45 protein-coding genes, 1 tRNA gene and 2 pseudogenes (2 of these 48 cut by a window edge) are annotated in these 57671 nt (G+C 65.0%); 31 read left to right on the top strand and 17 right to left on the bottom strand.

What is annotated here, in order from left to right; genetic code table 11:
* Both ACP8JZ_RS06680 and ACP8JZ_RS06675 read right to left on the bottom strand, forming a co-directional pair.
* Positions 1-479: the 5' portion of a hypothetical protein gene (locus ACP8JZ_RS06680; RefSeq protein ID WP_323457305.1), read on the bottom strand. The gene continues 103 nt to the left of window position 1, outside the view; only the first 479 of its 582 coding nucleotides appear in the window; the start codon lies at positions 477-479; the stop codon falls past the left edge of the window.
* Positions 480-608: 129 nt separating this feature from the next.
* Positions 609-2939 (bottom strand): alkaline phosphatase family protein, encoded by a 2331-nt coding sequence (locus ACP8JZ_RS06675; RefSeq protein ID WP_484482294.1) that lies wholly within the window; start codon positions 2937-2939, stop codon positions 609-611.
* Between the two features lie 99 nt (positions 2940-3038).
* Between ACP8JZ_RS06675 and ACP8JZ_RS06670 the strand changes: the two genes are divergently transcribed.
* Both ACP8JZ_RS06670 and ACP8JZ_RS06665 read left to right on the top strand, forming a co-directional pair.
* The gene (locus tag ACP8JZ_RS06670) at positions 3039-4196 is read left to right on the top strand and encodes a hypothetical protein (RefSeq protein ID WP_484482293.1); all 1158 of its coding nucleotides are present in this window, start codon (positions 3039-3041) and stop codon (positions 4194-4196) included.
* Between the two features lie 69 nt (positions 4197-4265).
* The gene (locus ACP8JZ_RS06665) at positions 4266-4700 is read left to right on the top strand and encodes a response regulator (protein ID WP_484482292.1); all 435 of its coding nucleotides are present in this window, start codon (positions 4266-4268) and stop codon (positions 4698-4700) included.
* Positions 4701-5002: 302 nt separating this feature from the next.
* Here the strand turns inward: ACP8JZ_RS06665 and ACP8JZ_RS06660 are convergent, their stop codons facing one another.
* The 3 genes from ACP8JZ_RS06660 to ACP8JZ_RS06650 all read right to left on the bottom strand — a co-directional run bounded on the left by ACP8JZ_RS06660 (position 5003) and on the right by ACP8JZ_RS06650 (position 7660).
* Positions 5003-5698: an A24 family peptidase gene (locus ACP8JZ_RS06660; RefSeq protein ID WP_323463459.1), complete on the bottom strand. Its 696-nt coding sequence runs from the start codon at positions 5696-5698 to the stop codon at positions 5003-5005.
* Positions 5699-5701: 3 nt separating this feature from the next.
* The gene (locus tag ACP8JZ_RS06655; RefSeq protein ID WP_484482291.1) at positions 5702-6166 is read right to left on the bottom strand and encodes a hypothetical protein; all 465 of its coding nucleotides are present in this window, start codon (positions 6164-6166) and stop codon (positions 5702-5704) included.
* Positions 6167-6517: 351 nt separating this feature from the next.
* Positions 6518-7660, bottom strand: a complete 1143-nt coding sequence (locus ACP8JZ_RS06650; protein WP_484482290.1) for a sunset domain-containing protein — start codon at positions 7658-7660, stop codon at positions 6518-6520.
* A 155-nt stretch (positions 7661-7815) separates the two neighbouring features.
* Between ACP8JZ_RS06650 and ACP8JZ_RS06645 the strand changes: the two genes are divergently transcribed.
* Positions 7816-8328 (top strand): peptidylprolyl isomerase, encoded by a 513-nt coding sequence (locus ACP8JZ_RS06645; RefSeq protein WP_021105726.1) that lies wholly within the window; start codon positions 7816-7818, stop codon positions 8326-8328.
* Between the two features lie 90 nt (positions 8329-8418).
* Here ACP8JZ_RS06645 and ACP8JZ_RS06640 read toward each other — a convergent pair whose 3' ends face one another.
* Complete coding sequence (locus ACP8JZ_RS06640; RefSeq protein WP_484482289.1) at positions 8419-10167, bottom strand: DEDD exonuclease domain-containing protein; 1749 nt, start codon at positions 10165-10167, stop codon at positions 8419-8421.
* Positions 10168-10385: 218 nt separating this feature from the next.
* Between ACP8JZ_RS06640 and ACP8JZ_RS06635 the strand changes: the two genes are divergently transcribed.
* From ACP8JZ_RS06635 to ACP8JZ_RS06615, 5 genes and pseudogenes are all read left to right on the top strand, one after another.
* Complete coding sequence (locus ACP8JZ_RS06635; RefSeq protein WP_371415927.1) at positions 10386-11414, top strand: ROK family glucokinase; 1029 nt, start codon at positions 10386-10388, stop codon at positions 11412-11414.
* Positions 11415-11540: 126 nt separating this feature from the next.
* Positions 11541-12281 (top strand): annotated as a pseudogene (locus ACP8JZ_RS06630) (lysophospholipid acyltransferase family protein); the annotation flags it as partial.
* Positions 12282-12463: 182 nt separating this feature from the next.
* Entirely contained in the window at positions 12464-13156 is a 693-nt protein-coding gene (locus ACP8JZ_RS06625) for a hypothetical protein (RefSeq protein ID WP_484482288.1), read from the top strand.
* A gap of 228 nt (positions 13157-13384) precedes the next feature.
* Positions 13385-14593: a 3-deoxy-7-phosphoheptulonate synthase gene (locus tag ACP8JZ_RS06620; protein WP_484482287.1), complete on the top strand. Its 1209-nt coding sequence runs from the start codon at positions 13385-13387 to the stop codon at positions 14591-14593.
* A 147-nt stretch (positions 14594-14740) separates the two neighbouring features.
* Positions 14741-15388 (top strand): MBL fold metallo-hydrolase, encoded by a 648-nt coding sequence (locus ACP8JZ_RS06615; RefSeq protein ID WP_021104290.1) that lies wholly within the window; start codon positions 14741-14743, stop codon positions 15386-15388.
* 145 nt (positions 15389-15533) lie between these two features.
* Here the strand turns inward: ACP8JZ_RS06615 and ACP8JZ_RS06610 are convergent, their stop codons facing one another.
* From ACP8JZ_RS06610 to ACP8JZ_RS06595, 4 genes and pseudogenes are all read right to left on the bottom strand, one after another.
* Complete coding sequence (locus ACP8JZ_RS06610; protein WP_484482286.1) at positions 15534-16493, bottom strand: DMT family transporter; 960 nt, start codon at positions 16491-16493, stop codon at positions 15534-15536.
* Between the two features lie 935 nt (positions 16494-17428).
* Positions 17429-18481, bottom strand: a pseudogene (locus tag ACP8JZ_RS06605) (protein kinase domain-containing protein); the annotation flags it as partial.
* A 522-nt stretch (positions 18482-19003) separates the two neighbouring features.
* Entirely contained in the window at positions 19004-20107 is a 1104-nt protein-coding gene (locus ACP8JZ_RS06600) for a polyprenyl synthetase family protein (RefSeq protein WP_306517858.1), read from the bottom strand.
* A gap of 288 nt (positions 20108-20395) precedes the next feature.
* A complete protein-coding gene (locus ACP8JZ_RS06595) occupies positions 20396-22618 on the bottom strand; it encodes a HelD family protein (protein ID WP_306517859.1) in 2223 nt (740 codons plus the stop codon).
* A gap of 450 nt (positions 22619-23068) precedes the next feature.
* On the opposite strand from ACP8JZ_RS06595, the gene ACP8JZ_RS06590 reads away from it, so the two are divergent.
* Entirely contained in the window at positions 23069-23488 is a 420-nt protein-coding gene (locus ACP8JZ_RS06590; RefSeq protein ID WP_021105719.1) for an Hsp20/alpha crystallin family protein, read from the top strand.
* 284 nt (positions 23489-23772) lie between these two features.
* On the opposite strand, the gene gcvP is transcribed toward ACP8JZ_RS06590, so the two are convergent.
* The 3 genes from gcvP to gcvT form a co-directional block, all read right to left on the bottom strand.
* On the bottom strand, positions 23773-26781 hold the full coding sequence (gcvP, locus tag ACP8JZ_RS06585) for an aminomethyl-transferring glycine dehydrogenase (RefSeq protein WP_484482284.1): 3009 nt from the start codon (positions 26779-26781) through the stop codon (positions 23773-23775).
* Positions 26782-26825: 44 nt separating this feature from the next.
* Entirely contained in the window at positions 26826-27200 is a 375-nt protein-coding gene (gcvH, locus tag ACP8JZ_RS06580; RefSeq protein ID WP_021104299.1) for a glycine cleavage system protein GcvH, read from the bottom strand.
* A 187-nt stretch (positions 27201-27387) separates the two neighbouring features.
* Positions 27388-28512 carry a glycine cleavage system aminomethyltransferase GcvT gene (gene gcvT / locus ACP8JZ_RS06575; protein WP_306517421.1) on the bottom strand — a complete coding sequence of 375 codons (1125 nt, stop codon included), beginning with the start codon at positions 28510-28512 and terminating at the stop codon, positions 27388-27390.
* 269 nt (positions 28513-28781) lie between these two features.
* On the opposite strand from gcvT, the gene ACP8JZ_RS06570 reads away from it, so the two are divergent.
* The gene (locus ACP8JZ_RS06570; protein WP_306517420.1) at positions 28782-29264 is read left to right on the top strand and encodes a DUF3040 domain-containing protein; all 483 of its coding nucleotides are present in this window, start codon (positions 28782-28784) and stop codon (positions 29262-29264) included.
* Positions 29265-29286: 22 nt separating this feature from the next.
* Here ACP8JZ_RS06570 and ACP8JZ_RS06565 read toward each other — a convergent pair whose 3' ends face one another.
* The 3 genes from ACP8JZ_RS06565 to ACP8JZ_RS06555 are packed head-to-tail and all read right to left on the bottom strand — an operon-like array spanning position 29287 to position 33759.
* Complete coding sequence (locus ACP8JZ_RS06565) at positions 29287-31542, bottom strand: transglutaminase TgpA family protein (protein WP_484482283.1); 2256 nt, start codon at positions 31540-31542, stop codon at positions 29287-29289.
* Positions 31539-32834, bottom strand: coding sequence for a DUF58 domain-containing protein (locus ACP8JZ_RS06560; RefSeq protein ID WP_306517418.1), 1296 nt, complete (start codon positions 32832-32834; stop codon positions 31539-31541). Before ACP8JZ_RS06560 ends, ACP8JZ_RS06565 begins: the two co-directional genes overlap by 4 nt.
* Positions 32835-32838: 4 nt before the next feature.
* Positions 32839-33759: an AAA family ATPase gene (locus ACP8JZ_RS06555; RefSeq protein WP_036903176.1), complete on the bottom strand. Its 921-nt coding sequence runs from the start codon at positions 33757-33759 to the stop codon at positions 32839-32841.
* 211 nt (positions 33760-33970) lie between these two features.
* Here ACP8JZ_RS06555 and mraZ point away from each other — a divergent pair, with 211 nt between their 5' ends.
* The 20 genes from mraZ (at position 33971) to pyk (ending at position 56067) form a co-directional block, all read left to right on the top strand.
* Entirely contained in the window at positions 33971-34399 is a 429-nt protein-coding gene (gene mraZ, locus ACP8JZ_RS06550) for a division/cell wall cluster transcriptional repressor MraZ (protein WP_323455856.1), read from the top strand.
* Positions 34400-34666: 267 nt separating this feature from the next.
* Complete coding sequence (gene rsmH / locus ACP8JZ_RS06545; RefSeq protein ID WP_484482282.1) at positions 34667-35824, top strand: 16S rRNA (cytosine(1402)-N(4))-methyltransferase RsmH; 1158 nt, start codon at positions 34667-34669, stop codon at positions 35822-35824.
* Entirely contained in the window at positions 35821-36294 is a 474-nt protein-coding gene (gene ftsL / locus ACP8JZ_RS06540; protein ID WP_484482281.1) for a cell division protein FtsL, read from the top strand. Before rsmH ends, ftsL begins: the two co-directional genes overlap by 4 nt.
* A 122-nt stretch (positions 36295-36416) precedes the next feature.
* Positions 36417-38234: a peptidoglycan D,D-transpeptidase FtsI family protein gene (locus ACP8JZ_RS06535; RefSeq protein ID WP_306517426.1), complete on the top strand. Its 1818-nt coding sequence runs from the start codon at positions 36417-36419 to the stop codon at positions 38232-38234.
* Positions 38231-39862 carry a UDP-N-acetylmuramoyl-L-alanyl-D-glutamate--2,6-diaminopimelate ligase gene (locus tag ACP8JZ_RS06530; RefSeq protein WP_484482280.1) on the top strand — a complete coding sequence of 544 codons (1632 nt, stop codon included), beginning with the start codon at positions 38231-38233 and terminating at the stop codon, positions 39860-39862. The genes ACP8JZ_RS06535 and ACP8JZ_RS06530 overlap by 4 nt, the downstream gene beginning before the upstream one ends.
* Positions 39859-41328 carry a UDP-N-acetylmuramoyl-tripeptide--D-alanyl-D-alanine ligase gene (locus ACP8JZ_RS06525; protein WP_484482279.1) on the top strand — a complete coding sequence of 490 codons (1470 nt, stop codon included), beginning with the start codon at positions 39859-39861 and terminating at the stop codon, positions 41326-41328. Before ACP8JZ_RS06530 ends, ACP8JZ_RS06525 begins: the two co-directional genes overlap by 4 nt.
* The gene (gene mraY / locus ACP8JZ_RS06520; RefSeq protein ID WP_484482278.1) at positions 41325-42410 is read left to right on the top strand and encodes a phospho-N-acetylmuramoyl-pentapeptide-transferase; all 1086 of its coding nucleotides are present in this window, start codon (positions 41325-41327) and stop codon (positions 42408-42410) included. Before ACP8JZ_RS06525 ends, mraY begins: the two co-directional genes overlap by 4 nt.
* On the top strand, positions 42392-43894 hold the full coding sequence (gene murD, locus ACP8JZ_RS06515; RefSeq protein ID WP_484482277.1) for a UDP-N-acetylmuramoyl-L-alanine--D-glutamate ligase: 1503 nt from the start codon (positions 42392-42394) through the stop codon (positions 43892-43894). The genes mraY and murD overlap by 19 nt, the downstream gene beginning before the upstream one ends.
* A gap of 134 nt (positions 43895-44028) precedes the next feature.
* Complete coding sequence (gene ftsW, locus ACP8JZ_RS06510; protein WP_484482818.1) at positions 44029-45201, top strand: putative lipid II flippase FtsW; 1173 nt, start codon at positions 44029-44031, stop codon at positions 45199-45201.
* A gap of 34 nt (positions 45202-45235) precedes the next feature.
* Complete coding sequence (gene murG / locus ACP8JZ_RS06505; RefSeq protein ID WP_306517411.1) at positions 45236-46354, top strand: undecaprenyldiphospho-muramoylpentapeptide beta-N-acetylglucosaminyltransferase; 1119 nt, start codon at positions 45236-45238, stop codon at positions 46352-46354.
* On the top strand, positions 46351-47766 hold the full coding sequence (gene murC, locus ACP8JZ_RS06500) for a UDP-N-acetylmuramate--L-alanine ligase (RefSeq protein ID WP_484482276.1): 1416 nt from the start codon (positions 46351-46353) through the stop codon (positions 47764-47766). Before murG ends, murC begins: the two co-directional genes overlap by 4 nt.
* Complete coding sequence (locus tag ACP8JZ_RS06495) at positions 47763-48482, top strand: cell division protein FtsQ/DivIB (protein ID WP_306517409.1); 720 nt, start codon at positions 47763-47765, stop codon at positions 48480-48482. Before murC ends, ACP8JZ_RS06495 begins: the two co-directional genes overlap by 4 nt.
* Before the next feature lie 287 nt (positions 48483-48769).
* Positions 48770-49954 (top strand): cell division protein FtsZ, encoded by a 1185-nt coding sequence (ftsZ, locus tag ACP8JZ_RS06490; protein ID WP_036902724.1) that lies wholly within the window; start codon positions 48770-48772, stop codon positions 49952-49954.
* 375 nt (positions 49955-50329) lie between these two features.
* On the top strand, positions 50330-50839 hold the full coding sequence (locus tag ACP8JZ_RS06485) for a cell division protein SepF (protein WP_021104320.1): 510 nt from the start codon (positions 50330-50332) through the stop codon (positions 50837-50839).
* Between the two features lie 59 nt (positions 50840-50898).
* Positions 50899-51186, top strand: a complete 288-nt coding sequence (locus tag ACP8JZ_RS06480) for a YggT family protein (protein ID WP_021104321.1) — start codon at positions 50899-50901, stop codon at positions 51184-51186.
* Positions 51187-51279: 93 nt separating this feature from the next.
* Positions 51280-52266 (top strand): DivIVA domain-containing protein, encoded by a 987-nt coding sequence (locus ACP8JZ_RS06475; protein ID WP_306517407.1) that lies wholly within the window; start codon positions 51280-51282, stop codon positions 52264-52266.
* A 243-nt stretch (positions 52267-52509) separates the two neighbouring features.
* Positions 52510-52932 (top strand): TraR/DksA family transcriptional regulator, encoded by a 423-nt coding sequence (locus ACP8JZ_RS06470; RefSeq protein WP_036978071.1) that lies wholly within the window; start codon positions 52510-52512, stop codon positions 52930-52932.
* Positions 52929-53486: a signal peptidase II gene (locus ACP8JZ_RS06465; RefSeq protein ID WP_306517406.1), complete on the top strand. Its 558-nt coding sequence runs from the start codon at positions 52929-52931 to the stop codon at positions 53484-53486. The genes ACP8JZ_RS06470 and ACP8JZ_RS06465 overlap by 4 nt, the downstream gene beginning before the upstream one ends.
* Positions 53483-54406 carry an RluA family pseudouridine synthase gene (locus ACP8JZ_RS06460; protein ID WP_306517405.1) on the top strand — a complete coding sequence of 308 codons (924 nt, stop codon included), beginning with the start codon at positions 53483-53485 and terminating at the stop codon, positions 54404-54406. Before ACP8JZ_RS06465 ends, ACP8JZ_RS06460 begins: the two co-directional genes overlap by 4 nt.
* Before the next feature lie 227 nt (positions 54407-54633).
* Entirely contained in the window at positions 54634-56067 is a 1434-nt protein-coding gene (gene pyk, locus ACP8JZ_RS06455) for a pyruvate kinase (protein WP_081672534.1), read from the top strand.
* A gap of 1109 nt (positions 56068-57176) precedes the next feature.
* Here pyk and ACP8JZ_RS06450 read toward each other — a convergent pair.
* Positions 57177-57262: transfer RNA gene (locus tag ACP8JZ_RS06450), tRNA-Leu, on the bottom strand.
* Between the two features lie 311 nt (positions 57263-57573).
* Here ACP8JZ_RS06450 and ACP8JZ_RS06445 point away from each other — a divergent pair.
* A protein-coding gene (locus ACP8JZ_RS06445) for an ANTAR domain-containing response regulator (RefSeq protein ID WP_021104328.1) crosses the window boundary here: on the top strand, positions 57574-57671 show its 5' end (the start). Its footprint extends 529 nt past the window's final position; only the first 98 of its 627 coding nucleotides appear in the window; it begins with the start codon at positions 57574-57576; the stop codon falls past the right edge of the window.

Below are 57671 nucleotides of genomic sequence, written 5' to 3'. Positions count from 1 at the left end.
ACCGAGGTCGTCCTACCGGCCTTGATGGTCTTGGGCGGGGGATCACCCTTCGGGTTCATGGTGTGGAAGGCCCCGGTGCCGTCCTGGATGTTGAACTGGGCAGCCGACAGTGGGATGTCCTTCGTCACGTCGCTGAAGGTGATCTGCCAGGTGAGGTCTGCGGATTCCTCCCCGGCCTTGGTGTCTCCGCTGGGAGGCTCGGGGCCCAGGACGACCACCTTGGCCGAGACCCCGGGATCCAGCTGGGCCACCAGAGGCATGCCCTGGTACGACATGGCCGGTTCCTTGGCGCTACCGGTGGGAATGCCCTGGGGCGTGTGACTGGGCAGGAAACTGGGCATGGTCCGGGAGGAGAGCTGCTCGGCGGCGCTGGACGAGTTCGGCTGGGCCTCCTCGTTCTCGTGCTGGGAGCAGGCTGTCAGTCCGAACGTCGCAGTTGCGACGATGACCACCGGGACGATGAGGCGAGTGCGGGTCATGGGTCCTTCCTTGTGTGGCACCGGTGTCCTCCCCGCGTGGTCGGGGGAGGACACCGGTTGCGTGATGCCGTGACGGTCGCCTGACTCGGATGAGTCACAGACGACTGGGGTCAGGCGATGGGTGATGTGTCACCGGCCGGTGCGAGGCAGTGCAGGCTTGCCGGCAGGGCTGTGCGGTGTGGCCGCCGAGCTGGCGGCCGGGGTGGTCGGAGCAGTGCTCTGCGACGGGCTCGGCTCGGTGCTGGCGCTGGGGCTGGGCTCCTCGGAGACGTTGTTGAAGATCTCCGAACCGAATGGCATGAGGCCAGCCTGGGCGGCGTAACCAAGGTGTCCCATGCCATCCAGACCACCGGAGACGGTGCCAGCCGGAAGCTTGTCGTTGTTGGTGCCCTGCGACACCTGGAAGATGTCCTCCATCGTCCGTAGCCATGAGTAGTGGTTGTAGTGCGTGTGGGAGACGGTTCCGGGCTTGATGAGCGGGGAGATGAGCACCGAACCGGTGATGCCACCGCCGGGGGTGGCATCCTGGGCGTTGAAGGTGGCCAGCGGGGACTCGCCCTCGTTGAGGTGGCCGGGGATGCCGGTGGCCGACATGGTGATCTCGCTCACCTCACCGGTCGTCTGGAGCGGCTTGTCGTTCTTGTCGACGAGGATGAAGGAGCTTTCGGTGATGGGGTCGGAGGACTTCTCGACCTGCTGCGGACCCTCGTTCTTCACGGCTCCGATGTAGGCCCCCTCGGGGATACCCGTACCGGTGACCTTGCGACCCAGATCCTTGACCGTGACCGGGGCGTAAACCGAGCTCACGCCGGCCTCGGCTTTGGCCTCGACGGTCTTGGCCCTGCCGTAGCCGGCACCGGTGTTCTTGGCACCCTTGACACAGTTGGAGGCGTCGGCGTTGACGAGGTCCTTGTCCTGCTCACAGGACGGCGGGCGGGTGATGTAGCCGTTGTCGCCGGGTCCCGGGAACTTCTGGTTGCCGTGCTCGTCGGTCTCCATCGGGGTGTTGGGGCCGGTCGGCTCCCAGTCGACGTCCACACCGTTGATGTTCTGTCCGGCGGCGTCGGCAGCCACGAAGTTCTTCGCCATCTTGGACGGGTTGGGGAAGGTGTTGGGGGCGTACTTCTTGTAGCCCTCGGAGAGTTCGGTCATCGACGGGCTGGAGTACTTGTAGAGCATGTTGCCCGAGGCGTCCTTGGCGACCTTGGAGTCGTCGGTGGCGTTGTTGAAGCTCATGTTCGTGAACGGCGGGTTCGCCTCGTCGAAGGTGACGTCGATGAGACCGCCGTCCTTGAAGGCGTCGGACTTCTCGATGAGTGGGATGTAGTACTTCAGCCACAGGTCGGCGGCGTAGAGACCGCCGATGTGGTTCTTCGGCGGGGTGCTCAGCGGCTTGGAGTAGTCCGGCTCGCCGTTCTCGTCGAACAGACCGGAAAGGTTGTTGCCCTTGCAGGTGGCGTCGTGGGCGTCGGAGCAGTTGTTCGGGGTGATCCAGTTGAACGCTGGCACCTGGTCGGCCGGCTTGGCCAGATCGGCCAGCAGCCCCTTGTTCGGGTCCTCGACGGACTGGATGTGGTTCTCGTCGGTCATGGTTCCGCCGTCCACCGGACTGGTGAGAGCGTCCTTGCCGCTGTTGTCGTTGCCGACGATCGAGTGGAACCACGGGAAGGGGAAGTGCTTGGCGACGTACTGGTCGTTCTCCTGGGCACCGGTGAACGAGGAGATGCCCTTGGCCTTGTCGTCGTCGGAAGGCTTCATCGACTTCGGGTTGTGCGAGGGGTCGTTCTCGCGGGAGCCGGGAGCGCCACCCAAGGCGTCCTCTCGACCAGCCTGGGCATGCAGGTCCTGGGCGTATCCCTTCCAGGTCACGCCAGCGGCGTCGAACTGGTTGAAGAGGGTGGGAGTCTTTCGGGGGTAGGTGCAGCCGTTCTCGCCGTCCGGGGCGTTGGCTCCGGCCAGCGACATGACCTGACCGTAGTTGTCGTCGGGGCCGAAGGGCTTGCCCTTGTGCTTGGTGATGATCGACTCGTTGGAGCCCAGATCGGTGTTGGAGATGTCGCAGTCGGCCTGCAGGTCGAAGGACGTGGCCTGGCCGGAGACCAAGGAGGTGTAGTTGTCCTGGGAGTAGTGGCCGGTGCCGTAGTAGTGGGTGAGCAGGGCACCTTGGGAGGGCAGCGTCTTCCACAGGTAGGAGTTCTGGTTGAGTCCGGTGAAGGTGGCGTCGTAGGACTTGTTCTCCAGGATGATCAACCACACGTGCTTGACGTCACCGGGCTTGAGCCCGGTCGTCGTGATGCGCTTGTGGCCGGTGGTGGAGGCCGCAGCAGACGTTGCTGCGGGAGCAGGCTTGGTGGGTGATGGTGTCTGGGCCGCGCTGGCAGGGGTGACGAGACCGAAGGCCATGAGGCCCGCAGTCACGGCCGCTCCGGCAGCGGTGATGCGGTGATGTGTCGTGCGCATGACTTTGTTCTATCGGCACCGATGGCAATGCCAGTTTCGCGAAAGTGAACGAGAGGTGAAGAAAGTCTGAAGATTTGGCTTTCCGGGTACCCTGACCGAATGCGAGCTGGATCAGTGCAACCGGTCGCCCTGGGTCGGCAGGCATTCTCCCTCGTCGCCCGGCACTGTCGTGACGCCGGAGCCAGCCATGTCATCCTGCCCGAGTACTGCTGCCAGACGATGGTCACCCCGTGGCAGCTGGAGGGCATGGCGGTGAGTCGGGTGCGCTGTGGTGCCGACCTGCTCATGGACGCCCAACATCTTGCCGAGACGGTGGAGCGGCTGCATTCCGATGCCCGCCGTCCGGTCATCGTGCACTGCCGTACCTACGGAAACGTCGAGTCCCCACAGCTGCACAAGGTGCTGACCGAGGCCGGCCGGAACGGCGCAGGTCTCGTCATCGACACCACACACAGCTTTCTGGACGACCCTCCCGATCGGCTGCGTGCCGTGCAGCGTGCTGCGTGCCATCTTGGCGGGCCGGGGGAGTCTGGGGCGGCGGGTTCGTGTGACGAGAACCGTGCGGATCGGGCAGGCGGGCATGGCGGCGTCACGCCCGATCGGAATCCGGCGCCCCGGGGCCATGACGGCCTGCGACTGGAGGGGTCTGGTGGCCCGCAGCCGGAGGCGTCTGTTTGCCCAGTGGGGTGTCTTGAGGTGGCGAGCACCCGCAAGCTGCTGCCGTTGACCGAGTTCGCCTGGGTGGCGGGTGTGGGTCTGGGTCCGGATCACACCGGAACACATCTCGACGGCATCGGACCACGGACCCAGCTGGATGAGGACCTCACAGCCGCTCGGCAGCGTTTCCTCACCGACCCCGGCGTGGACACCTTCGAGTGCGCCGAGGACCTTGCCGACGAGGCCTGGCAACCCGTTCGTCCAGCTCGACGTGCATCGAGGACATTCGCCACCTTCGACCTGGCAGGGTGTGCACGCCGGATTCGTCGAACCCGACAACGCGTTCTGGACGCCCTGCCGGCAGTGGAGGTCGTCAACCCTGCCGCCACCTGCCCGCTCATCGTGCGAACTCGGCGGGCCGATGCTCTTGCCGATGCCCTGCACGATCATGGCATCGTCGGCCCGTTGCACTGGGACCGTCCAGAGCATCTGCCCGCAGACACGCGATGGCCCACCGACCTGCTCTGCCTGCCAGCCGTCATGACCGATGCCCAGATCGAGGTGGTGGCACGACATGTGCGCAGCTGCAACCGTGGCTGATTGCCGTGTTTCTGCCGAGTGAAGCGATATCATGAGCCTGATACGTGCTGAGCAGATGGGCACAGCACCATGTTGGCCGCAACCCGACGAGGACGAGGGATGAGCGAAAAGAAGACCGCAGCAGACACTCTCCGGGTACTCGTGTACTCCGACGACCGCAACGTGCGCCAGGAGATTCGGCTCGCGTTGGGCACGTCCATCGCCGCTGATCTGCCCCCGGTCGAGATGACGGAGACCGCCACCCAGAAGGCTGCCATGGCCGCTGTCGACACCGGGCAGTACGACGTCGTCATTGCCGATGGGGAGGCAGTTCCCTCCGGTGGCATGGGAGTGACCCATCAGATGAAGGACGAGGTGGACGACTGCCCGCCCGTCGTGCTGCTCGTGGCTCGGCAGGCCGATGCCTGGCTCGCGAGTTGGTCACGCGCCGATGCCATCTCCACCCACCCCGTCGATCCCATCAGCCTGCCGCAGACCGTCGCCACCGTGGTGCGGGCAGCCTGAGCGGAGAGACAGCGGGGCTGACCGTCTCGTGGCTGGTTGATCGCCATCACGGTTTGATCCCTCGCTGCCACGTACCTTGTTGCCATGTGCAGTACCGGCCCGGTTGGCAGTGCCGGCCACCGAGTCACGCTCGTGCTGCCGGTGTGGGCTCCGGACCGATTTTCGTGCCAATCTGGTTCGTCGCGCACCATCGAGGTGCGGCGACACGCGCGATGACCAGATGGATCAGAGGCTGGTGGCAGGAGCATGACAGTGTGAGGGCATGCCAGTGTGGGACAGTGGTGGGCCTGAGCGGTTCCGAGTCAGACCCGAGTGGTGAGCAACCCGATCCATGGACCGATCCACAGCGCTGGCCCATAGGCGATGGCGGCTCCCCACACCGAGGGATGACGGCGCCGCCACCATGTGACGCCCACGGACATCACCGCGCCGACCAGGGTGGCACCCAGCAGACTCGTCATGACTGCATCTACCCCCAGACTCGCCGCCGCGGCGCCCATCCCGGCGGCAAGACGTACGTCCCCGTACCCCAGTGAGCCGCCGAAACGCCACAGCAACCAGAAGGGCAGAGCTGCTCCGACGGCTCCCAGAGCCATGAAGAGAAGCATGAGGAGAAGGTCGTGCACCCCTGGGGCAACGATCCCAGCCACCACCAGGGTGCCGAGCACTGCCTGCCCTACACAACCGAACCAGAGCCGTCTGGGCAGAAAAGTGGTGCGAACGTCGACGCCGACCAGGGTCGTGACGGACCCGCCCCACACCCACCACAGCGGAAGACACCACCGTGGGGCTGCTGTGCAGGCGACACCTGCCACCCCGGCCACCAGGCACGTCGTTCCGACGAATCCGGGGGTCCGCAGATCGCAATACCTCGGTTTGACGGCGAGGACCTCGGCTCCGACCTCAGTCTCGCTGGGCTCGGGCAGACGCGGGACGACGAGGACGGCGTGCACCAGCGCCAGGAGTGTGCAGATGACTGAACTGATGAGGCTGGCCATGCGTCAGGCTGCGTCGGGGAGCACGACGACATGAGGTGAACCCGTCGCCGGGGCATTGATCCTGGCGGGGATCTGGAGACGCTCGCATGCCGCCATGGCGCGCAACCTGACCATGAGCGTACAGGTGGTGGAGTCGCCATTGGCAAGCCCCTGGACGGTGCGATGATGCGCTCCCAGGAAGCCGGCGATGTGATCCATCGACCAGCCGTTGGTGCACAGCATGTGTATTCGGCGACGGGTGCTCGTCGCGTCGACGAGCGTGGTGGTGGTCGCAAAGATGTGTTCGGGGCGGATGCCGATGAGTCGAGTGGCATCGATCGAACGAATTCGTCTGATCGGGGCACCCACGCCCACGAGGCGGGCGATGGTGCGGCTCGAGACGCCGGAGAGCACGGCGATCACTCGCCAGGGGACGGCAGTCTGCGCCACGAGCCATCGGACGTGGGCAGCGAAGACTTGTGCCGGCACCCAGGAGTTCATGTCCGATGTCAGACGGATGGTGGCGGCAGTGGTGGGTCGACAAGATTGGGGAGTGAGGGATGATGACGGCACGACAGTCTCCGATCGACACGCTTGGCAGAGGGGTGAATGCCTTCATCCTGTGTGTCTGGGCAGGTGAGGCACAGGCGTATCGGTGATCTCTCGATGAAGCTTGGATGACGGTTCTGCACCGCTGAGGAAACATCCCTAGTCAGCTGTGAGCGCAAAAATCCCGTGGGCCGTGTCAGCAGACACGGCTCACGGGATGCGATTGCCCGGCAGACGTCAGGTCGGTGACTCGACTCGATCAGTCACGACGTGCTGGTCGGATCGGTCGACTCACCGCTGGGCCCGAGTGAACCCGGCCTTCCTGGCAGCCTCCTCGGTGGTGAACCAGACGTCGGCAATGGTGCGGTCGTAACCACCGGAGCCGGGCACGTGGTACTTCTTGGAGCGCTCGTTGCCCTTGATGATGAAGCCTTCCGGTGGGTTGTCGCCCACATAGGAGTCGGCGGACTTGTCCTGCGTGGACTCGGCCTTGGGATCCTCGGCAACCGGTGTGGCCACGGGCTCTGGCGAGATGTCGGCAACGGACTTCGCCGCGGGCTTGGAACCAGCTGCCGGCTTCTCGGACTTGGCCACTGGCTTGCTGGTGCCGTGGTTCGACTTGTGACCCTGGGCCGGTGCACCCTCAGCCGTCATCTCGGTGGCGGAGTTGCCCTCGGTGACGGTGTCTGGGGCAGTGGCTGGAGCGTCATCCTTCCGCGACGTCGAGGCATCATCCTTGCAGTCGCAGGAGGATCCCTTGGCGTCGGAACAGCACGAGGCGGCGTCATCCTTGGAGAATGCCGTCGGTGCCTTCGGGGTCCACGAGTAGGTCTCAGTGGGTTCATGGGCAGTCCAGCCGTCGTCGGAACTGGTGAGGAACTTGCGGGCGGCATAGATTCCGACCCCCACTGCGGACACGACGGAGCCCCAGCACAGGAACTTCTTGAACCCGCCATGCTTCTTCTCGCTCTTCTCAGGCTCGGGGGACTCGCCACGAATGGCTGCCACGGCTGCCTTTCGGCGCTGCCTGGCCTCCTGGGTCATGGGGTGTTCGGAGACCTGGGAGGCTTTTTCCTCGAGTCCGGGGAGGATGTCCTCCTGAAAGGAGTCGTAGGCCTGGTGAAATTTCTCGGACGCCACCTCCTTGGCATTCTCCAAGGTGGGACCCATGTTCTTCTGGGCCTCGGAGAGAGCCTTGCCACCCAGCTCCTTGGCCTGTTCGGTCAGCGGCGCGAGTTTCTCACCAGCAGCCTTCGCCCATGGTGCGATCTTCTCCGAAGCCTGAGATGCCAGTGGGCCGGCTTTCTCCTGGGCGGCGGTCAGATATGCGGCAGCTGCCTCCAACGCCTGAGCCCTCTGCTCCTTGAACGACGAGGAGAGGTTGCTGGCGGCGGCCTTGTCGGCGGCGGCCTTCGCCTTCTTGTTGCGGGACACGTTTCCTCCATCAATAGGGGTCAAGCTCGTGATCGAGCACAATCCACGGTATCCCGCGTTCCAGGCATCTGTAGCGTTTGGCCGAAAATTCCCGACTGCCCACGTCGATGGGTAGGGTGAAGAGGAAAGATTCATCTTCCACGAAAGGCAGCACGGTGGCTTCCACTGCGACTCTGCACACCAATCACGGTGACATCACCCTCAATCTCTTCGAAGACCAGGCCCCCAAGACGGTGGCCAATTTCGTCGGGCTCGCCAATGGCACCAAGGAGTACCTTGACCCACGCACCGGCCAACCCACCACCGGAAAGTTCTATGACGGGCTGGTCTTCCACCGCGTCATCGATGGATTCATGATCCAGGGCGGCTGCCCGCTGGGTACCGGAACTGGTGGCCCCGGTTACCAGTTCGCCGACGAGTTCCATCCCGATCTCAACTTCGGCAAGCCCTACCTGCTGGCCATGGCCAATGCCGGTCCGGGCACCAATGGCTCCCAGTTCTTCATCACCGTCGCCCCGACCCCACACCTCAACCGTCGGCACACCATCTTCGGTGAGGTTGCCGACGAGGAGTCCCGCAAGGTCGTCGACGAGATCGCCGCCGTGCGCACCGGTCGGATGGATCGCCCGGTCGACCCGGTCGTCATCGAGTCCGTCGAGATCGCCTGACTCCTGCCCCACACGTCCCAGCCCCTGTCAGCCCTTGCTGCTCCAGCCCCTGTCAGCCCCGTGGCGCATGCCACGATCTGTCAGGTGGCGTCATGCCACGATCGGTCGGCAGGTGGCTGGGACGCCGTGCGTCTCGGTACGAAGGCTGCGCACCTGGGCGGCCAGCGCCTGGGCGTCGACGTAGATGTGCGCCGGCCAGGACCAGTCACCGTCGATGTCGATCAGACGTACTCCCTCCTCCTCGAACCACGAGGCGATGAGCTCGGCCTCCTCGACAGTGCAGGCTGGCAGACCGCTCACCGGTGGCGGCAGGACGGTCTGGGCAGCGGTGACGATCGCATCGATGGCGGGCATGGGGTTGCCGCCCACCCGGACCCGTCCGGCACCGGCCAGTCGGCCGTATCGCACGACATGGACGTGCCAGGAGTCGTCGACCCGCTGGGCAGCGACGATCTGGGGGCACCGTGCCAGCGATGCCAGTCGCGCCCCGCGTCGTCCCACCCGCAACAGGGTCAGTGCACGATCGGTGCGCGCTCCGGCCTCCTCGAAACGATCGGCATCGGCGAGTTCGGCTATGCGCGCTGCGTGTCCAGTGGCAGCTGCCGTGACGTCGCGGGTCATGATCCGGGTGGCGAGCTCGACAATCTCCTGGTAGCCGACACGATCCGGGTGCAGACACGGAGCCGGGCACCTGCCCATCTCGGCCAGGGGACAGCCGTGCGGATGCGAACTCAACGCCCCGGCGCACTCGCGCAGCGGGGCGATCTCTCGCAACGCTCGACAGGCGTCGACGGCGTCGTCACGCCGGGTGAACGGTCCCCAGTACACCCGGCCGGGCTGAGTGGTGGATCGCACGATCGACAGTCTCGGGAAGGCCTCGTCGGTGAGCGTCACCCAGGACACCTTGTTCTGGCGTCGGGAACGACGGTTGTACCGAGGGCTGTGGGCATCGATGAGGCGCAGCTCCACCACCCCAGCCTCCAGTGGCGTGGCACAGATCTGGTGACCCACCGCGGTGGACAGCCGGACCATCTCGTCCATGCGGGAACGATGCTCCGAGGCCGTGAAATAGGTTGACACCCTGCGGCGCAGATTCACCGATTTTCCCACGTAGAGCACTTCGTCGGGGTGCCCGGGCTCCTCACGGTGGAACCAGTACACCCCGGGCTCCTCAGGCAGGTTCTTTGCCCACACCCGCTTGACCCGACGCTGCCTGCTCACATGGTGGGTGAACTCGAGGACGTCCTCCAGGGTCGTCACCCCAAGGTTCCCGATCCGCTCCAGCAGCCCGTGCAGCACGTCGACGGTGGCACGGGCATCGTCCAGGGCACGGTGGTCCGGTGAGGTCTGGGCATGGAAGAGGGTGGCCAGTGAGCCCAACTTGTAGCTGCGTACTTCATCGCGATGCAGTGTCATACGCGCCAAGGTGAGGGTGTCCACCACCTGGTGACCCGGCCAGGGATGGTCATGGGCCTGGTAGGCGCGTCGGAGGAAACCGACGTCGAAACGGGCGTTGTGCGCGACGAGCACCGTTGAGCGGCTGAACTCGATCCAGCTGGGCAGCACTGCGCCGATTCGTGGGGCGGTGCTCACCATGGCTTCGGTGATACCGGTGAGCACCTGCACCGAGGCTGGAATGTGCCCACCCGGGTTGACGAAGGTCTGGAACTCGCCCTGCACCACACCACCACGCACCTTCACAGCGCCGATCTCCGTGATCGCGTCGTCGGTGGACAGCCCTGTCGTCTCCAGGTCGACGACGCAGAACGTCACCTCCGACAGAGGTGTGCCGAGGTCGTCGAACGAGGGTTGCAGGTGTGTTGGCGAGTGATCTGACATGGTGGCGGGAGTGGTTGTCGGCGGATCATGGATACGGTGTGGAGACGTAGGGAGGTACGACTCAAGTCAATTATAGAATACATGTTCGATCCGGCGGGGAATTGATGTGCGCGACACACGAGATTTCGGCTGGATGGCACACATGGTCGACATCGACGCCCGGGCCATTCGAGACGAGCGGTTAAGCTGTGCACCACACACAGGAAAGTGGGGAAGCAGTGCTCAGTATCGGAGTCGACATCGGGGGAACGAAGGTTGCCGCCGGCGTCGTGGACGAGGACGGTGAGATCCTGCGCCATCTGGTGCGCCCGACGCCGTCGCGCAGTCCGGAAGCCGTCGAGAACGCCATCGTCGAGGTCGTGGACTCCCTGTCTGACGGGCTGCCCGTGAAATCGGCGGGCATCGGTGCTGCTGGCTGGGTGGACACCGAGCAGGCCCTGGTGCGGTTCTCCCCACATCTGGCATGGCGCAACGAACCGTTGCGAGATCGCCTCTCCGAGCGGATCGACCTACCGGTCATCGTCGACAACGACGCCAATGCGGCCGCTTGGGCGGAGTACGAGTTCGGGGCGGGGCGGGACTCCCGGGTCATGACGTGCATCACCCTGGGAACCGGTATCGGCGGGGCGCTGGTCATCAATGGTCGGGTGTTTCGGGGCCGCTACGGCATGGCCGGCGAGTTCGGTCACATGACGGTGGTGCCCGATGGGCACTGGTGCCCGTGCGGGAACCGTGGGTGCTGGGAACAGTACGCCTCGGGAAACTCCCTGGTGCGTGATGCCAAGGCCCTGCTGGCCGAGGGTTCCCCCGAGGCGTTGAGCCTGTTGCACTACGTGCCCGACAAGGATCCGGCGCATCTCGTCGGACCGGATGTGAGTCGCGCGGCGGTGGACGGCAACCAGGTGGCCATCGAGCTCATCGCCGACGTCGGGACCTGGCTCGGACGAGGCATGGCGAGTCTGGCAGCTGCGCTGGACCCAGACCTTTTCGTCATCGGTGGGGGAGTCAGCGCTGCCGGGGATCTGCTCCTCGACCCAGCACGGGCTGCCTTCGGACGTGCTCTCACCGGCCGTGGGTATCGCCCGGTCGCCGGGGTGGAGCGGGCTCGGTTCGGCAACGACGCCGGTCTCATCGGAGCTGCCGACCTGGCCCGACACTCCATCACCGATCCGCCCGGTGCTGCACGAGGATTCTGGCCACAGCGACGCTCCCGTCACCGACGCCGCATGTTTGCCTCCCGACGCTGAGGTGCGGGGCAACCGGCAGCGAGGACATCGAGACGCTCGTCCGATCGGATGATCGGGGGCCTGTTGCGACCATGCCCGTGGGGCGAAGTCGCTATCGTGTGTGATGAAGCGGTGAGAGGAGGCCACATGTGGTATCAGTTCTTCAAGTACACACTGTTCGCTCCGGGCACGCGGCTGGTCTGTCGTCCGTGGGTCGTCGGTGAGGAGAACATACCGACTGATGGCGGTGCCATCCTGGCGAGCAACCACTTGGGGGTGCTCGATCCGTTGATCGTGGCCTCGATGATTGACCGCCCGATCACCTATCCTGCCAAGAAGGAACTCTTCGATCCCTCCGGTGGCCCGGGCAAGCGGATCGTCGCATGGTTCATGCATGCCGTCGATCAGGTGCCACTGGACCGTTCCGGGGGCCGTGGCTCCCTCACCGCCATGGATCCGGTGCTGGAGAGGCTGCAGGAAGGTGGCCTGGTGGGCATCTTCCCGGAAGGTACTCGTTCAGCAGATGACCGTATGTTCAAGGCGAAGACGGGTGTCGCCCGCCTTGCCCTGACCGCCAAGGTCCCGGTGATACCAGTGGGGGTCGCCGGGTCGCAGACGAGCAGAACGGTGTGCGGCATTCCCCTGTGCTCGCGCCCGGGGCTCATCTTCGGCAAGCCGCTGGACTTCTCCGACTACTCCGACCGGGTTGGTGAGACGGCGGTGCTGCGCTGGGTGACCAACGAGATCATGGACGCCGTGGCCGAGCTCACCGGTCAGGAATATGTCGACGTCTTCGCGACGCGCGTCAAGTACGGAAACCTCCGGGGCAAGGACCTCACGCCGTGGGTACGTGATCGTCCGGGCCATGTGGCACCACCCGCCCCCAGGAAGGATCGACAACGCGCCACCAGCGCGGCTGAAGTCGAGACCCAGCCCGGCATCGACGGCACCTCTTCCACGGCGTCCCAGCCGCCATCCGTCCTGACGGATCTGCACTGAAGAGACCGCCGATGAATCCCCTTCGACGCTGGCTCAGTGGTGGAACATCCGTCAGGCTCCAGGGCGCGGACATGCCAGACGGCCCCTTCATCCTGGCTGTCCACCATTCACGCAGGATGGACGTCGTCGCGGTTTCCTCTGCACTGCGCGCCCACACCAGCACCCGGTCCTGGTTGGGCTTGGTGACTCGTGCGCATCCGTACCCGTGGAGCACCCGGGTGCGGGCAAAGGCATTCTCCATGTTGCAGGCCGGGCGAGCAGTCGTCGCCTTCCCCGAGGTGGCGACGGCCCCTGGCAAGGCGGTGTACAAGGCCGACATCGGGGTCGCCGATCTGGCCCTGCACGCCAAGGTCCCGGTGGTCCCCGGATACCTCGACCACGAGGGATCATGTCTGGTGGTGGGCGAGGCCCTGGACTTTCGTCGGCACTGGGACACTCGGGGGAGCAGGCCCATCGTGCGGGCCATGGCCGACGAGATCATGATCGCCATCGCCGAGCTGAGCGGCCTTCCCTACCGCGACCTACCAGCTTTGTCGGTACGAGCCCAACGAGCAGCGGATCGTGCCGATCGAGCTGCGGCACGTGAGCGGGAACGTCGACTGCGCGCCGAGCGAGAACGGGAGGAGGCCCTGGCGGAGGAACGCGAACTGGCGGCAGCGACCATGGATGCCAGGCGAGCCGCCCGTCTGCACGCGTTGGAGGCGGCGATGGCCGACCGCGCGGCTCAGGAGGCGGGCCGAGAGATTCGTGGTGAGGACGAGTGACCCGTTCGTTTCGAAGGCCTGCGCGCCGTACCCCGCAGACGTGTCGGTGACCGCGCCCGAGACACCGATCGTGTTTGACTCACCGCAACGGACCTCGGCACCCCGGTGCCACCGTCTGCCCTCTCGCTGGTCTGGCCGATGAGCCCGTCAGCCGAAACGACCGCGCTGCCAGCTGAACCGCGGCTCGTGGACTCGTCGTGCGACCCGTCAAGTGACTACACTCCCGTCGTGCCCACACCTGTTCCGCCCCTTGAGAGTCTGCGCGCCATGCCGGTGGAGCAGCAACCCAGGTACTCGGACCCCCAGCAACGCCGTCGGGTCGTGCAGCGCCTGCGTGTCCTTGCGCCACTGGTTCGTGCCCGGCAGTGTGACGAGCTGCGTTCCCGTCTGGCCGACGTCGCCGGAGGACATGCCTTCCTGCTGCAGGGAGGTGACTGCGCGGAGACCTTCGCAGGGGTGCGTGCCGACAACATCGGCAACAAGGTGCGGGTGCTGTCGTCGATGGCCACGGTGATGGCCGATGCTGCCGACGTTCCCGTGGTTGCCGTGGGACGGATCGCAGGCCAGTACGCCAAACCGCGCTCGCGACGCACCGAAACTCGGGACGGCGTCGAGCTGCCGAGCTACCGGGGAGACGCCGTCAACGGATTCGAGTTCACGGCTCGGGCTCGCCAGCATGACCCCGAGCGTCTGGAGCGGATGTATCGTGCCGCCGCTGAGACCCTCGAACTCGTGGCGGGCACTGGGCGTCACCCGCGTGTCTGGGCGAGTCATGAGGCCCTCCTGCTGGACTACGAGCATTCCCTGACGCGTGTCGACGAGCACTCCCAGCTGCCCTACGACCTGTCTGGTCACCTGGTGTGGCTGGGGGAGCGAACCCGTCGACTGGACGGGGCCCACGTTGCCTTCCTCCGTTCGGTGCACAACCCGTTGGGGGTGAAGCTGGGGCCGTCTGCCACCGCTCAGCAGGCCGTCGCCCTGGCCGAGGCACTCGACCCGCGGCACACACCCGGTCGGCTCACCGTCATCACCCGGATGGGGGCCGGGCAGGTACGCCGTCTGCTTCCCCCGATCATCAAGGCCGTCGAGGCCACCGGCCGGTCGGTGGTGTGGTGCTGTGATCCCATGCACGGCAACACCTTCGAGACCGCCAATGGCTACAAGACGAGGTCGTTCCACGACATCTGTGCCGAGGTCAACGGTTTCTTCGACGTCCACGAGGAGCTGGGCACCAGACCTGGTGGGGTGCACGTCGAGCTCACCGGCGACGATGTCACGGAATGTCTGGGCGGTACCGACGCCTTGGCCGAGTCGGATCTGGGGAATCGGTACGAGACGGTCTGTGACCCGCGCCTCAACCGCAACCAGTCGATGGAGCTTGCCCAGCTGGTCGCCGACCGATTGACGCGCAGTCACGGCTCGCACGCCCAGGGATGACCAATGCCACAATGCCACAGGTGCCCATCTGCGGGGTGGGCCGCCAGGACGGTCTCTGGTGGGAGGTCTCGTCGCCCGACGGCGGATTCGGCGGATCTTGACCGAAACCCGGGGTGTGGTCAGGCCGACGATGACACACTGGGAGGCATGAAGATTTCCCACCTCGGTCACTCATGTGTTCTCGTCGAAGCCGCTGGAGCTCGGATCCTCATCGATCCCGGTGACGGGTCGCAGGCATGGCACGACCTGACTGATCTGGACGTCATCCTGGTGACTCACCGCCACCCCGATCATGTGGATCCGGCTCACATCAAGGACCTGGTCAATGCCAACTCCTCGGCGATCTGCCGTGCCGAGGCCGGGGCGTGCACCACCGTGCCAGAGCTGGATGCCGACCCGATCGCGCCCGGTGACGTGCTCGAACTCGGTGACGTGCGCATCGAGGCGGTTGGTGGGCGGCACGCCACGATCCACCGTGACCTGGAGCCGATCGGCAATGTCGGCTACCTCATCGGCGAAGGGTTGGGGACGATCCTCTACCACCCCGGTGACGAGCTCGACGAGATGCCACGTGGGGTGGATGTGTTGGCCGTGCCGATCCAGGCACCGTGGGCAGCCATGAAGGAGACGATCGACTTCACCCGAGGTGTCGGTGCCCGGCATGCCTTCATGATCCACGACGCCCTGCTCAGCGAGCGTGGCTGGAATCTCATGTACGGCATGCATTCCCAACTCACCGACACGCAGTTCCACGACCTGCGTGGTGGACAGCCGTGGGAGGTGCCCCAGGACTGAACGTGGACGTCACGACCCCGTGGGCGAGACGTGGTTGCCGTCGTCTGGGATGTCGGGAGGCCCGAGGATGTGTCCTCAGGGCCTCATCCATGTCCGGGAGCCCTTGTCAGTGTGCGCGCCAGCGTGGGCCAGAGCCCAAATCGTGTCAGATCAGACGGTCCAAGGACGGACGTGGTGCCCTGATGTCGGGCTGGGCCGGGGACGGGATGGTGGATGTGGTCGGGGCGAAGGTGCCACGTCGACGCCCGGCAGGCCGCACGACCAGGAACATGGCAGCCATGATGGCGATCGCACCGAGAATCATCTGACCGGTGAAGACCTCTCCGGCGATCCCCACCGCGAAGACGGCACTCCACATGGGTTCGGTGCACATGATGACTGCTGACCGGGTGGCGTCGACGCGGGTCTGGGCCCAGCTCTGCAGGAAAACCGTCACCGTGCCGCAGATGATGCCGAGGTAGGCGATGGCGGTCCAGTCGCTGATCCCCGAGGGCAGGATGATTCCGCCGGGGGCTGCGAACAGTGTTGTCATGACGGCAATGGTGAGGGTCTGGTACAGCCCCAGCGATGCGACGTTGTTGGGTGTTGCGAACTTACCGGTGGCCACGATGTGGCTGGCGTAGGCGACGGCCCCAAGGAAGGTGAGCAGTTCACCGGTACCCAGACCGGTACTCAAGGCAGAAGGATCGATCGCCAGCGAACCAAGCCCCACGGTGGCGAACCCCACGGCCACCCAGACCGGTTTGGTGACCTTTCTGTCCAGGAACAGGGCAGCCAGCAGCGGAGTGATGACGACGTACAGGCCCGTGATGAACCCATTGACCGATGCCGTCGTACCCGTCAGTCCGAGGGCCTGCAGAATCTGGCCAGCGCCGAAGAGGAAGCCGAGGACGACTCCGCTGCGAATCGTCTTCCATGAGGCCTTCCACGCCTTGGGAAAGACGATGCCGAAGGCCAGCGCGGCCATGATGAAACGGCTCGACAGCAACGAAGCCGGGTCCATGTGGGCATAGGCGTTCTTCATGACGATGAGGGTGGAACCCCACAGCATCGCCATGAGCAGGAGAGCCGCGTATGCCAGACGCGATGAACGGAATCCGACCATGACCACATGATAACAAAAGAATCTTTGGAGAACAAACCTATGGTCCTTGGTTTCTTGTGCCATGCGGCACATTTGTCGAACAAATAACAGCTATACAACAAGAAAACCGCAAATACTTTGGGTTCCACATCGCTCTCGATAGTGGTTTTCCACTGTCTGCAGTGCAGGTGCTTCGGTGGGGTCATCCGTTGCGCATGGGAGGAAGCGTGGGCTGTCTGCCAGGGGCCATCCCGGCATGAGCCGCGTCCACACGGCAGAACTGCCGTGTGGACGCTGGAAATGGTGTGGGATCAGTGCAGCATCAGGAGTGCGAACAGGATGAGTACCACGATGGTCATCGTGGTCACGGGATGATGGCGTCGTGATCGCTGGCCAGCAGCACTCGACTGCCTGACGTTTCTGCTCGATGCCGAGGAGGCTGACACCGTCCGCGAGCCGGAGCGCTGATCCACCGGCATGACGGAGGATGAGGAAGCCCGGCTCAGGGGGCGTCCCGTGACGTTGCTCGAGACGGTAGGTGTGCCACCCGTCATGGTCGCGGTACGGGCGCCATGGCGCGTCTGCTGCCAGCTTGTCCTCGTCCCCGGCTGCGCACCCTGGTACCAGGGGGCCTTGGCGGTGGTGGCACCAGCGGTGGGACGCCCATGGTTCTGGTTTGACCCCGTCCTCTGACCGGAAGGTCGGGCCGGGTGGCCGTGGCGGTGCACCCGGGTGGGGTCCGTCGACGGAGCGTAATCGTGGTGCGGTGCTGTACCCGGATGTGGGCCACGTGCCGATGCGTCCCTGGCGTCACGCGCGGTGCTGCGGGGGCGTCTGCGATCACTGCCACGCCGAGTTGCCGCCGTCTGCTCGCCTGGTGACCTGGTGCCACTGCGCAGATCGACACCGCCATGACTGCCCTCGTGGGTTCCGTGACTCGTCCGGTACCCGGCGTGCGGCGTCTGGACGGAGCTGTTGGGCCGTCGAGGCTGCCCTATCGATGCCGGGGAGATGCTCCGGCCGGATGCCACGGCCGATGGATCCCTGCCCGGTCCGGCCGTCGCTCGCGAGGAGTGCGGTGTGGCACCTGGGGCACGCCGGGCATGCATCAAGGCTTGCAGACTGGGATCCATGGTGCCGGTACGGATGCTGTGCCGGGCACGGCGTACCAGATCCAGCAGATGGTGGCCGTTCTCCGGCCGGCCCTGTGGGTCCCGACAGGTGCAGGCCAGCACGAGGGCGTCGACGAGTTCCGGGATGGGCTGACGATTCTCGTTCCTCGAGTGCTCAGACAGGTAGGACGAGGGCGTCGGGACGTCCTGCCTCACATGTGCCAGGGCAGTGCTGAACGGGGAGTCGCCCACCAAGGGCTTGTCTCCGGTGAGCATCTCGAACAGCACGATGCCGGTGGAGTAGACGTCGGAACGCTCATCGGCGGGAATTCCTTCCACGAGTTCGGGCGGGATGTAGCTGGGGGTGCCCATGAGCTGACCATTGTCGATGGACATCGTCTGGGCGCCAATGGCACGAGACAGCCCGAAATCGGCCACCTTGATCCGACCGCGGTCCGAGATGAGTACGTTCTCGGGCTTGACGTCGCGGTGCAGCAGCCCATCGTTGTGTGCGCTGGCCAGGGCGCACGAGATCGACTCGAGGTATTCCAGGGCGAGGTGGGCGGGCAGGGGAGCCTGCCGGGTAATGACATGGCGCAGGGTGCAGCCCGGCACGTACTCCATGACGATGAAGGGGCGATCGTCCTCGACGCCCTGGTCGAACACACTGACGATGTGGGGGCTCACCAGTCGGGCGGCGGACTGCGCCTCGGTGTCGAAGCGTCGGATCAGCTCCTCGTCATGGTTCTCGTGCATGAGCTTGATGGCGACCACGCGACGTAGCCGACGGTCCTGGGCACGGTAGACGGTGGCCATGCCGCCTCGTGCGATTTTGGACATGATCTCGTAGCGGCCCTCAAGAACACGACCCACGTAGGGGTCGGTACTCATGGTCATGCTCACGATGCGCCTCACACACGGTCGGGGAAGAAGGCCGTGCCAGCCTGTGGTTGAGTGTACGTCGGTTGGGTGACGGGCAATCGGGGCGACGCGGAGATCCGTCGAACTCGCCCGGAAAACCGACTCCCCGGACGGTCCGTCGGTACGGGTCAGTCAGCCAGCACACAAGGGCAACCACTGTACTCCGCCTCGTCCCCCGTGGGGGCACGGCAGGTCGATGATGGGGGTCGGGATGGCCAGCACCCTCCGGGGTCGGTCATCCTCCCGGATCTGGGGATCAGGATTGGTCGGTCTTCCGGGCCCGAGGCCCAGCGTTGGTGGTATTCCGGGCCCGAGGCCCGGGGGCTGGGCGCCATCAGGGGCGAATTCCTCAATCCCGGGATCCGTGCCGGGGTGGTCTCCCCGACCAGCCATTCTGGTTGGGGCCTGGTTGCCAGGGGCCCGTGCCGGGGTGGTCCCTCGGGGTGTGAGGAGTACTTCAGTCACGGGCAGCCGGTGAATGCCTGCGCTGACGCAATCTCAGGCTGCCCGGTCAACGGCTGCCCTGGCCAGGGCGCGCAGGCCAGCCCTGCCCTCGTCCGTCATGTCGGTGGCATCCAGCACGGCCAGGGCTCGCGTCAGGTCGGTGTGGATCGTCTCCTCCACGGCAGCTCGGGCCCCGCACTGCTCAATGATCCTTCGCGCGGTGTGCACGTCGTCGTCCTCCAGATCGGCACGGCCCAGCATGGCCGTCAGGGTGGCGGCATCGTCCGGAGTGGCCTGGGACAGGGCATGGGCCACCAGGACCGTGCGCTTGCCCTCGCGAAGATCATCTCCTGCGGGCTTGCCGGTGACCTGCTCGTCACCGAAGACCCCGAGCAGGTCGTCGCGGTACTGAAATGCTCGTCCCAGAGGCGAGCCGAACTGCTGCAACGCCGTCAGCAACACAGTGGGGGATTCCTTCGTGGTGCTCAGGGCGACGCCGAGCTGCGCCGGTCGCACGACGGTGTAGGAGGCCGACTTGTACTCGACCACCCGGCCGACGAGATCGAGCATGGATTCACTGGTGGTGCCGGCCATACCGGCCTGGGCGGTGACGTCGAGCACCTGCCCACAGTTCACCTCGGTACGCACCGCGGCCAGGATCGGTGCGGCTGCGGTCATCGCACTGGTGGGAAGCGCAGCGGTGGTGAACATCTCGGCACTCCACACCGTGAGCAGATCGCCCAGCAGCAGGGCGACGTCTCGTCCGTACTCCTCCGGCGCCCCCATTCCGTGGTTCTGGCGGTGCGCAGCCTCGAATCGGCGATGGGCCGAGGGCAGGCCCCGTCGGGTGTCCGAGTGGTCCATGATGTCGTCGTGCACCAAGGCCGAGACGTGCAACAACTCCAAACTGGCCGCAGCCTGCATGAGGGCCTGTGGATCGCGTGGTTGACCTGCGGCAGCCACGTACCCCCAGTAGCAGAAGGCCGGGCGCAGACGTTTTCCGCCAGCCGTGTAGTCGCGGGCCGCCTGCAGCACCGGGGTCAGTTCGGTGCCGATCGACGCCAGGACGGATTCCTGACCGTCGAGAAAGGACGTGAGTGCGCAGGAGACGGCGTGACGCAGGTCGGCTCCGGCCGGGTCGGACGGGTCGAAAGTCATGACTTCACCCTATCGGCCCCAGCGCACTCGTTGGTCCAGTACGGCATCGGCTCCCGTCGGTCGGTTCCGGAAGACCGTGGTTGCCCCTGAGGCGGCGGCCACGGGGGCTTGGACCACGGTTGGTGTGAGCGGTGACGGCCGGGCTCGGGTCCCACAACAGGTCGTGCGGCCACGGGATTCGGACGGTTGGGGTGGGCGTGTGGTGCCACCCATCACCAGTACGTCATCGACCGATGTGGCACGAGGCTCCGGTGCGTGGGGGCACGTGCATGGGGTCTCTGTGCCTGCTCATCCCTGCCACAGGGCCTGCTGCCAGGGCTCGGTGTCCACCGACTGGCGGTTCGAGTCCGCCACCCCCAGGACGACGAGTCGTTGGGTCGCTCTGGTGAGGGCCACGTAGAGCACGCGCACCCCTCCGGGAGACTGGGCGACGATCTGCTCGGGATCGACGACGAGAGCCGCGTCGTACTCCAGCCCCTTGGCCTGCATGGTCGTCACGACGAGCAACCGATCATCCTGCCGGGCAGTGCGCACGGCGTTCGTCTCGGGCAACCGATGCAGTGTCTCCTCGACATGGTCGGCCAGCGCTGGCGGCACGACGATGCCTACCGTGCCGGCCACCTGGCTCAGCAGGATCCTCGTCTGCTCCAGCAGCTCCTCGTCCAGCTGGGCCCGGGATGTGATGGTGCGCACCGGGTCGACGCCGGTGGAGCGCACCGCCTCGGGCAGATCGGCATCCGGCTGGGCGGTGACGATCACTCGGGCGGCGAGGTCGAAGACCTCGGCGGGGGACCGGTAGTTCTTCGACAGTCGGAAGGTGCGCAACGGGGCGCTGCCCACCAAGGCGTCGATGGCGGCCTGGGTCTCCTCGGGGAACGGGTAGGCCGATTGGGCTGGGTCGCCGACGATCGTCCACGAAGACTGCGGACCGCGCCTGCGCAGCATGAGCCACTGCATCGGTGTGATGTCCTGGGCCTCGTCAACGAGGACGTGGGCAAAGGTGTCATGAAGTTCGGTCTCGTCGGTCCCACGACGGTCGGTGAGGACGTCGGAGATCGTCACCAGTTCGTCGACCGACTGCGCACCACTGAGGAAGATCGGTTCGGAGATGTCCGGGTCGACCGGGGCAGGGCCCATGATCGCTGCGAGATGATCCAGCAGGGCGATGTCGGCAATACTCCACGTGCGTCGCCCCTCGTCATCGGCAGGTGGGATGGATGCGGTGAGAACCCTCCGATCCTCCGGTGACCAGTCCGGGGTCACCTCGGTAGTGACCTCGTCGTGCTCCAACCGGGCCAGTACCTGGGGGGCGGACAGTGGTGGCCACCACGCATTGAGGAACATGCGGTAGGAGGCCTGCGAGGTGACGAGCTCGTCGAAGTCCTCCCGCGACAGGTCGTACCTGGCGATCGTGTCGGCGGGCATGAGGTTCCACAGCTGGTCGAGCAGGGACTGCTCGACCGAGTGACGGGCCAGGTTGTAGGGCTGACGTCCCAGGATGTGCGAGCGAGTGGTGCGCAACCGTTGCGCTGGAATCGTCAGTACCTCGGCCTTGACGGTGACGCGCAGTCGCTGTTCCCGTGGATCGGCGGTCATCGGCAGACTCACCAGTCGTTCGAGGACGTCGACCATGCGCAGACTGCCCTTGATGGTGGCTGCCCGGGACTCGTCGAGGCGATCGGAGCTGAACCCCAGGACGTCGGAGGCCACCTGCCCCATGGAGCGCAGGGTCACCGAGTCCTCCCCTAGGCTGGGCAGCACCCGCTCGATGTAGTTCATGAACACCGAGCTGGGGCCGACGACGAGCACGCCGCCGTTCTCCAGTCGGGTGCGGTGGGAGTACAGCAGATAGGCGGCGCGATGCAAGGCGACGACGGTTTTCCCGGTGCCGGGGCCGCCGGTGATCATCGTCACCCCCTGGTAGGGGGCTCGAATGGCCTCGTCCTGTTCGGCCTGGATCGTGGCGACGATGGAGTGCATCTTCGTGTCACGGGCCCGACTGAGCGCCGCCATGAGGGCACCCTCACCAATGATCGGCAGGTGGGACGGGTTCTCGGTGTCGATGAGGTCGTCCTCGATGCCGAGCACCTTCTCGTCACGGCATCGCAGCACTCGGCGTCGAACGACCCCCATGGGATCCGACGAGGTGGCGCGGTAGAACGGCTCGGCGGCGCGAGCCCGCCAGTCGATGACCAAGGGTTCGTAGTCGGCGTCGCGTACCCCGATACGACCGATGTGACGCACCTCGGCGTCGTCGGCAAGGTCCAGACGACCGAAGACCAAGCCCTCGTGCTCGGAGCTGAGGATGGACAGTCGACGCGCGGCGTTGAAGGCAAAGGCGTCGCGTTCGAACATCGCCGTACCGTCCTCCTCGCGCACCCAGGTGGTGCGGTCGGAGTGGTAGATCTCGTTGCTGGCCCGGGCCATCCTGTGGGCCTTGGCCTCGTCCACCTCGAGTTGGGCGTGGACGCGATCGACGTGCTCCTGCTCGATCGCCATCTCCCGCTTCACGACGTCCTCGGTGGGGAGGTCGGGGGGAGTGGGGGTGTGTCCGGCAGGGGCGTTCGACATCTTCTGGGATGGGTCAGCGTGCAAGATCGATCCTCGAGCAGCGGGTCTCTCGAGTACGCGGGCTCGAGAGTCTTTCTGGGTGAGGACACATTTTATGTCGCCGTCAGGTGCTCTGCCAGCCGGAGCCGCAGCTTCGTGCCGGGAAGGGTCTGGGCCACGCACGATGCCAGCTGTCTCCAGCGGGTTGCTGCACTGCCCTGTGCCGGGAAGGGCCTGGGAGTCCTTCTCAGGGGGCATGTCTGTGAAGATCCCGACCGATGACACACCAGTGCCAAGAGATTGAGTCGATCTGACTCAACTTTCACTTGTGTTTTCTGGAACGGTGTCTAAAGTTGAGTTTGTAAGGCTCAAGAGGGCCGCGAATCAGCAGTTCCACATGGAGGAAACATCATGAACCGCACCTTTGACCCGTTCCACGACATCGACCGTCTCTTCGCCGAGGCTGCTCGGACGCCGGCTTCGGTGGCCATGCCGATGGATCTCTACCGGGACGGGGACAAGTACGTTGCCGCCATCGACCTGCCCGGTGTCGATCCGGCAAGCATCGACATCGACGTCGAGGAGGGCACCCTCACCATTCGTGCCGAGCGTCGCTCCCATGCCGGCGAGGATGCCCAGTGGCTGTCCCGTGAGCGCGCCGTCGGCACCTTTGCCCGTCGTCTCAACCTGGGCAGTGGACTGGCCACCGACCGCATCAGCGCCGACTACTCCGACGGCGTCCTCAGCCTGACGATCCCGGTCGCCGAGGCTGCCAAGCCACGCAAGATCCAGGTGCAGCACGGCACCAGTGGTACCAACGAGATCGCATGATGAAGTAGGAGGACGATCCTGCCCTCGTGGTGACTGAGCCATCGAGGGCACAGATCGTCCGAGGGCAGGAGAGTTCTGTCCCAGAGAGATTCGGGGCCCCCGACCTGTTGGGTCGGGGGCCCCGAATCATGTCCTGCCCCGAATCATGTCCTCTCGGCTCGAGCGGTTCGGTCCAGTCGGGACTCGGCCAGCCGTGTCCGGTCCAGCTCACCTGTTCGTCGTCGATTCGTCAGCCGATTCCGACCGGCTCAGCGACAACTCGACCTGAGCGGCAACCCTCATCGCTACTCGGCGGCAGCCGACTCGAAAGCCTCCGGTGGTGGACAGGTGCACACCAGGTGGCGGTCTCCGTAGGCATTGTCGACCCGCCCCACTGGCGGCCAGTACTTGGCCTGGATACGGGTGATCTGGCCCATGTGCATCCCGGTCTTCGTGCCACGTTCCCGGGTGGCGATCACCCCGGGGTACACCGCGAGCCGACGCGAGTACGGGTGGTCCCATGCATCGACCAGTCGACATGCCGGGTGCGGTGCGTTGACCAGCGGGTTGTCGTCGGCGGGCCACACCCCGGCCTGCACCTTGCGGGCCTCGGCGACGATGGCGAGCATGGCGTCACAGAAGCGATCCACCTCGGCCAGGTCCTCCGACTCGGTCGGCTCGACCATGAGGGTGCCTGCCACCGGGAAGCTCATGGTCGGGGCGTGGAAGCCGTAGTCGATGAGACGTTTGGCGACGTCGTCCACCGTGATTCCCGTCTCGTGGGTGAGTGGACGCAGGTCCAGGATGCACTCGTGGGCGACGAGGTCGTTGCTGCCGGTGTAGAGGATCGGCACGGCGTCGCGCAGCCGATGGGCGATGTAGTTGGCGTTGAGCACGGCTTGCCCGGTGGCCTCGCGCAGTCCCTCCAGCCCCATGAGACGGATGTAGGCCCACGAGATGGGCAGTACCGATGCCGAACCGTAGGGGGATGCCGAGACGGCCAGTCCGTCGTGGGTGATCGTTCCACCATCGGCAGTGGGGTGCTGGGTGCGGGTCATCTGCCGGTGGCCGGGCAGGAAGGCTGCCAGGTGGGCCTTGGCAGCAACCGGGCCGACGCCCGGCCCGCCGCCACCATGGGGGATGGCAAAGGTCTTGTGCAGGTTGAGGTGCGAGACGTCACCGCCGATCTCGCCGGGGCGTGCCACCCCGAGCAGGGCGTTGAGGTTGGCCCCGTCGATGTAGACTTGGCCGCCGGCCTCGTGCACCATCTCGCAGATCTGGCGCACACCCGGCTCGTAGACGCCGTGGGTGGAGGGATAGGTGATCATGATCGCGGCGAGCTGGTCACGGTGCTCGTCGATCTTGGCGGCAAGGTCGTCCAGATCGACGTTCCCGCCGTCGTCGGAGGCCACGACGACGACCTTCATCCCGGCCAGCGCTGCCGAGGCGGCATTGGTGCCGTGTGCCGAGGAGGGCACCAGGCAGACGTTGCGCTGGCCGTCGCCGCGGGAACGGTGGTAGCCACGAATGGCCTGCAGACCGGCGTACTCTCCCTGGGAACCGGCATTGGGCTGCAGACTCACCGTGTCGTACCCGGTGAGCTGGGCCAGCCAGGTCTCCAACTGGTCGATCATCTGCAGCGTCCCTTCGGCGTCCTCGGCAGGGACGAACGGGTGCAGACCGGCGAACTGTGGCCAGGAGATGGCCTCCATCTCCATGGCGGCGTTGAGCTTGAGGGTGCACGAACCCAGCGGGATCATGCCACGGTCCAGGGCGAAGTCGCGGTCGGCGAGCCGCTTGAGGTAGCGCATCATGGCCGTCTCGGAGCCGAAGCTCGTGAACACCGGGTGGGTGAGGTACTCGGTGGTGCGCACCAAGGACCGCGGCCATCCCGAGCCGGCGCTGTCACTCGAGGAGGCGGTGGAGTCGTTGCCGGTGGCTGGAGCACAGTCAGATCCACTGGGCAGGCCGGTACCGCTCAGCAGATTGGCCAGGGTGACGATGTCGTCGTCGGTCACGGTCTCGTCCAGCGAGATGCCCAGTGTGTCGTCGTCAACGAGGTCCAAGGTGAACCCCGCTTCGCGACAACGGCTCCACAGCTCACCGGCTCGTGTCGGCACATTGACCCGGATGGTGTCGAAAAAGGCTGCCGTGGTGACGGTGAGGCCGCCTGCTCGCAGGGCGTCGGCCAGTCGGACCGTGCGCCCGTGCACCTCGGTGGCGATCCGACGCAGCCCGGCTGGGCCATGCCAGACGGCGTACATGCCGGCCATGACGGCAAGCAGCACCTGGGCGGTGCAGATGTTGGAGGTGGCACGGTCGCGTCGGATGTGTTGCTCGCGGGTCTGCAGGGCCAGCCGATAGGCCGGGTTGCCGTCCGTATCGACCGAGGTGCCCACCAGACGACCGGGAATCTGACGTTCCAGGCCTTTGCGTACGGCCATGAAACCGGCGCTCGGACCACCGAACCCCATCGGTACCCCGAACCGTTGCGAGGAACCGATGGCGACATCAGCTCCCAGATCACCCGGAGCACTCACCACGGCCAGGCTCAACAGGTCACACTCGGCCACGGCAATGCCCTTGGCCTGCCTGACGGCGGTGAAGACCTCCGAGGGATCCCACAACTCGCCGGTGGCATCGGGGTAGGCAGCGAGCACCCCGAAGCAGCCGGCCTCGACGGCTGGCTGCCACTGGGAACGGTCACGCAGGTCGACGGCGACGATGTCGATGCCCAGGCTGGTGGCGCGGCCAGCCATGACCTCACGCACCTGATCGAAGATCTCGCTGTGGACCAGGAAACGATTCGTCTTGTTCCGGCTGGCTCGACGGGCCAACAGCATTGCCTCGGCGGCGGCAGTGGCCTCGTCGAGCAGGGAGGAGTTCGCCACCGGAAGGGCCGTGAGGTCCGCGATCATCTGCTGGAAGACGATGAGCGCCTCCAGGCGTCCCTGGGAGATCTCGGCCTGGTAGGGGGTGTACGAGGTGTACCAGGTTGGGTTCTCCAAGATGTTGCGACGGATCACCGCAGGGGTGATCGTGCCGTGATAGCCGCGTCCGATGAGAGCCTTGGTGAGGTGGTTGCGCGAGGCCATCCGACGTAGTTCGGCAGCCACGGACTGCTCGTCGGCAGCTGGCGGGATCGACGGGGTCTCCACCGGTACCAGGATGGTGCTCGGTGCCGCCCGGGCGATCAGGTCGTCAAGGTTGTCGGCACCGACGGCCTCGAGCATGGCCGTCTGGTCCCGGCCGACGACACCGAGGTGTCGTGAGACGAAGTCGTGTGTCGGGCGGGACGATTCGGAGTCAGACATGTTTTTCCTCACTTCAGCGTGCAGCCCCAAGGATGTGCGTGAACTCAGGCTTCCTTGGTGAGCTCGTCGTAGGCGGCCTTGTCGAGCAGGTCGTCCGGAATCTCGGTGACCTTGACCTTGAACAGCCAGGCTGCGCCGAACGGATCGGAGTTGACGAGTTCGGGGGAGTCGACGATCTCCTCGTTGGTCTCGGTGACCGAACCGGGGACCGGGCAGAACAGGTCGGAGACCGACTTGGTGGACTCCACCTCGCCGACGACGCCGTTCGCCTCGACCTCGGTGCCCACCTCGGGCAGGTCGACGTAGACGACGTCGCCCAGGGCTTGTGCGGCATAGGTGGTGATGCCGACGGTGGCGATGTCACCGTCCACGGCGACCCACTCGTGGTCCTTGGAGTAGCGAAGATCGGTCAGTTCCATGATGTTCTCCTCTGGTTGGGAAAGGTGTGGTTCGAGAAAGGTGTGGTCCGGTGGGATGCTCACCACCCCTGAAGGTACCGGACCAGATCTGACACTGCTGGGTCAATCCCTGCTACCCGATCAGGTTGACGTCTCATCAGCTCCTGAGATCCTGTCAGGTGTGAGCCCCATCGGGGCTGGGACCTCGTCAGGATCGTGTGTAGAACGGAAGATCGACGACCGTCATGGGCAGCAGCTTGCCCCGCACGTCTGCATTGAGCTCGGTGTCAACCTCTGCCTGACTCGCCTCGACGTAGGCCAGGGCGATGGGGTGGCCAAGAGTGGGGGAGAGGATCCCGGAGGTGACGATGCCCACCTCGGTGCCTGCGGCGTCCTTGACGGCGTACCCCGCCCGGGCGGCACGGCGTCCCTCACCTGCCAGACCGACAAGCACGCGGTCACCGGACTCGTCTCGGGCCTCCAGGGCGGAACGTCCGACGAAGTCGCTCTCCTTCTTGAAGCTCACGACCCTGCCGAGCCCTGCCTGGGAGGGGAAGGTCTGCGTGGTGAGCTCATGGCCGTACAGTGGCATCCCGGCCTCCAGGCGCAGGGTGTCGCGGCAGGCCAGACCACACGGCACGACGCCCTCGCCGCCAGCGTTCTGCAGGCTGGTCCACAGGGCTTCGGCCTGTGCATTTGGCACGTAGAGCTCGAATCCGTCCTCCCCGGTGTAGCCGGTACGGGCCACCATGATCGCGGCACCCTGCCACGTGCCGGTGAGCACCCGGTAGTACCTGAGGTCACGGACCTCGTCCGGGGCGAGGCTGGTGTCTGCCCGGCCCAGCGTCCGGAGCAGGATCTCGGCCGATGCCGGCCCCTGCAGGGCGATGAGGGCGGTGCTGGTCGACTCGTCGGTGACGGTGACGTCGAATCCGCTGCAGCGTTCGGTGATGGCAGCCAGGTCAGTGGTGACATTGGCGGCATTGGGGATGACGACGTACTCGTCGTCGGCAACGTGATAGGTGACGAGGTCGTCTGCGACGGTGCCCCGTTCGGTGAGGAGCAGGGAGTACTTGGCGCGCCCCATGCTCACGCTGGAGAGCTTGCCGGCCAAGGCGTGGTCCAAGGCCTCACCAGCCTGCGGACCGGCAACCCGGACCTCTCCCATGTGCGACAGGTCGAAGAGTCCCGCGCTGGTGCGCACTGCTCGGTGCTCGGCGAGGTCTGATGTGTAGCGCACTGGCATTCGCCAGCCAGCGAAATTGGTGAAGCTGGCACCGAGCTTCTCGTGCAGCCCCTCCAACGGGGTGCACAGCAACTGTTCTGCAGCCATGGATCCTCCTCATGGTGTCGCTCGTCCTTGGCAAGGTACGATGGGATGCTGTGTCGGGTCTCTCCGCCATGGAGTTCGTCCGGGCATGAGTATGCCATGACAGTCCTTGTGCATGGGCACATGTGGTGGGAGAGTCCCTGCGAGGCGCCAGTGGTTCCATCACGTGAAAGACGGAACTACACTTGAAGCACTGAGCCAGGGCTCGCCCCCCACCGGGTGAGCGCAGGAATTGGCATCAATGGGTCAAGGCCGTCCCCAGGAGGTTCGACGTGGCACTGTCAGCAGAGGAACGCAGGCGTCTCGCCGAGCTCGAGAAGTCACTGGCCCAGGACGATCCGACGTTCACCCAGCACTTCCAGAGTGAATCCCGCACCCAGCGCAGGTCATCGCGCAGCAGGTCGCGACGGCGCGGCGCACACCCGGCAGCCCGAGTGGGCGGTGTGCTCGTCGGTCTGATCCTGCTCGTCATCGGGGTCGCCGTGCCGTTCGATTCGAAGATCATTGGCCCGGTGGTGAGTGTTGCCGGGTTCGTCGTCATGTTCGTGAGCGTCCTGTGGGGTTCTGGTCTGGACGCGGACAGGAGTTCTGGACATGCCGGCGCCAAGGGCTCCCGATCTCGGAGCAGGAACGGCTCGGCTGGTCAGGGCAGAAGTGGGCGGGCACAATCCGGCAAGTCGGTCAAGGAATCCAGAACATCCTTCACACAGCGCATGGAGGACCGCTGGCAACGCCGTTCCCGCGGTGAGCTGTGAGCAATGGCTTGAGTTCCGGAACCTACCTGCGACTACCTCGGATGAGGGAGGTTGGCATCCACACCGCCAGCCAGTGTGGCCGGCGACTCGGCTGTTGGGCCAGAGCGTCGCGTACGGTGTCGACGTCGTGGACGACCTTGTCCCGACCCTGGTCATCGAGGTCGATCGACGGGGCGTACCGGGCTCGCTCATCCAGCAGACACAGCCGCTCCAGTGCGCCACGAGCCTGTTCGGGCAGTTCGCCGGCCATCTCCTGGCACTGCTGACGACTCGTGGCGTGGGCCAACGGCAGGCCGTGGTCGATCCAGCATGCCTGCACCTCCTGCCAGGCGCCGCGAGCGAACGCGTCGGGGTCGTCGCGATGCAGACGCCATCGACGCACCACCATGCGCGTGAGCATCGGCACGCACAGCAGCACCATGACGACCAGGATCCAGACGATCACGGTCCATGGCACGCCACTGCCGTGATCGCTGTCGTGGCTCGTGGCGTCCGGGGAGGGAGCAGGGGAGGCCTGGGACGAGGCCGAGGTCGAGGGCGAGCTCGACCTGTTCGCCTCGGGGCTCTGCGGAGCGGTCGAGGGGGCGGCACGTCTGGGATTCTCCACCGTCCAAGCTGGAGGTTGGGCCACTGCAGCAGTGGGCTCGAAGCGCACCCACCCATAGTTCTGGAAGTACAGCTCTGGCCAGGCATGCATCTGCGATGCTTTGACGAGCCGCTGTGATCCGTTCTGTGAACCGGGCAGGAATCCCACCGACATTCGAGAGGGAATCCCTTCGATGCGTGCCATGAGAGCCATGGCGGAGGCGAAGTGGATGCAGTATCCCGAGTGAGTGTCGGTGAGGAAATTCGTGAGCACATTGTAGCCGGTGCCCGGTGGTGCCGTCGTGGAGTAGTGGAATCGTCCAGTGTCCCGCAGCCAGGCCTGGATCGCCGTGGCCTGGGCGACTGCGTTCTTCCTGGATCCAGTGATCGAGTGGGTGAGCGAGATGATCTGTTCGGGTACGTCGTCGGGCAGTGCGTACAGATCGGGATCATCGGGTGTGCCGGCTGCCGTCTTCTCGAAGGTGAACGCGTCCGGCTCGGGTTCGGTGGCCTGCACCGAGTAGTTGAGTCCTCGGGTGGCCTCTGCCCGGTTGGTTGCCGTGGAGACGATTGCCAATGTCTGTGGATCCCACGACCATGTGTTGGTGCCGACGCTGCTGGACAGGGGGGCGTATGGCGCTGGGAGGTACTCCGAGTCGAGGTGACGGATGGTGACGTCGATCTTGTGGGTGCTGCTCGGGCCAGTGAGTCCCGGAACCGACTGGGGCTGTTCCTTGGTGAGGTCGGTGGGGTTGAGATGCCATCCGCTGGCATCAAGCTTCGTCAGTGAGGCGATGCGCAGATATTCCCCGTCCTTGGCCTGGGAGGTGTAGCTCAGTACGGGTGCGGACGAGGGGTCGTTGAGGTTCTTCTGCAGGTCCAGGGTGGGATCCGTCAACTGGATCGGTCCCTCGCCGTGCGGGCGGGGCGTGACGATCTCGACATGACCGAAGGTGGGTAACGCCGAACCGATGACCAGGGACAGGGCCAGTGCCGGAATGGCAAAGACCGTTCCCATGCCGGCAAGTGCTCCCGAGGCTCCGCGCAGTCGAGCCGTGGGAGCGGAGTCGTGGGTGACATTGCGGGTCCACTGCCTGCTGTCGATCAGTTGATCGGCAAGAAGGATGAGCAGGTAGGCGCTGGCCATGGCCACGAAGGTCCACCACGGCGCGTCCCGGGTGTCCGTGATCGCCGGAATGAGGTACATCGACAGCAAGGCGGCGAGCGACCATGCGGCGTTCGCGAGGCTGATGACGAGCAGATCGGCCAGCACGCTCACCAACCCGATGACGACGGTGAGGATCCAGCGCACCCCCGGATCGGGAGGCAGGGGAGCAGGTGAGACGCGCAGCACCGTACTGGTGTGGATGAACAGTTCCTTGAGCGCTGGCAGCCAGGCTCCTGCGATGCCCAGGGATCGTGTCGCCGACAACCCGGCCCCGTAGCTCATCGCCAGCACACCCAACAGTTGCCACAGGTGGATGACACCGGCAGGTGTGTTGAATCGGCGGGACACGGCGGAGATGGCTTCCACGATGATCGTGACTGCTGCCATGACGACCCACAGGAGTGCGTCGTCGATGATGGGGAGGAAGCACAGGGAGCCGAGCATGATCGCCACACAGATGACGATGGGCATGACGACGACGCGTGTCCGCGTCGCGGAATTGGATGTGGTGGAGCGATCCGTCATCGGGCGTCCTCCTGGGGATCGAAGGTCGACCAGGTCTGGGAAATGCTGCTGCGGTTGGTGGCACGAACCACTCGCCACCCGTGAGCCTCCAACTGGGTCACGGCCTTCTCGTGCTCATCGGCCTCCTCGGCTGTGCACCGGAATCGGCGGGCGGTGAAGGAGTCGGTGTCCATGACGATGGCCAGGGCCAGCGGACGGCCCACCCTCACCCGGGTGAGCCGCTCCACGTCGTCCAAGGTGAGGCGCGCCAGGATCGCGATGATCGTCTCGCTGGAGTCTCCGCCACTGATGCTGGTGATGCCACCGTCCAGGGTGCTCGAGCCCGAGACCTGCACCATGGTGAGGGCAGTCAGTGAGTTCTGGCGTGCCGTGACGACCGATCCCCCCGTGGTGGTCAGCAGTGGCTGGTCGGCATCACACAGCCGTACTCGGTATCCCGCAGAGATCATGTGATCGGCGATGGAGGCCCCAGCCGACACCATCCACTCGAAGGAGGCCTTCGGACCGCTGCCGGTATGGCGTGCGGCACGTGAGTCCAGCAACAGGGCGATGGAGGGGTCCCAGGCCTGTTCCTCGCGACGCACCATGAGATTGTCATGGCGGGCACTGGAGCGCCAGTGCACTCGACGCAGGTCGTCCCCCTGGCGGTACTCACGCACCAGGATGTCATCCTGGCCCTGGGCACCGACCTTGCGGGGGGTGGAGGACCCCGACCTGCCGGCTCCGGCCAGTGAGTTGAGCGGGGCGAGGGGATGCACCTTGGGGGTGACCATGAGGTGGTTGACGGTGCGGAAGGAATGGTCGGCGTAGGCCGTCCGGAACGGGTCGCAGGTGCGCACCAGCAGAGGCCCCACGCCGTAGTAGCCGCGAGCCTGCCCCTCCAACCAGTACTGGACGGTACGCCGCCAGCTTGCCGACAGGGTGTGGATGGCGAATCGGGGCGCGTCGCCCAGGGCGCGCGGAGTGGTTTCCTCGAATCGCAGGATCCCCACTGGCAGCCCAGCCCTGCGCACCAAGGTCGTTGTCACCTCGGCGCGTTCGTCGATGGCGATCGTTGCCGGTTCGATGCGACGCTGACAGCTCATGTGCAGCTGGGTGGCGGCGACCAGCACCATTCCGAGCACGGGCAGGAGCACCAACAACATCCCGACCCATGCCAGGTCCGGCTGCCCCATCCCCAACGATGCGATGGTGATGACGACACCGCTGACGAGGAAGACCCAGCCTCGCGTCGTGACGCTGAAGGGGACGCCCGATGGGTCGGAGGGTGTGCGTGATGGGATCCGTCCCACGACGTCAGGCCTGTTCTGGGACGGGGGTGGAGGTGAGGATCTGCGAGACGATGTCCACCGGGCTGATCCCGTCCAGCTGGGCTCGGGTGGACGGCAGCAGACGGTGTGCCAGCACCGGGATGGCCATGGCCTGCACGTCGTCGGGGATGACGTAGTCGCGCCCGGCCAGGGCTGCCTTGGCCCGCGCCGTGCGGATGAGGTGCAGGCTGGCACGAGGGGAGGCCCCCAGTCGTACGGCATCGTGGGAGCGGGTCGCCGCCACAATGTTGACGAGGTAGTCCTTGACGACATCGGCCACGTAGACGGAGCCCACGACATCGATGAGCTCGGTGATCCTCTCACCGTGGGTCACCGGGTACAGCTCGTCCAGCGGATTGTGTGCACCGTGGCGCTCCAACATCTCCAACTCGGAGTCACGCGACGGGTAGCCCATGGTGATGCGCGTCATGAAGCGGTCGCGCTGCGCCTCGGGGAGCGGATAGGTGCCCTCCATCTCGATGGGGTTCTGGGTGGCGACAACCATGAAGGGGCGCCTCAGCTCGTGGGTGACGCCATCGGCGGACACCTGACGCTCGGCCATGGCCTCCAGCAGGGCGGACTGGGTCTTGGGTGAGGCACGGTTGATCTCGTCGGCCACGACGACGTTGGCGAAGATCCCCCCGGGCTTGAACTCGAACTCGCGGGTCTGCTGGTTGAACACGGACACGCCGGTGATGTCGGCGGGCAGCAGGTCGGGAGTGAACTGCATCCGGTGCACGGTGCAGTCGATCGAGCGTCCCAGGGCGCGAGCCAGCATCGTCTTGCCCACTCCGGGGACATCCTCCAGCAGCAGGTGGCCGCCGGCCAGCAGGGTCACCAGAGCGGTCTCGATCTGTTCGGTCTTTCCATCAATGACGCTGGAAATTGCGGCCGTGACGTCATCCATCACGGTCACGAGGTCCTGCACCGACTCGATCACTGTCCTTCTCCTCTTCCGGCACGTCCGACCACCAGATCCTACCCGCGCTCCGAGATGCGTCCACCTGTGTCTGATTTCTTCTCCCATCTGGACGGGGGATAGGTGAAAGTGGTGCGTAGTGGAGTATGGTGGAGGCAAGTGGAGCGAACTGGCGCGATCGTGAGCAAGGAGGTGCCCGGTGTTCCTGGGTACGTACACTCCCAAGCTCGACGAGAAGGGCCGGTTCTTCCTGCCGGCGAAGTTCCGGGAAGAGCTGGATGAGGGGCTGGTCATCACCCGTGGCCAGGAGCACTGCCTCGCGGTGTACCCCATGTCCGCCTTCGTGGAGATGACCCGAGAGATCGCCAAGGGGCCGGTCAGCGTGAAGAAGGTTCGTGACTACCAGCGCATGCTGGCGGCCGGGGCCAGCGACACTGCTGCCGACAAGCAGGGACGAGTGATGGTTCCTCCCATGCTTCGGCGCTATGCCGGGCTGGGAAAGGAGATCGTCATCGTCGGTGCGATCACCCGAATCGAGATCTGGGACGCCGCCAGGTGGGAGGAGTACTCCACTGCTCAGGAGGCTGATTTCGCTCAGATGAACGAGGAGGTCTTTGCCGACGAGTGAGCCCTCACCATCGCGGTGGGGTCGAACCGACGGTGCGGTGTTCGAGTCGCGGGCAGTGGCTCCGGGCTGACGGACTGGTTCTGACGCATCTTCCCCTGCGTCAGAGTCACTGCAGGCCGGAACCTCCGTTCACGACTCGCATGGCCGTGCTGGCGTCGTCCACCGTGGCTCGACGACAGGGGTGGGGCTCGGCGACAGGGGTGGATCGAGTGTGACGGGCTGAAGGATCGTGTTGACGGGCCGGACCGAGTGGCAGGGAGGACGACGATGAGTGGTCAGGCAGACCCCAGTCTCGACAGCAGTACCAGCCCCGACGTCATCACCGGCTCCGACACACGCGCTGCCGTACGTTCGGAAGGCCCCGAGGCATGTGCCACGCCCTCCAGCCCAGATCCAGGTGCCGGCGTGGACCACGCGGCCACCGAAGACGTCGGCAACGACATCGATCCAGCGCAACTGCACGTCCCCGTCATGAGGGATCGCATCGTCGAACTGCTCTCCACCTCCCTCCACCGTGCTGAGCAGGGCTATCTGGCCGGAGACCGGAGCCGCCCGGTACATGTCGACGGGACCCTGGGTATGGGCGGTCATGCCGAGGCCATCCTGGCCAGCTGTCCGCACACCGTCCTTGTCGGCATCGACCGCGACACCCAGGCCCTGGACCTGGCCCGACGCCGATTGGAACGTTTCGGTGAGCGTGTCACACTCGTCCATGCCGTCCACGACGAGCTTGCCGAGGTGCTCGACGACCTCGGCCACCCCAACACCGACTCGATCCTGCTCGATCTCGGGCTGTCCAGCCTGCAGATCGACCGGGCCGAGCGCGGATTCGCCTACTCGGTCGACGCGCCACTCGACATGCGCATGGACCAGAGTGACGGGCCGACAGCAGCCGAGCTCCTCAACACCGCGGATGTGGACGAACTCACCCGGATCCTGCGTGGGTGGGGTCAGGAGAAGTTCACCGATCGGATCGTCCGGGCCATCGTCGCTGCCCGTGCCGCAGAACCCATCACCACATCCGGCCAGCTCGTGGGGATCATCACCGAGGCCATTCCCGTGGCTGCTCGTCATCAGGGTGGGCACCCGGCCAAACGGACCTTCCAGGCCCTGCGCATCGCCGTCAATCACGAGATGGCCACCCTGCAGCGAGTCATTCCCGAGGCCCTGGAGCGACTTGCGGTGGGGGGACGCTTCGCCGTGCTCGCCTACCACTCCCTGGAGGATCGCCCGGTCAAGGACGCCTTCCGCTCGGCGGCCAGCGACTCCGCCCCGCCAGGTCTGCCCATCATCCCGGAATCCATGCAACCCAGGTTCACCCTCGTCACCCGAGGCGCCGAACGCCCCGACGAGGACGAGCTTGCCCGCAACCCCCGATCTGCCTCCGCACGCCTGCGCGTCATCGAAAGGATCAAGCCAGCATGAGCGCCGAGTACGCCCCCACGCCGTCCCGGCAACACTCCAGGCCGGTTCGGATCCTGCGTGGACTGCCACAGACAGCTGCTCGCACCTCCACCCTGCCGTTCATCGTCGCCATGGCCGTCATCCTGGCCGTGGGAATCGTTGCCGCCCTGGTGCTCAACACCCAGATCCAGGACCAGTCGGTGCGTATCAGCCAGCAGAACACCCGGATCGCCGAACTGTCCCACCAGGAGTCGGCACTGTCGGCACAGGTGGATCGACTGCGCTCCCCGGCCCACCTGCAGGTTGCAGCACAAGAGCTGGGCATGGTCCCGAACCCGTATCCTGTCTTCGTGGATCTGCGTAGCGGGAAGATCGTGGGGAAGGCCACCCCAGTCGTGGGTGACGAGGTGCCAAGCGTCACTGGTTCGTCCAGGCAGGCCAAACTCGTCGTCCCCGATGCCAAGTCGGGTTCGGGAGCTGCTCAGCGGTGAACCAGCGACCAGGCACTGCCGGACATCACAGGCGTGGCCCTCGTCGCGAACCGGCGAGACCCACGTCACGTCGAGGGAATCCGCGTTCCACGTCTCGTGACTCCACCTCTGAGCCGGGAGTCATCCATCGGTTCTTCCACGAGGGCAGACCAGGCGGCCAACGAGGTCGTCTGGTCATCACCCTGGCCATCCTCCTGCTGAGCTTTGCGATCTTCATCGGACGTGCGGTGTACCTGCAGGCGATCCAGGCGCCCAAGATGGCTCAGCGTGCTGCCGACCGCATGCGCTACACCCACGACCTGCTGCCCGACCGGGGTGCCATCACCGACCGCAATGGTTCTGCCCTGGCCAGGTCGGAGTCGGCCGTGCTCGTCTTCGTCGATCCGCAGATGATCAGCAGGAACGGTGTGGACGAGCGGGCCGAGATGAGTCGCTCCCAACAGGCCAAGGCAGCTGCCGCCCCCAAGGCCGTCGCCAAGATCCTCGCCAAGCACCTGGGTGGGTACCCGGAGGACTATCGGGAGGCACTCACCAAGAAAGACAAGTCAGGCAGACTCAGCCGATACTCCATCGTCAAGCACCAGGTGCCCAGCTACACCTTCGACCAGATCAAGGCCGAGATGAAGGACGGCGGCTGGTACGGCGTCTTCTCCTCCAACGACCCGGTACGCAGCTACCCCTCGGGAACCTTGGCCGCCAGCCTCATCGGATTCGTCAACACGGAAGGGCGTGGGTCTGCAGGCCTGGAGTACTCCCTGGACAAGAAGCTCACCGGAACCAAGGGCAAGGAGTCCTACGAGGCCTCCACCTACGGACGCATCCCGCTGGGCCACGAGACGCTCATCCCGGCCACAAATGGCAATTCCTACACCCTCACCCTCGACGCCCAGCTGCAGCTGTCGGTGCAGAACGCCCTGGAGGCGCAGATGCATGCCAGCAAGGCAGAATCGGGGCAGGCCATCGTCATGGACGTCAAGACCGGTGAGGTGCTGGCCATGGCATCGGCCCCCGGATTCGACCCCAAGGATTACGGCAGGGCCAAGGCCAACCAGTTGCGCAACCATGCCATTGCCGACAACTACGAGCCCGGATCGGTGCAGAAGGTCATCACCATGGCAGCCCTGGCCGACCAGGGAATCGTCAATGCCGACACCCATGTCGTCGTGCCCAGGACGCTCCCCTCAGGTGGTTCGCACATCAAGGACGCCTTCGACCACGACACGCTGCACCTCACTGCCCGCGGGGTCATCGCGAAGTCGTCCAACATCGGCACCACCCTGCTCACCCGGCAGACCGACAAGTCCACCCTCACGAAGTACCTCCAGGCCTTCAACCTGGGCAAGCCCACCGGAATCGAGTTGCCGGGGGAGGCCACCGGCTCGATTCCTCCCGCCTCGATGGCCGATTACACCCGTGACCAGGTGTCCTTCGGTCAGGGCATGTCGGTCACCTCGATACAGGAGGCTGCCGCCGTGGCCGCCGTCGTCAATGGCGGGGTCTACCATCAGCCGCGAATTCTCAAGTCTGGGGTGGACGGCAACGGCGACCCCATCGAGATTCCCACCGGGAAGGGGCATCGAGTGATCTCCCGGCAGGCCTCGTCCACCGTCGTGGACATGATGGAGTCGGTTGTCACCCTGACACCGGAGCGGCAGGTGCCCGGCTACCGGACGGCAGGCAAGACGGGTACCGCCGAACGCATCGACCCGTCGTGTCACTGCTACCGGGGATACACTGCCTCCTACGTCACCGTGGGGCCGGTCGAGGACCCCCGCATTCTCACCTACGTCGTCATCAACAATCCCAGCAAGGGGAGCCACCAGGGATCCGGCATCGCCCTGCCCGTGGGCCGTCAGATCATGTCGGTGGCCCTGCCTCAGTTCGGGGTGCCTCCGTCCAGGACCAAGGCACCCAAGAAACCTTTGGAGTACACGCCGTGAACGATTCAGTCCTTCTGCGTCCCGAGGAGCCCATCCAGCTGGCATGGTCAGACCTGCTGGCGGCAGTGGGCCCGCACCGCGTCATGGGACCACACCCCGATGAGGTCTGCGGGATCACCTTGGATTCTCGCCAGGTGCATCCCGGCGACCTCTACGTCGCACTGCCCGGAACCAGGTCACACGGAGCTCGATTTGCCGACCAGGCACGACGGGCCGGGGCGGTTGCCATCCTCACCGATGCCCAGGGAGCCAGCCTCATGGCAGGTCAGGGGGCAGACAGCGATGACCAGGGCACCAACCGTGCAGGCACTCCCGGTGCCAGCTGTGGTGATCTCGCCGTGATCGTCGTCGACGATCCTCGCTCGGCGATGGCGGCAGCAGCTGCTCGTGTCTTCGGTGATCCCTCCCGATCCATGACGATGTTCGGGATCACCGGTACCAATGGCAAGACGACGACGGCCTTCCTCGTGGAGGCCGGACTGCGAGCAGCACGGCGTCATCCCGGCACGATCGGCACCATCGGGTACCGGATCGACGGGGCCGAGCTGCCCAGCGGTCGCACCACCGTCACCACGCCCGAATCGCCCGATCTGCAGGCCCTGTTGCGTGTCATGGCCGACCGGGGTGCCACCGACGTCGTCATGGAGGTCTCCTCGCACGCCCTGGCCCTGCACCGGGTGGACGCGACGGTCTTCGACGTCGCCGCCTTCACGAATCTGGGGCGCGACCACCTCGACTTCCACAAGACCCTCGACAACTACTTCGAGGCCAAGGCCCGACTCTTCACCCCGCAGCTGGCCCGTACCGCCGTCATCAACGTCGACGACCCCCGTGGCCAGGAGCTGGCTCGTCGGTGCGCGGAGAACGGGGTGCGGGTCGTCAGCACATCGGTGACGACGCAATCCGACTACCAGGTGGTCTCGTGGACCCCGGACGCGCAGCTCGGCTCCCGGGTGGAGGTCCGCACCCCCTCGGGAATGCGGACCATGCGGCTTGGCATCCCGGGTGAGTACAACGTACGCAACGCCGTCATGGCCCTGGCCATGCTTGAGGCCAGCGGACTGAGTTTCGACGAGGTCGTCGATGGTCTGCAGGATGCCCAGGTTCCCGGACGGATGGAACGAGTCCCCCTGGGCGAGGGTGCCCCGGGGGTGCTCGTCGACTTCGCCCACACCCCCCAGGCGATCTCCTCGGCCCTGGCCGGTGCGCGCGAGGGGATCCAGCACAACGGCAGTGCGGGACGCGTCATCTGTGTCGTGGGTGCCGGTGGCGACCGAGACGCAGCCAAACGAGCCCCGATGGGGCAGGCAGCTGCCGAGGAGGCCGACGTCGTCGTCGTCACCGACGACAATCCACGCACCGAGGACCCAGCCAGCATTCGTGCGGCGGTGGTGGCCGGTGCCCAGCAGGTGGGTTCCGCTGAGGTCATCAACGGTGGATCGCGTCGTGAGGCCATCCGGCGTGCCCTGGAACTCGCCACTGCGCATGATCTCGTCTGCCTGCTCGGCAAGGGCCATGAGACTGGCCAGCAGGTCGGTGAGGACACCCTACCCTTCGACGATCGAACCGTTGCCGCAGAACAGTGGGCGCAACTGAGGTCCGACAAACATTCTGGAGATGTCGCATGAGGACAACCACAGTCGAACAGATCGCACGGGACATCGGCGGGCAGCTGGTGGGCGATCCCAGGCGGGAGGTCGGTCCCGACGTCGTCATCGACAGCCGGGAGGCCTGCCCGGGAAGCCTTTTCGTCGCTTTCCGGGGGCAACGAGTCGACGGGCACGACTTTGCCGATGCCGCAGCGCAGTCAGGTGCAGCAGCCGTCCTCGCCGAACATGTCACGGACGCCGACCTGCCGCACATCGTCGTCCCCGATCCCCAGCAGGGATTGGCCAGACTCGCCGCCTCCGTCGTCTCCCAGGAGCGTTCCCGAGGCATGATAGCCATCGACCTCACCGGATCCTCGGGCAAGACGAGCACCAAGGACCTCCTGGCCCAGGTGCTGGAGGACGAGGGCCCCACGGTGTCACCGATCGGCTCGTTCAACAACGAGATCGGGGTGCCCCTCACGGCCTGCGCCGTGGAGAAGGACACCGCATTCCTCGTCTCCGAGATGGGGGCACGTGGTAGTGGCCACATCAGCCGGCTCACCAACATCGTTCCCCCGGACGTCGCCATGGTGCTCAACGTGGGCACCGCCCATCTGGGTGAGTTCGGCAGTCGGGACGCCATCGCCCGGGCCAAGGGCGAGATCCTCGAGGCACTGCGGCCGGACTGTTGGGCCGTGCTCAACGCAGCCGATCCCCGGGTGGCGGCGATGACCGAGCGCACCGGAGCCAACGTGGCCTGGTTCGGTGTGGGCGAGGAGCATCGTCACACCGAGGCCGAGATCGAGGTGTGGGCCACCGACCTGGCTGCCGATGACCTCGACCGCTACACCTTCAAGATCCACCTGCGCATCGAGGGACGGCACAGCGCTCATCGAGTGAGTCTGCGCACCATGGGGGAGCATCAGGTGTCCAATGCCGTGGCGGCAGCCGCGGCAGCCTCCTGCGCGCTCACCCGGGCCTCCAACCGCAAGGCCGATCCAGAGCGTATTGCGCGCTCGCTGAGCCAGGCGACGACTCGCTCGCCGCTGCGCATGCAGATCGAGGAGCGCTCCGACGGGCTGGTGCTCGTCAACGACTGCTACAACGCCAATCCCGACTCGATGGCAGCCGCACTGCGTACCGTCGGTGACATCCTCACCAGACGTGCCGACAGTGATCCGCGCACCCGTGGAGTGGCGGTGCTGGGCGACATGCTCGAACTTGGCGAGCAGTCGGCACAGCGCCACCGCGACGTCGGTGAACTCGCGGTGGGTCGAGGATTCGACGAGATCCTGTGCATCGGACAGTACGCCGAGGACCTTGCCGCCGGAGCCACCTCTGCTGGCGGTCGGGCCCGCGTCGTCACCACCGACGAGGCTGCCGACGCCGTGGGGTGGAGCGGTCATGACGTCGTCCTGGTCAAGGCGTCACGCGGCTTGGAGCTGGAGCGGGTGTCTGAGAGAATTCTTGCCGATGACGTGCACGAGCAGGGGGCCCAGCAGTGAAGACGATCCTCCTGGCCGGTGCCGTGGCCATGCTCGGCCCCTTGGTCGGCACCCGGTGGTTCGTGAAGTTCTTGGCCGCCCACGGCTACGGGCAGTACATCCGTGACGATGGCCCCACCACTCACCGCACCAAGAAGGGCACCCCCACCATGGGCGGTGCCGTCATCATCGTCTCGGTGCTGTTGTCGTACACCATTGCGCATCTGGTGACGATGACCGCCCCGAGCATCTCGGCCCTGCTGGTGCTGTGGCTGTTCGCCGGGATGGGGTTCATCGGTTTCCTTGACGACTGGACCAAGATCTCCAAGCAGAGATCCCTGGGTCTCAAACCTCGTGGAAAACTCATCGGGCAGGCGATCGTGGCGATCGTCTTCGGCGTCGGTGTGCTGTTTTTCCCCGACAAGAACGGTGTCACCCCGGGGTCACCGGCGATCTCGTTCCTGCGTGACCTGCCGTGGGCCCAGCTGCCGGTCTGGCTCGCCGTCATCTGGATCATCATCCTCATCGCGGGTACGTCCAACGGCGTCAACCTCACCGATGGCCTGGACGGACTGGCGACCGGATCGGCAGCCATGGTCTTCGGTGCCTACACCTTGTTGAGTGTCTGGCAGTTCAACCAGTGGTGCTCGCATTCCCCCGCAGGTCTGTCGCGGTGCTACGAGGTGCGCGATCCCTATGACATTGCAGTGGTGGCCCTGGCCCTGGCGGGGGCGTGTTTCGGGTTTCTGTGGTGGAACGCCAAACCGGCGAAGATCTTCCTCGGTGACACCGGATCGTTGGCCCTGGGCGGTGCGGTGGCTGGACTCGCCGTCGTGTCGCGCACCGAGTTGTTGCTCGTCATCATCGGGGGATTGTTCGTCGTGGAGACCCTCTCGGTGATGCTGCAGGTGGGGGTCTTCAAGATCACCGCGAAACGTACCGGGCAGGGCAGACGAATCTTCAAGATGGCGCCACTGCACCACCATTTCGAGATGAAGGGGTGGGAGGAGGTCACCGTCGTGATCCGGTTCTGGATCATCTGTGGTCTCTTCGTGGCAGCAAGCATGGGAATCTTCTACGGCGAATGGGTGGCAGGACAGTGAGTGGAGTGAATCTTGACCGAGCCGACCGGCTCTTCGACTGGTCGAGTGTGCAGGTGGTCATTGCTGGTCTGGGAATGTCTGGTTTCGCAGCTGCCGATGCGCTGCTCGACCTGGACGCCTCGGTGCTCGTCCTGGACGATCGCGATGACGACGACCACCGGGACAAGGCCAATCTGCTGGAGGTCCTGGGCGCCTCGGTGCGGCTGGGGGCCGGATCGACGGCGCAGCTGCCGCCCGGAACCGATCTCGTCATCGTCTCGCCGGGATGGCGTCCGACCCAACCGCTCATCGCCCAGGCCCTGGCCGCCGATGTGCCGGTGTGGGGTGAACCGGAGCTCGCCTGGCGTCTCATGCATCCCGACCGTGTCGTGCCCTGGCTGGGCATCACCGGTACCAATGGCAAGACGACGACCACCCAGATGACCGAGTCGATGCTCATCGCTGGTGGGTTCAAGGCTGCTGCGGTGGGCAACATCGGACGGCCGATCCTCGAGGCCATGGCCGACGAGGTGGACTACGACGTCTTCGCCGTGGAGCTCTCGAGTTTCCAGCTGCACTGGTCGCCGTCGCTGGCGCTGCACTCGGCAGCCGTGCTCAACCTGCACGAGGACCATCTGGAGTGGTACGCCCATGCCGACGACCCCTACGCAGCCTACGGTGCCGACAAGGCGCGCATCTTCCACCAGGTGACGCACTCCTGCGTCTACAACTACGACGACCCGGCCACTGAGAAGATGGTGGAGGAGGCCGACGTCGTCGAGGGTGCTCGAGCCATCGGCTTTCGCAACGGGATCCCCGGTCTCTCGATGATCGGTGTGGTGGACGACATGATCGTCGACCGAGCCTTCATCGCCGAACGGCACAGCTCGGCCCTGCCACTGGCCAAGGTGGCCGACGTCCAGCCGGCTGCCCCGCACAATGTGGAGAATGCCCTGGCCGCTGCTGCGCTCACCCGGTCCTTCGGGGTGAGCCCGCAGGCAGTGGCCCAGGGATTGCAGAACCTGCACCTGGGCGGACACCGCATCGAGACCGTCCACCAGGGCGATGACATCACCTGGGTCGACGACTCCAAGGCCACCAATCCACACGCCGCGAACTCCTCCATGCGAGCTTTCGAGTCGATCGTGTGGATCGCCGGCGGCCAGGCCAAGGACACCTCCTTCGACACCCTCGTCCAGACCCACGCCAACCGACTGCGTGGAGTCGTCGTGCTGGGTGTGGACCGGCAGCGCATTGCCGAGAGCCTTGCCGAACACGCTCCCGATGTGCCGGTCGTCGTCCTGGACACCATGGATCGCACCGTCATGGACGAGGCCGTCACCCAGGCGGCGCGCATGGCCCGCCCCGGCGACACCGTGCTGCTGGCCCCCGGGTGCGCCAGTCGGGACATCTGGACCGGCTACGACGTACGTGGGGACGACTTCGCCCGTGCTGCCTGTGCCCTCGGCCCGGCGCGTGCGGACGACGAGCCGGAGAGTCGGTGACGATGGGTCACACGACGGACGGTGCGGTGATGGCGGACATGGCTGGCAACCGGCGCCATTCCAATGCCATCGCGCGATGGTACCGATGGATGAGGCTGGACAACGGATCTGCGCGCTCAGATGGCAGGAAAACCTTGCTCGCCCAGCCCATGCTCGACTACCTCGTGCTGCTCGTCGTCACCCTGCTGCTGTTGGGCATTGGCACCCTCATGAGTCTGTCCTCGTCATCGGTGTACGCACAGATGCTTGGCAACAGTCCTTACTACTTCGCCAAACGACAACTCGGTTTCCTGGCCATCGGCATCATTGCCGGGTTGGTCTTTGGCAGGTTCAGCGAGGAGTTCCTGCGCAGGACGGCCGGGATCGTCTGGGTGGTGGTCGGTCTCATGCTGGTCGCGACCCTGTTCGTGGGCGACGATGCCGGGAAGGGAAACCGCTCCTGGTTGTCGGTGGGGCCGGTGGGGGTGCAGCCCTCGGAGTTCGCCAAGTTCTCCCTGGTGCTCATTGGCGCGGCCTATCTTGCCCGGCACCGGGAGACGATTGGCGAGGTCAAGGATTTCTTCTGGTTCCTCGCCATCCAGGGAAGTGTCATCCTCATGGTGCTCGTCCAGGGGGACCTTGGTACGGCGCTCATCCTCGCAGCGATCGTCCTCGTACAGATGTGGGTCTGTGGGATGCCGATGCGTCACATCCTCACCCTGCTGGCCGTAGGCGCTGTGGGGGTTGTGGGGATGATCGTTCAGGCTCCCTACCGGATGCAGCGCATCGTGACCTTCCTGGACCCCTCCAGCGACAGCACCACCTCGGACCAGCCGTTGGCGGCAACCTATGCCCTGGCCACCGGCGGTCTGGGCGGGGTTGGCATCGGGGCGTCCAAGCAGAAGTGGGGCGGGCTCTACGACGGTGCCCAGAACGACTTCGTCTTCGCCGTGCTCGGTGAGGAGCTCGGGCTGGTGGGCACCGTGACGGTCATCCTCCTCTTCGCCCTGCTCTGCTGGGCGGGGATTCGGGTTGCGGTGCGTTCCCAGTCGCAGTTCCTGCGCATTGCCGCCGCGACGATCACGACGTGGATCGGCGTCCAGGCGCTCATCAACATGGCTGTTTCCCTGACATTGGCACCGGTCATCGGCGTGCCCCTACCATTCATCTCGGTCGGAGGGTCAGCATTGGTGTCGAACTTGGCGGCAATGGGCGTTCTGCTCTCGTGCGCACGCCGGGAACCAGCGGCTCAGCGGTACCTGGATGCCACCCGCCGCAGAAAACCACCGAGGGTGACATCGGTGGTCGACGATTCCGGCAGCAACTGAACCTGCGATGGGCAGGAAGGGGAAGGACTGACACATGGTCAACGTGGTACTGGCAGGTGGTGGCACTGCTGGACACACCTCGCCGCTCATCGCGACCGCACAGCAACTGGTGGGGATGGCCCAGGTCGAACAGGTGTCGTGCATCGGGACCCCCAAGGGCTTGGAGGGGCGAGTCATTCCCGATGCCGGATTGCAGATCGACATGATTCCCCCCGTGCCGCTGCCGCGCAAGTTTTCCGTCGATCTGGTCAAGGTGCCCGCGCGCCTGGTTGGGGCCGTGCGACGTGCTGGTGAGGTGCTGGACGCACGCGAGGCCGACGTCGTCGTCGGCTTCGGAGGGTACGTCTCCATGCCCGCCTACCTGGCTGCCCGGTCGCGACACATCCCGGTCGTCGTCCATGAGCAGAATGCGGTACCGGGACTCGCCAACAGGGTCGCCGCTCGCTTCGCAGCCGGGGTGTACACGGCGTTTCCCGACACCCCACTGCCGGGTGCTGAGTTCATCGGTATGCCATTGCGGGCCAATGTCGCTGAGCTTGCGAGTCTGGACGAACGGGATCGAGCCGAACGTCGACGCCGCACCCGCAAGGAGTTCGGGCTGGACGAGGACCGCCCAACCCTGCTGGTCTCCGGAGGTTCCCAGGGTGCGGTCTCGGTGAACACCGCGGTCGTCCATGCTCGTGGTCAGCTGCTCGCCGACGGCGTACAGGTGCTGCACGTGCTGGGTCCCAGGAACATGGCGGGCGCCCTCACCCACACCGATGACAGTACCGGTGCCCGATGGGTGCCGGTGGCCTACGTCGACGACATGGCCCGAGCCTACGCAGCAGCCGATCTCATGGTTGCTCGCTCGGGTGCCGGCACGGTCGTCGAGACGGCGGTGTGTGGCCTTCCCACGATCTACGTCCCCCTGCCACACGGCAATGGTGAGCAGGCTCGCAATGCCTCCTCGGTCGTGGCCGCCGGTGGGGGAGTGCTCATCAGGGACGATGAGCTGAATGCCACTCGTCTCATGCGGGAGGTGGCACGGATCCACCACCCTGACGAACTGGCCCGGATGTCCATGGCCGGACGCGACCTCATGTCCACCCAGGCAGCACAGAACCTTGCCCAGGCGGTTGTCTCGGCAGCGACGAGGAGGAAGAAGAAGTGACCCTTCGCGAGCCCGTCCACCTGGAGGATCCGCGCACCATCGGCCCGGTGCACTTCATCGCCATTGGTGGGGCCGGCATGAGTGGTGTGGCGCGAGCCTACGCTGAGCTGGGGGCGGAGGTGTCGGGGTCCGACCAGGTGAACTCGACCCGTCTGGAGTCGCTCTCTGCCATGGGTGTGCGCACCTGGGTGGGGCACGATCCCTCCCACGTCCACGGGGCACGCACGGTTGTGGTGTCCTCGGCCATTCACGACGACAATCCGGAACTGGTCGAGGCTCGCCGACTCGGTCTGCGGATCTGGCATCGCAGTGCCGCCCTGGCAGCACTCATGCTCGGACGCCAGGGGGTGTCGGTGGCCGGTACCCACGGCAAGACGACGACCAGCGCCATCATCGCCAGCATTCTCACCGATGCTGGCATGGATCCGTCCTACGTCATCGGTTCCCCGCTGGCTACCAGTGGACGCTCGGCACATCTGGGACGAGGGGATGCCTTCGTCGTCGAGGCCGACGAGTCCGACGGGTCCTTCCTGCAGTACCCCAGCCAGATCGTCATCGTCACCAATGTGGAGGCCGACCACCTCGACAACTGGGGCACCCCACAGCGTTACTTCGACGGATTCGTCACGATGGCCACCCGCCCGCAGGTGAGGTACGTCATCGTCTGTGTCGACGATCCGGGATCCGCCGAGCTGGCTCGTCGGCTGGAGGAGACCGGGACGGTGCAGGTCGTCACCTACGGTGAGTCCGAGGACGCCGAAGTACGTCTTACCGACATCGTACTGGACGGCACGACGAGTTGTGCGACGATCTCACACGGCCGCACCACGAGTCGTCTGGAACTCAATGTTCCCGGCCAGTACAACCTGTCCAATGCTGCTGCAGCGTACTGCGCAGTCAGCCTGTTGGGTGTCCCGGAGGCAGATGTCATGACCGGAACCAGGAATTTCACCGGGACGCTGCGTCGGTTCCAGCTGCTGGGACGCAGAGGCGGGGTGTCGGTCTTCGACGACTACGCCCACCACCCCACCGAGATCCGCGCCACCCTGGGGGCTGCTCGCCGGGTCGCCGAGCAGGGCAGGGTCGTCGCGTGTTTTCAGCCACACCTGTTCACCCGGACCAGGGATTTCGCCGATGAGTTCGGTGCCGCCCTCACCTTGGCCGACGAGGTCTTCGTCACCGACGTCTACCCGGCCAGGGAGGAACCCCTTGCCGGGGTGAGCGGCCGACTCGTCCACGATGCCGTGCTCTCCCATGGCGGTTCGAGCTGCTATGTCGCGGACAAGGCAATGCTGCCCGAGGTGTTGGCCGGCCAGGTGCGCCCCGGCGACCTCGTCATCACGCTGGGAGCTGGTGACATCAGTCTCATCGGGTCGCTGCTGCTCCCGTTGCTGCAGGACGCTGACGCATGAGCCGCTCGATCACCGACATCACCGGGGCGATCGACGTCAAACGACACCGCCGACAGCGGCGTCGGAGGATTGTCGTTGTGACTGCCGTGGCGATTGTCGTTCTCGTGGCCGTGGCAGTGGTCGTGGTGCGTCACAGCACGGTGTTCGCGGTCGAGCATGTCGACGTCACCGGCGTCAGGATGCTCAAGGCCGATCAAGTACGCGACGCTGCCAGGATTTCCCCCGGAACTCCGCTGGCCAGGGTTGACGTGGATCACGCGGCTTCGTCCGTGGCGGCGATGCCAGACGTTGCCGACGTGACGGTGAGCAGGCACTGGCCGCGCACGGTGCAGATCGCCGTCACCGAGCGACGTCCCGTGTACCAGGTGAGCGGTCATGGCGGTTTCACCTGGGTGGACGAGCATGGGCAGATGTTTCATCAGTCCGCCACCAGGAGTTCCCAGCTGCTCGTCGTGAGGTTGGATGCGTCCAAGCCGCGAATGCGTACCGATGCCGCCACCGTTGCCTCGTCATTGAGCAAGGAGATTCGTGCCCAGACCGATCACATCGAGGTCCGAGGTACCGATTCCATCCAGATTCACCTTGTCAAGGGAGGTACCATCGTCTGGGGATCGGCGGATGAGTCTGCGCTGAAGTCCAAGGTGGCGACGGCAATGCTCAACGTCAAGGCCAAGGAGTACGACGTCTCGAGCCCGCAACGGCCCACGTCGAGGTAGATCCTGCCTTCCAGGCCGCCCCAGTGGCGGGTGGCTCGGGCGTGCACGTGTTCTGCTCTCCGGAGAAGGATTGCTCGGCGTCATTGGCGCTCAAGTTCCTCTCGCGGCGGGCACGTCATGCGTCCGTGACATCGGATCTGAGTGATTGCCCCCGATGGTTCAATGGGTGCGGCAGGAGGGTATGGGCGCTCCCGGCCAGGTCTCAACCCGTGGTTGAGACTCCCCATTTTTGTTGGACACCAGCCGGTGGTGGTCAATAACCTTTCAAGAAGATCGGCTCTCTACGAATTGAGGTTCCAGTGGCAAGTCAAACCACCGCGGTCATCAGAGTCGTTGGCGTGGGCGGCGGCGGCTGCAATGCCGTCAACCGCATGATTGAAGCTGGTCTCAAAGGCGTCGAGTTCATCGCCGTCAACACGGATGCGCAGGCTCTTCTCAACAGCAGCGATGCTGACGTCAAACTTGACATCGGGCGAGAACTCACTCGGGGTCTGGGTGCCGGAGCCGATCCTGACAAGGGCCGACAGGCAGCCGAGGACCACTCCGAGGAGATCGAGGAGTGTCTCAAGGGCGCCGACATGGTCTTCGTGACGGCAGGTGAAGGCGGTGGCACGGGTACTGGAGCTGCCCCGGTCGTCGCCAAGATCGCCCGTTCGCTGGGAGCTCTCACCATCGGTGTGGTCACCCGCCCGTTCAGCTTCGAGGGTCATCGACGTTCGACCCAGGCCGACGAGGGCGTCAACCGTCTGTCGGAGGAGGTCGACACCCTCATCGTCATCCCCAATGACCGTCTGCTGTCGATGGCCGATCAGAAGGTCACCATCACCGACGCCTTCCGGGTCGCCGACCAGGTGCTCATGCAGGGCGTCTCGGGCATCACCGACCTCATCACGACGCCGGGCCAGATCAACCTCGACTTCGCCGACGTCAAGGCCGTCATGTCGAATGCCGGTTCGGCCCTCATGGGTATTGGGCACGCCTCGGGCGAGGATCGTGCCCGGATGGCAGCCGAGATGGCCATCTCCTCCCCGCTGCTCGAGGTCTCCGTCGATGGAGCACATGGGGTGCTCATGTCGATCGCCGGTGGCTCCGATCTGGGGCTGTTCGAGGTGGCTTCGGCAGCCAGTCTCATCGAGGAGGCTGTTGACGACGAGGCCAACATCATCTTCGGCACCATCATCGACGACACCTTGGGTGACGAGATTCGCATCACCGTCATTGCGGCTGGTTTTGATTCCGGTCAGCCGCCGCGCAAGCAACCCGGTATCAGTGCTCGTCCGGGGCTCAAGAACAGGTCTACCGGTCAGCAGTCGCGGCCATCGTCTGGATCCGGCACCACGGCAATCGCCCGTCCGGTCCCGCAGCACGCCGAGGAGCAGGATTCCCACAGTGCCCAGGAGGGTTCGAACACACAGCGGTCCACTCCTCCCGTCGCCGAGGACGATCTGGACATTCCAGACTTCATGAAGTGACTCGGATCCTCTGAGGGTTGCATATTCTCGGAGGGTTATTCGTGCCGTGACCGTCGGTTGCGTACCAGCCCCATGTGGTCATCTCAGAACGTCAGGCATCGTGGACGTGGTCCGCGTGCTTGGCGTTCCGTCCTGCCGGTGTCGTGGGACAACTGCTGGGAATGGGCAGGGGGAGCGGTCTGTGGGGGCGGCTCCGTGGAGTGATGTGACCCGGTGGGGCGATCGGTGTGTCAAGGACGGCACTATGATGGTGAAAACTGCCCCCGCTGTTTCCCGTGGGATAGTGTTTGCGTGTCACTGTCATCGGGTTCGCCTCGACCGTGGCACCCTGATGAGTGACGTATTCTCGATTCGTGGTGTTGTGAAGGAGAGCTCATGGCTGGGTTCGGCAGGAAGCTTGCCTCATACGTCGGTCTGGTGGACGACGCGCGATACGATGATGATCTTCGCGACGAGGAGTTGACCGAAGAGGTCTACTCCGATGATGGGTACGAGCCTTCCCAGCTGACCTCGATGCCGTCCGGTGATCCTCAAGAACCCATGTCTGCCTCTCCGCATCGTGAACAGGAGCGTCCCATGGTCGTCGATGAACCTTCCATCGCAGACATCAATCGGATCCTCACGGTTCATCCGCGAAACTACAACGAGGCCCGCCTCATCGGTGAGCAGTACCGGGACGGTGTTCCGGTCATCATGAACCTCACCGAGATGGATGATTCCGACGCCAAACGGTTGGTCGACTTCGCGGCTGGTCTCATCTTCGGTCTGCGTGGAACGATCGAGCGAGTCACCAGCAAGGTCTTCCTGCTGTGCCCGCACAATGTCAATGTCGCACCGGAGGACAAGGCTCGGATTGCGGGCGAAGGGTTCTTCAACCAGTCCTGAAGGCTGAACTCGACGTTCAGGGTTTGAGTCGAGGCATTGAGCAGTTTTGTGAGACGTCGATGACGGTCGTTGGAAAAATTCTCTACATCATTCTCCAGATTTACCTGGTACTTCTCATCGCACGAATGATCATGTCGTGGGTACCTCTGGCCTCCCGGGATTTTCAGCCCCGTGGCTGGATCGCAGTGCTTTTCGAAGCGGTCTACACCGTCACCGATCCACCGATCAGATTCTTTGACAAACGAATCCCAGTACTGCGTATTGGTGCAGTTGGTATCAGTCTGGGTTTCATCATCGTCTTCATTCTGGTGTCGATTGCGCAGTCTCTCGTCATCAGGTTCATGTGACGCTGTGAACTTCAGGGGGGTAGCCTTGACACAGCTTCGTGGTGGAGCAAATCCGTCACGGCCACGTCCGTTCCCGAGTTCTTGGAGTGCACAATGACGCTGACCCTCGACGAGGTGCGCAGGATCCGATTCCCGATGGCCCGTCGTCCAGGCGATGGCTACCGAGCCGCCGAAGTTGATGACTTTGTCGATCGCGTTGACGCAACCTTCGCTGCGATGACGGACGAGAGCGAGCGTCTCAAGGCTCAGCTCGAGGCCCTCAAGTCCAGTGATGACCGCAGCCAATACGACGAGGCCGATTCCGAGCTTGCTGAGGAGAATGAGCGTCTCAAGGCTCAGCTCGAGGAGGCTCGTGCCGCGCAACGAAGCCGGGGAGACGAGGCTCGCACCGTCAAGCGGTACGAGTCCGAGCTCACCCAGCTGCGCAACGAGAATGCACGCCTGAACTCGCAGCTGTCCGATGCTCGCCGTGAGCTTGCCACGGCACGTTCGGCCACCGAGGCTCCTGCTACGTCGCAGCTCGTGGGTGATGGCAAGGTTGAGCGGATCGAGGTCACCACCTCTGCCCAGGCCTCACCTGCCGTTGCGCGAATGATCGAGCTGTCCACTGCTTCCGCCGAGCGAGTGGTTTCCGAGGCCCAGGACGAGGCGAATCGCAAGATTGCCGTCGCCGAGCGCAAGGTTCACGAGCTCACCGTCGATGCCCAGACTCGCGCCGAGCGCATCGAGTCGGCTGCTCGTGTCAACTCCGAGAAGCTTGAGTCCGATGCCAAGGCCAATGCCGATCAGGTGAACATCGATGCCGCGAACCGTCGCGACGACCTGTTCCGTCAGCTCGAGTCCGAGCGTGACGTCCTGCTGGCCCGGGTTGACCGGCTGCGTGAGTTCGAGTCCAACTACCGTCAGGCTTTCGTCTCCCAGCTGCGCACCCAAGCTGATCGTATGGACCAGGCCGCTTTCGAGCCGTCCGAGACCCCACACCTGCTCGAGCCCGACCACCGTGTCGAGCGCGGCGCCTCGGCGACCCCGCGTCTGGATGCGCTCATCGGGCGCGGCCAGCGTGACGGGTCCAACAACTGAGGCTCATGCGTAATTGATGATCAGCGGCGATGCGCTGATCCGCTTCGGGGTTCCCCAACTGGTTGGGGAACCCCTTGGTGTCGTGTGGGCGAAGCCCACATGAACATCCTGTGACATGAGGGTCCATGTTCGGGATTGCCGTCATGGTCGAGTACTATTTGCCATCAGTCGTGGAGCAGTGTTGACCGCTTCGCGAAGTCCTGGGTTCCCCAGGACCCCTGATGTCGATCAATGGAGGTCACCATGTCTGAGCATGATGTGGCGGCGATTGCCAAGTCCTTGCCCGTGCGAGACGGGGATGAGCCGTGGACCGTGGAAGAGGTCAGCGAGATCATCGACACTCTCGAACACGATGTTGAGAGAATGGCTCGTTCGCTGGCCAAGTCCGATGAGGACCTGGCCAGTCTCATACAGGAAGGTAGTGATGGGGCTGGCAAGGACACCATCGATGTTGGCTCCTCGCAGTTCGAGCGGGACCAGGAAATGTCGCTGAACCAGAATGCACGTACCGTCTTCGAGCAGTCCCGAACGGCCATCAATGCTCTGGAGGAGGGCACCTACGGCACCTGCGAGAGCTGCGGCAACCCGATAGGAAAGGCCAGGTTGTCCGCCTTCCCACGCGCCACGATGTGTGTGCGGTGCAAGCAACGCGAAGAGCGACATTGAGTCACGAGCTCAGTGGTCATTGCCTGTCGGTGTGGCGGGTCACGGCGGCCGCAATCGCTATGGGTGGCCTGGCCCTTGACCAGATCACCAAGGCACTTGCGGAGCGCCACCTGGATCCTCTCAACCCGCCGAGCTGTCTCGGCGGTTTCCTCAAGCTGCAGCTCATCCACAACTCCGGTGCTGCGTTCTCCATGGGGTCTGGGGCGACGACGGCCATCTCGATCTTCGCGGTCATCGCCCTGGCAGCCGTCCTGGTGTGGGTGATGCCGCGGGCACGGCACCGGTGGTCACTCATCTCATGCGGAATGGTGCTGGCCGGTATCAGCGGCAACCTCGTCGACCGGATCTGGCGAACTCCCGGGCCGCTGCGTGGTCATGTCGTCGATTTCATCTCGCTGCCGCACTTCGCAATCTTCAATGTGGCAGACGTCTTCATCACCGTGACCGCGGTGCTCGCCGTCGTCATGAGCATCTTTGGTCACGATGACACTTCTGGTTCTGGGGTTGCTGGCACCAGAACCTCCGATCGAGCCGGTGAGGAGGCAACGTCATGAGCATCCTGCTCGTTCCCGAAGGCGTTGACGGGGATCGAATCGACGCCGCTGCTGCCCGGATGACCGGAGCCTCGCGCAGTCGGGTGGTCGATCTCATTGCCGAGTCCAAGGTGCTGCTCGACGGGGTCGCCGTCACCAAGGCGTCAACCCGAGTTCGATCCGGTCAGATGCTCGACATCGATCTCTCCGATCCAGCTCCGAGAGCCACCGTCGTCCCAGCGTTCGTCGCGGACATGAGGATCGTTCACGATGATGCCGACGTCGTCGTGGTGGACAAACCTGCTGGCGTGGCGGCGCACCCCTCGTTGGGATGGGACGGGCCGAGCGTCGTCGAGCACCTTGCCGCCGCCGGATTCGGGATATCCACCAGCGGCGCCCCGGAACGTCAGGGGATCGTGCAGCGTCTCGACGTGGGAACCTCCGGTCTCATGGTGGTGGCCAAGAGTGAGCACGCCTACGCTGCGCTCAAACAGGCCTTCCGGGACCGTACCCCGGAAAAGATCTACCTCGCTCTCGTCCAGGGGCTGCCCGACCCTGTTGTCGGCACCATCGACGCTCCCATTGGACGACATCGCGGCCACGACTGGAAGATGGCCGTCGTCGAGGGTGGTCGGCACAGCGTCACCCATTACGAGACCGTTGAGGCTTTCCGACACGTCAGCCTGCAACGAATCCACCTCGAGACAGGACGCACCCATCAGATCCGGGTGCACATGGCAGCGGTGCACCATCCGTGCTGCGGTGATCCGCTCTACGGTGCCGATCCGGTGCTCGCACGCCGACTCGGGTTGGATCGTCAGTGGCTGCATGCCGCGCAACTGTCGTTCACCCATCCGGGCACGGGGGACTGGGTGACGTTCCGCTCCGAGCTTCCCGATGACCTACAGCACGCCCTGGACGTCGTCCGTGCGGAATCCTGAACCTTGGCGTCCGTGATCCCCGCGGTGCCGTACGTCAGGTCACGTGGGTATCTGGTGCTCATTGGGCTTGCCGAGTCCTTTGATCCGCGCGCCGGTGCTCCTTGAGTGGGCTTCTGGTGCCCAGAGGAGCTGCCCATCCGTTCAACGAAATTGATGATTGGATGCACGGTTGATGCCCGCAGTGCCCCGAGATGTGACCTATTGGACAGGACCTATAAAGTTGAGGCGTGCGTAGAGCCAAGATTGTAAATACCCTCGGACCAGCTGTTCACTCTCACGACGGCATGAAGGAGCTCATGGAAGCGGGCATGAACGTCGCCCGTCTCAACATGAGCCATGGCACCCACGAGGAGCACCAGGATCGCCTGGATCTCGTCCGCTCCGTCGCCGACGAGCTGGATCTCAACGTTGCTGCCCTTGCCGACCTCCAGGGCCCCAAGATTCGTACCGGTGTTTTCGAGAAGGCTGAAGGCGCCTCGAACGGAAAGATCGACCTGGAGGTTGGTGACAAGTTCACCATCACCACCGATGACATCGTGGGCAACCAGGAGCGCGTCTCCACCACCTTCAAGGGACTGCCCGGTGACTGCCACCCCGGCGATGTCATCCTCATCGACGACGGCAAGACCGTCCTGCAGGTCGACTCCGTCGAGGGCAACGACGTCAACTGCCACTGCACCGTCGCCGGCCCGGTCGGCGACCACAAGGGCATCAACCTGCCTGGCGTTGCCGTCTCCATTCCCGCCCTCACCGAGAAGGACGAGGCCGATCTGCGTTGGGCCCTCAAGGCCGGCATCGATCTGGTCGCCCTGTCCTTCGTGCGTCACGGCTCCGACATCGACCGTGTCCACGAGATCATGGACGAGGAGGGACGTCACACCCCGGTCGTCGCCAAGCTCGAGAAGCCGCAGGCCATCGAGAACCTCGACGCGATCATCGACGCCTTCGACGCCGTCATGGTTGCCCGTGGCGACCTCGCCGTCGAGTGCCCGCTCGAGGAGGTGCCGCTGGTTCAGAAGCGCATCATCGAGAAGGCCCGTCTGCAGGCCAAGCCGGTCATCGTTGCCACCCAGATGCTCGAGTCGATGATCCACGCCCCGCGCCCGACCCGCGCCGAGGCTGCCGACGTCGCCAACGCCATCCTGGACGGTGCCGACGGAGTCATGACCTCTGCTGAGACCTCCGTTGGTGACTTCCCCGGCGAGACCGTGCGCACCATGGCCAAGATCGTGGAGTCCACCGAGTCCAACGGCATCGAGAAGATCGCCGACATCGACTGGGACCCGCACACCACTGGCGGCATCATTTCCAAGGCTGCCGTGGAGATTGCCGAGCGTATGCAGGCTCGCTACATCGTGGCCTTCACCAAGTCCGGTGACACCGCTCGCCGTATTTCGCGGCTGCGTTCGCGCACCCCGATGATCGTCTTCACCAACGACGAGAAGACCCCCAAGCACCTGGCCTGGAGCTGGGGTTCCAACGCGGTCATGGCTCCGAGCTTCGACAACCCCGAGGAGCTGTTCGGCTGGGTCAACACCTACCTGCGCGAGCACGGTCTCGTCCCGGTGGGCGAGCGTGTGGTCGTCGTCGCCGGTTCGCCGATGCGCGTTCCCGGCAAGACCAACACCATCCGCGTGCTGCGTATCCGTGAGGACGCCTGAGTTCTTTGCTCTGGTCATCAGGTATCGGGGGGCATGCCTTGATGCCTGATGATCCGGTCCTCGACAACGTCTCCGCTGTCTCGAACCACTGAGTTCTGCGTGACGGTGGGCTCGTGTAGCCCGTCGTCCGAAAGGGCATGAGCGTTAACGACTGTGGGGTCCCGAATCATATGATTCGGGACCCCACATGTTTCTGGATTCGGGGCCTCATATGTTTCAGGTGTTTCGTGGTGAGGCGCTCGCGGTGGGGAGTGTCCCATGGCCACCGAGGGCCCGGCCGTGTGGGATCAGGGTTTGTAGGTCACTGGTTCTGCGCCGGTGGAGTGGAGCTTTGGCTGCGCTTCTGCTCTACCGCCGTTCCGTCGTTTGCTGCCGTCCCTCTCGCACAGCAACGCAGGTCAGCGTCCTGTTCTCTTGCTCATCTTGGGGTGGTGTACTGTCCCGTGTGGTCGTTGTCGGGGGAGTGTGCCTAGTCACCGTGGCACTCTGATCGTGTGTGGGATCAGGGTTTCCTGATCACAGACCCTGCACCGGTGGAGGGAAGCCATGGCGGGGCTCCTGCTCATCTCGCCCTGCGGTCGTCCCTTCGTTTAGTAACGCGGGTCAATGCCCTGCGCTTCTGCCTATCTCGCCTTGGCCCACCGCCCCGCGTGGTTGTATCGGGGGCGTCCATGCCCCCAGGGTATCGGCCGTGTGTGGGATCAGGATTTGCAGCTCAGGTACTCGGTGGATGGGAGCCCTACCTGCGCTCCGGCTCATTTCTCCCTGCCGCCCGTTTCCTCGTTCAGCGACGGGACCAGCGTCCTGTGTTCCTGCTCATCCCGCCCTGCTGTCGTTCCCGCGTTTGCTGCCGCCATCCTTCAAGCAACGCAGGTCAACGTTCTGTGCTCCTGCCCATCTTGACTGGCGTACTGTCCCGCGTGGCCGTTGTCGGAGAGGGGTAATTCACCGTCTAGTAGTGGTAGCTGTCGCTGGGGTGAGTCAGGGTTTTCGTGGGCGTCACTGGAGCGCAGCCAGAAGTACTGGTGGCACTGAGCTCGTTGGTCAATACAGCCTGAGAAAGGTGGTGCATCCTGAGGGATCGAGCGGCCCCGACAAGCTTCGTCATCTGGTGCCCGGGAGGGGAGTCGAACCCCTACGCCCTCACGGACAGCGCATTTTGAGTGCGCCGCGTCTACCATTCCGCCACCCGGGCCAGCTCGCTCATTGTGGCACAAAACTCGCCTCGGAGCACATCATGCTCATGTAGTGCTCCCACGCGGTCTCACATGAGAGGGTGGTTGGCTCCTTGTGGGCCACTCCGGACTCAGATGTGGGCCTCGGCGGCGGGAAAACGTCGGTTGAGGGGGCATTGTGTGACGAAGTCAGGGCAATGCCACGACCATCTGTGCCATCATGTCAGTGGCAGGATACCTGCTCGGCCTGGTGGGTCTGGCCGGCATCCTGGCCATGGCGTCGCGCTAGGATAGCAGGCGTTGTCAACGTCAGACATGCAAGGAAATCAACGTGGGTAACTCAACAAGCTCCGACAAGCGGGTATCTGACATCAATGCGGAGAGTGCTCGTCCCCGAGTCATCGTGGCGGAGGATGAGGCCCTCATTCG

Source organism: Cutibacterium sp. LaCa_286 (assembly GCF_057198075.1).
Note: the sequence above shows the minus strand (reverse complement) of the source record. Positions and strands in the feature narration are given on the sequence as shown.

What these genes read in the sequence shown, in the direction of transcription:
- ACP8JZ_RS06675 (WP_484482294.1), bottom strand. Translation starts at nt 2,939, where the DNA reads ATGCGCACGACACATCACCGCATCACCGCTGCCGGAGCGGCCGTGACT.
- ACP8JZ_RS06670 (WP_484482293.1), top strand. Translation starts at nt 3,039, where the DNA reads ATGCGAGCTGGATCAGTGCAACCGGTCGCCCTGGGTCGGCAGGCATTC.
- ACP8JZ_RS06665 (WP_484482292.1), top strand. Translation starts at nt 4,266, where the DNA reads ATGTTGGCCGCAACCCGACGAGGACGAGGGATGAGCGAAAAGAAGACC.
- ACP8JZ_RS06660 (WP_323463459.1), bottom strand. Translation starts at nt 5,698, where the DNA reads ATGGCCAGCCTCATCAGTTCAGTCATCTGCACACTCCTGGCGCTGGTG.
- ACP8JZ_RS06640 (WP_484482289.1), bottom strand. Translation starts at nt 10,167, where the DNA reads ATGTCAGATCACTCGCCAACACACCTGCAACCCTCGTTCGACGACCTC.
- ACP8JZ_RS06625 (WP_484482288.1), top strand. Translation starts at nt 12,464, where the DNA reads ATGCCAGACGGCCCCTTCATCCTGGCTGTCCACCATTCACGCAGGATG.
- ACP8JZ_RS06615 (WP_021104290.1), top strand. Translation starts at nt 14,741, where the DNA reads ATGAAGATTTCCCACCTCGGTCACTCATGTGTTCTCGTCGAAGCCGCT.
- ACP8JZ_RS06610 (WP_484482286.1), bottom strand. Translation starts at nt 16,493, where the DNA reads ATGGTCGGATTCCGTTCATCGCGTCTGGCATACGCGGCTCTCCTGCTC.
- ACP8JZ_RS06600 (WP_306517858.1), bottom strand. Translation starts at nt 20,107, where the DNA reads ATGACTTTCGACCCGTCCGACCCGGCCGGAGCCGACCTGCGTCACGCC.
- ACP8JZ_RS06590 (WP_021105719.1), top strand. Translation starts at nt 23,069, where the DNA reads ATGAACCGCACCTTTGACCCGTTCCACGACATCGACCGTCTCTTCGCC.
- gcvP (WP_484482284.1), bottom strand. Translation starts at nt 26,781, where the DNA reads ATGTCTGACTCCGAATCGTCCCGCCCGACACACGACTTCGTCTCACGA.
- gcvH (WP_021104299.1), bottom strand. Translation starts at nt 27,200, where the DNA reads ATGGAACTGACCGATCTTCGCTACTCCAAGGACCACGAGTGGGTCGCC.
- gcvT (WP_306517421.1), bottom strand. Translation starts at nt 28,512, where the DNA reads ATGGCTGCAGAACAGTTGCTGTGCACCCCGTTGGAGGGGCTGCACGAG.
- ACP8JZ_RS06565 (WP_484482283.1), bottom strand. Translation starts at nt 31,542, where the DNA reads ATGACGGATCGCTCCACCACATCCAATTCCGCGACGCGGACACGCGTC.
- ACP8JZ_RS06555 (WP_036903176.1), bottom strand. Translation starts at nt 33,759, where the DNA reads ATGGATGACGTCACGGCCGCAATTTCCAGCGTCATTGATGGAAAGACC.
- rsmH (WP_484482282.1), top strand. Translation starts at nt 34,667, where the DNA reads ATGAGTGGTCAGGCAGACCCCAGTCTCGACAGCAGTACCAGCCCCGAC.
- ftsL (WP_484482281.1), top strand. Translation starts at nt 35,821, where the DNA reads ATGAGCGCCGAGTACGCCCCCACGCCGTCCCGGCAACACTCCAGGCCG.
- ACP8JZ_RS06525 (WP_484482279.1), top strand. Translation starts at nt 39,859, where the DNA reads ATGAGGACAACCACAGTCGAACAGATCGCACGGGACATCGGCGGGCAG.
- murD (WP_484482277.1), top strand. Translation starts at nt 42,392, where the DNA reads ATGGGTGGCAGGACAGTGAGTGGAGTGAATCTTGACCGAGCCGACCGG.
- murG (WP_306517411.1), top strand. Translation starts at nt 45,236, where the DNA reads ATGGTCAACGTGGTACTGGCAGGTGGTGGCACTGCTGGACACACCTCG.
- ACP8JZ_RS06495 (WP_306517409.1), top strand. Translation starts at nt 47,763, where the DNA reads ATGAGCCGCTCGATCACCGACATCACCGGGGCGATCGACGTCAAACGA.
- ACP8JZ_RS06485 (WP_021104320.1), top strand. Translation starts at nt 50,330, where the DNA reads ATGGCTGGGTTCGGCAGGAAGCTTGCCTCATACGTCGGTCTGGTGGAC.
- ACP8JZ_RS06480 (WP_021104321.1), top strand. Translation starts at nt 50,899, where the DNA reads ATGACGGTCGTTGGAAAAATTCTCTACATCATTCTCCAGATTTACCTG.
- ACP8JZ_RS06475 (WP_306517407.1), top strand. Translation starts at nt 51,280, where the DNA reads ATGACGCTGACCCTCGACGAGGTGCGCAGGATCCGATTCCCGATGGCC.
- ACP8JZ_RS06470 (WP_036978071.1), top strand. Translation starts at nt 52,510, where the DNA reads ATGTCTGAGCATGATGTGGCGGCGATTGCCAAGTCCTTGCCCGTGCGA.
- ACP8JZ_RS06460 (WP_306517405.1), top strand. Translation starts at nt 53,483, where the DNA reads ATGAGCATCCTGCTCGTTCCCGAAGGCGTTGACGGGGATCGAATCGAC.